Genomic DNA, 56219 nt, shown 5'->3' on the forward strand with positions numbered 1-56219 from the left:
GGGACGCGACCTGGCTCTGCGGGCCACCGAGGCGCTCAACGCGCAGGTGTTCGCCGACCCCGGTCTCGCACCCGACCAGCTCGATTCACTGATCCGGGTCCTCACCGAACTGCGCCATCAGGCAGGCGATTTCGACACCGGAGACCGTCCCGGCAAGTGGCACTGAGACCCCGGACGCACCTCGGCCCCGCATCGTCGAGCGATACGGGGCCGGGGTGCCGAGGAGTTGTCAGTGGTGCCCGAAGGTGGGGTCCCGCTTCTCGGTGAAGGCGGCCATGCCTTCCTTCTGATCCTGGGTTGCGAACGCCGAGTGGAACACTCGCCGCTCGAAGCGCACGCCCTCGGACAGTGTCGATTCGAATGCGCGGTTGACCGATTCCTTCACCATCATCGCGATCGGCAGCGACATGTCCGCGATCTTCGACGCGGTAGCGATCGCCTCGTCGAGCAGGTCGATGGCCGGGACGATTCGTGAGACGAGACCGGCACGCTCGGCCTCCTCGGCATCCATCGTCCGGCCGGTGAGGCACAGGTCCATCGCCTTGGCCTTGCCGATCGCGCGGGTGAGGCGCTGCGAGCCGCCGATACCGGGCAGCACGCCGAGCTTGATCTCGGGCTGGCCGAACTTGGCGGAATCCGCCGCGATCAGGACGTCGCACATCATCGCCAGCTCGCATCCGCCGCCGAGCGCGTACCCGGCGACCGCCGCGACGATCGGCTTGCGGGCGGCGGCGATCCGGTCCCATGCCGAGAACCAGTCGTCGAGGTACATGTCCATGAACGTTTTGGACTGCATCTCCTTGATGTCGGCGCCGGCCGCGAACGCCCGCTCCGACCCGGTGACGAGGATCGAGCCGATGCCCCGGTCCTTCTCGAAGTCGTCGACGGCCGCGACCATCTCCGACATCAGCTGCGCGTTCAGCGCGTTGAGTGCCTCCGGACGGTTGAGCGTGATCATGCCGACGCGGCCGGTGCGCCCGACCTGAATCGTCTGGTAATCCGTCATCGAGTTTCTCCGTTCGACCTGTCCCTGATGTCCCTGATGATTGCCGAGAAGTCCTCGCCGCCGTGCCCGGTCTCGTGGAATCGGCTGTACAGTTCGGCGGCCCGCATGCCGAGTTCGGCATCGACACCGTTGGCGCGCAACGCATTCGCAGCGAGACCGAGATCCTTGTCCATGAGAGCGGCCGCGAACCCGGGCTGGTAGTCGTTGTTCGCCGGGCTCGTCGGCACCGGTCCGGGGACCGGGCAGTTGGTGGTGAGCGCCCAGCACTGCCCCGACGCGTTGGATGCGACGTCGAACAGCGCCTGGTTGCTCAGGCCCAGCTTCTCGCCCAGCACGAACGCCTCGCTGATCGCGATCATCGAGACGCCGAGGATCATGTTGTTGCAGATCTTCGCTGCCTGACCGACGCCCGGACCGCCGCAGTGGACCACCTTGCGGCCCATCACCTCGAGCAGCGGCCGCGCCGCCTCGAAGTCCTCGTCGTCCCCGCCGACCATGAACGCGAGCGTGCCGGCGGCGGCACCCATGACGCCACCGGACACGGGTGCGTCGAGGCCCCGATGGCCGGCCTGCTCGGCCATCTCGTGGGCGGTGCGGGCGTCGGCGACGTCGATCGTGGAGCAGTCGACGAACAGGGTGCCCGGGCGGGCGGCAGCCAGCAGTCCGCCCTCGTAGAGCCCGTGCACGTGCTTGCCGCTGGGCAGCATCGTGATCACGACGTCGGCGTCGGTGGCCGCGGCGGCCGCCGAGTCCACGACGGTGATGCCGTCGCGTGCGGCCTGTTCGAGTGCCGCGGGCACCAGGTCGAAACCGTTGACCCGGTAGCCGGCCTTCGCGAGGTTCGCCGCCATCGGGCCGCCCATGTGGCCCAGCCCGACGAATCCGACCGTGATGTCCGTGTTGCTCATCGCTTGTCCTCCCCACTCGTCAGTGCATCGGCGAGGCCCAGTTCGGCCGCGCCGAGCGTCTCGAAGAATCGATCCACGTGTTCGTCGGTGACCGCCTCGAGGGTCGACGGCGACCATGCGGGGTTACGGTCCTTCTCTACCACCTGCGCACGGATTCCCTCCACCAGATCGTGGGATCCGAGGCACGCCGACGACACCCGGTACTCCTGATCGAGCACCGCCTCCAGGCTGTGCAGCTCTCGCGCCTGCCGCAGTGCCCGCAACGTCACCTTCGCCGCGGTCGGCGACTTCGCGAGGATCTGATCGGCCGCCGCCCCCGCCTCGGGGACGCCGGTCGCCCGCAGGTTCGCCACGATCTCCTCGACGGTGTCGGCCGCGTACGCGGTGTCGATCCAGGCCTGCTGCGCCGCCAGTTCCGATACCGGGGCGGGCGCCACGAACTGCGCAAGTGCATCCTCGACGGTGCCGTCGATCAGCGCACGCTCGAACTCGTCGAGCCGTGCCGACGACACGAAGTGGTCGGCGAAGCCGCAGTGGATCGCGTCGCCCGCCGTCAGACGAGCCGTGGTGAGCGCGATGTGCGTGCCGAGTTCACCGGGCGCCCGCGACAGCAGATACGTGCCGCCGACGTCGGGCACGAAACCGATGCCCACCTCCGGCATTCCGATCATCGAGCGTTCGGTCACGATCCGGACGTTGCCGTGCGCCGAGACCCCGACACCACCACCCATCACGATGCCGTCCATGATCGCGACGTACGGCTTCCCGTACCGGGCGATCGCCGCGTTGAGCACGTACTCGTCCCGCCAGAAGTCCCGCGAGCCGTCACCGCCCTCGCGGGCGTCGTGGTAGATCGAGACGATGTCGCCGCCCGCGCACAGGCCGCGCTCGCCGGCGCCCCTCAGCAGCACCGCACGGACCGCGTCGTCGTCCGACCACTCGAGCAGCGCCGACGCCATCTGTCGCACCATCGCATGGTTCAGCGCGTTGATCGCCTTCGGTCGGTTGAGGGTGATCCTGCCGAGAGCGCCGAGGCGTTCGACCAGGACGTCAGGTTCGTTCGCTTCGCTCACGCCGCGCCCGCCGATCCGACAACCGCGCGGGCCACGACGACCCGCATGATCTCGTTGGTCCCCTCGAGGATCTGGTGCACCCGCAGGTCACGCACGATCTTCTCCAATCCGTATTCCGCCAGATAGCCGTACCCGCCGTGCAGTTGCAGGGCCTCGTTCGCGACCGTGAACCCGGTGTCGGTGGCGAACCGCTTGGCCATCGCGCACAACTCCACCTTGTCCGCGGTGTCCGCATCGAGCGCGTCCGCGGCCCGCCACAGCAGGGTGCGCGCGGCCTCGAGTTCGATCCGCATGTCCGCGAGCCGGAACTGCAGGGCCTGCGATTCGACGAGCGCCGACCCGAACGCCTTCCGTTCCGTCAGGTACGCGACGGCCTTGCCGAGCGCGGCCTGGGCGCCACCCACCGAGCAGGCGGCGATGTTGAGTCGTCCGCCGTTGAGGCCCTTCATCGCGATGCGGAAGCCCTCGCCCTCGCCGCCGAGCAGGTTCGCCGCGGGCACCCGCACCTCGTCGAGGATCACCTGGCGGGTGGGTTGGGCGTTCCAGCCCATCTTCTTCTCGTTGGCGCCGAACGACAGTCCGGGTGCGTCCTTCGGCACGATGAACGCGGAGATGCCGCGGGCCCCGGCCGCACCGGTGCGGGCCATGACGACGTAGACGTCGGAAGTCCCGGCACCGGAGATGAACTGCTTGACGCCGGTGAGCACGAAGTCGTCGCCGTCGCGCACGGCCTTGGTGGACAGGGCCGCCGCATCGGATCCGGCACCGGGCTCGGTGAGGCAGTAGCTGCCCAGCTGGTCCATCGACGCCAGTGCCGGCACCCAGCGGCGCCGCTGCTCGTCGTCGCCGAACTCGTCGATCATCCACGTGACCATGTTGTGGATCGAGATGTACGCCGCGATCGACGGGCAGCCCGTCGCGAGCTGTTCGAAGATCCGGACGCCGTCGAGCCGGGTCAGGCCGGATCCGCCGACGTCCTCGCGGATGTAGATGCCGCCCATGCCGAGCGCCCCGGCCTTGCGCAGCACGTCGACCGGGAAGTGCTTGTTCTGGTCCCACTCGATCGCATGGGGCGCCAGGTATTCCGCGGCGAAGTCGCGCGCGGTGTCGCTGATCGCGCGCTCGTCGTCGGAAAGTCTGAACATGGCCTTCGCTCCTAGTTCGTCGTCATCGTCGATGACGTGGTGGCCGCGGTCGTCAGAGAGATTTCGCAATGATCCCCTTCATGACCTCGTTGGCACCGGCGTAGATCTTCTGCACCCGGGCGTCCTCGTACATGCGGGCGACGAGGTACTCGCGCATGTACCCGTAGCCGCCATGCAGTTGCACGCAGCGGTCGACGACCTCGCACTGTTTGTCGGTGAGCCAGTACTTCGCCATGGCCGCCTCCGCCGCGTCGAGCTCGCCGCGCAGGTGCTCCTGGATGCAGTGATCGAGGAACACCTCGCACGTTCGCGCGATCGTCTGGCACTCGGCGAGCTCGAACGCGGTGTTCTGGAACTCGAAGAGGCTGTGGCCGAACGCCTGCCGGGACTTGACGTACGCGACGGTCTCCTCCACGGCCCGGTTCATCGCCCCCGACGCCTGGGCCGCGATGATCAAGCGTTCCTGGACCAGTTGCGCGACGAGCTGGCCGAATCCCTGGCCCTCCTCGCCCAGCAGGTTCGACACGGGAACCTTGACATCGACGAACGACAGCTCGGAGGTGTCCGCGGCGTGCTGCCCCACCTTGTCGAGCACCCGCCCCAGCGTGAATCCGGGGCAGTCCCGCAGATCGACGATCAGCAGCGACACGCCCCTGGCACCGGCCTTGGGATCGGTCTTGACCGCCAGCACGATCATGTCGGCGGAAGACCCGTTGGTGATGAACGTCTTGGAGCCGTTGACGACGTAGTGGTCGCCGTCCCTCACGGCCGACGTCCGGATGGCCTTGAGGTCGGATCCCGCGCCCGGTTCGGTCATCCCGATGGCGCCGAGGATCTCCCCGGACGCCATGCCGGGAAGCCACGTCCGCTTCTGCTCCTCGGTGCCGTACTCGTTGATGTAGTGCGCGACGATTCCGCTGTGCACGGAAACCCCGAACGCGAGGTCACCCGCATAGCCCTGCGCCTCGAACACCGCGAGATCGTGCGCGAACGTACCTCCGCCGCCACCGTATTCCTCGGGAATCGAGCAACAGAGCAGTCCGAGCTTGCCGGCCGTGTGCCACACGTCACGATCGATGCGGCGCTGCGCCTCCCACTTCTCGTTGTGGGCGACGACCTCGCGTTCGAAGAATCCGGCCGCGAGTTCGGAGAGCGCCCTGACCTCGTCGTCGTGCCAGCTCGGCACGTACTTCTTCACCGCGTCAGTCCATCGTGGGGATGACGAAGTGGTTCGACGCTTCTTCCTTCTTGCCCGACGGCCAGCGCTGCGTCACCGTCTTGGTCTTGGTGTAGAAGCGAATCGAGTCCGGGCCGTGCTGGTTGAGGTCGCCGAATCCGGAACGCTTCCAGCCACCGAACGTGTGGTAGGCGATCGGGACCGGGATCGGGACGTTGACGCCGACCATGCCGACCTCGACGCGGGCGCAGAAGTCGCGGGCGGTGTCGCCGTCGCGGGTGAAGATGGCGACGCCGTTGCCGTACTCGTGCTCGGACGGCAGGCGCAGGGCCTCCTCGTAGTCGTGCGCGCGCACCACCTGCAGGACGGGTCCGAAGATCTCCTCCTGGTAGATCCGCATCTCCGGGGTGACACGGTCGAACAGCGTTGCGCCGGCGAAGAACCCGTCCTCGTGACCGTCGAGGGTGAACCCACGGCCGTCGACCACCAGCTCGGCGCCCTCGTCGACACCGATCTGCACGTAGTCGTTCACCCGGGCGAGAGCGTCGGCTCCGACGAGCGGCCCGAAGTCGGCGGCGTCGTCGTCGGACCGGCCGATCCGCAGCTTGCCGACCCGCTCGGTGAGCTTCGCGACGAGCGCATCGGCGGTCTCCTCACCGACCGGCACCGCGACGGAGATCGCCATGCAGCGCTCGCCCGCGGAACCGTAACCGGCCCCGACGAGGGCGTCGGCGACCTGATCGAGGTCGGCGTCGGGCATCACGATCGCATGGTTCTTCGCACCACCGAAGCACTGCGCGCGCTTGCCGTGCGCGGCGGCGGTCTCGTAGATGTACTGCGCGATCGGGGTGGAGCCGACGAAGCCGAGGGCCTTGACCCGCGGATCGGTGAGCAGCACGTCCACCGCACTCTTGTCGCCGTTGACGACGTTGAACACCCCCGGCGGGAGCCCCGCCTCGAGGAACAGCTCGGCCAGGCGCAGCGGCACCGACGGGTCCCGCTCGGACGGCTTGAGGATGAACGCGTTGCCGCACGCGAGGGCGGGCGCGGCCTTCCACAGCGGGATCATCGCGGGGAAGTTGAACGGCGTGATGCCGGCGACCACGCCGAGGGGCTGACGCATCGAGAACACGTCGATGCCGTTTCCGGCGGACTCGGTGTACTCGCCCTTGAGCAGGTGCGGGATCCCGGTCGCGAACTCGACCACCTCGAGGCCGCGTTGGATGTCACCCTTCGCGTCGGCGAAGGTCTTGCCGTGCTCGGACGACAGCAGCCGGGCGAGCGGATCCATCTCTTCCTGGATCAGCTGCAGGAACCGCATCAGCACCCGCGCGCGCTTCTGCGGATTCCACGCCGCCCACTCCCGCTGCGCGTCGACGGCATTCGCGATCACAGCCTCGGTCTCGGCCTGGTCGGCGAGCGGCACACGCGCCTGCACCTGCCCCGTATTGGGGTCGAAGACGTCGGCGAATCGACCCGACGCCCCGGGAATGCGCTTGCCGCCGATGAAATGAGAGAGCTCTCGAACGCTCATTGTCCGAACCCGTCCTTTGCTGGTCGCTGCAGGGAGAGGAAGGAGACATGCGTCACCTCCAACATTCATCGCCAATCCTATAGTTGGAAGTCCATGTAAGTCCAGGGTTTGATCCCGACAATTGCCCGAACCGCAGCTCAGGGGCAAGAACGTGGGTGAGAATGACGATCCGTACGCCTGTCTCGAGCCGTTGCCCTGCAGGATGGAGATCACCCGATGGACTCCCCGAGCGCACCGCTGTTCGACGCGATCGATCACCCACTGAGCCGGCGCGCCCTCATGGGCGGTGCCGGCGCGCTGCTTCTCGCAGGGATGGCCGGGACGGCCCCGCGGGCGGCCGCGTCCCCGCAACCGGCCCGCGCCCAGCAGCCCGGCAGCGTGCCGCGTCGACCCAACATCGTCGTCGTGATCACCGACCAGGAACGCAGGCCGATGTTCTGGCCCGACGGCTGGGCCGACGCGAACCTGCCCAACCGTGAACGGCTGGCCGACACGGGCTTGTCGTTCGACAACTCGTTCTGCAACGCGGCGATGTGCTCGCCGAGTCGTAGCACGTTCTTCACCGGCCTCTACCCGGCTCAGCACGGCGTCACCGCGACGCTCACCGAGGGCGGGACGGTCTCCCCCACCGAGCCGACCCTGCCGTTGGACGTCCAGAACATGGCCAAGCTGCTGGAATCGGCCGGCTACAACGTCCATTACCGCGGTAAATGGCACATGAGCAAGGGCGCCGACGGTGGCGATCCGTCCAGCGCCGATCTCGCCGCCTACGGCTTCCGCGGCTGGATACCTCCCGAGGGCGGCCAGGACACCAACCCTGACCACTTCGGTGGCGGATGCGCCGATCTCGACAGCAGGTACGCGGCCGAAGCCGTGGACTTCCTGCACGGACTCGACCCCGGCGACGACACCCCGTTCGCGCTCATCGTCTCGTTCGTCAACCCGCACGACGTGCTGGCGTATCCGCAGACGTGGGACGCGATCAACGGGACGTGCGACAACTACGGTTCCGACGCCCCCGGCATCTTCCAGCAGGGCATCGGGCTGCCGGCGACGTACGACGAGAAACTCGCCCTGAACTTCAAACCCACCGCACAGGTGCAGTCCGAACTGCTGCTGGCCGCCGGACTCGGACCACTCGTCGGCCCCGACGCCGCGTCGAACTACGCCAACTTCTACGCCTACATGCACAAGGTGGTGGACGAGCACATCGGTGCCGTTCTCGACGCGCTCGAATCCCAGCCCGGCAGAAGGGATTCGACGGTGGTGATCCGGATGTCGGACCACGGCGAGATGGGACTCTCGCACGGCGGGTTGCGACAGAAGGTGTTCAACGCCTACGAGGAGACACTCCGCGTGCCGATGGTCATCAGCAACCCGGTCATGTTCCCGCAACCGGTCCGGACCGGCGCCCTCGCCACGCTGATCGACGTGATGCCGACACTCGCGACACTGGCCGACGTCCCCGATCGCTCGGCGTGGGACTTCAAGGGCGTCGATCTGATGCCCGTCGTCACCGACGCGGCCGCCCATCCGCAGTCGCCGAGCGCCGAGGTGCAGGACGTCGTCCACTTCACCTACGACGATCAGAACTGCGCCACCCCCGACGGACAGAGCATCGTCACCCAGCCCAACCACATGCGCACCATCCGGGACCGACGCTGGAAGTACTCGGCCTACTTCGATCCAGCCGGCGTCGTGGCGCCACAGTTCGAGATGTACGACCTCGACACCGACCCGCTCGAACTGCACAACCGCGCAGATCCGCTGAACATCAGGTGGTTCGATCCGACCCAGGCGATGACCATGCACGCCAAGCTGTTCGAGGTCATGGAGCGGTGCGGCACCACACCGGCGCGGGGTCTGACGCCGGTGCCGCTCGGAGCATCGTGAACTCGTCCGCCGTCAGGCGCCGATCACATCCCGGGTCATCGCCCAGATGTCCTCGCGGGCCGGTGCGGTGAACGAGAGCGCGGGAATGGTCAGGAATCCGTGGAACAGGCCGTCGAAGCGGCGGTGCAGAACCCGCACCCCGTCCGCGGCGAGCCTCGCTGCGTACGCGTCGCCGGCCGCACACGGCGGGTCCAGTTCCGCGGTCACGACCACCGCGGGCGGGAGTCCCGCCAGGTTGTCCGCCCGCGTCGGCACGAGCCGGACGTCGTCGGTTCCGTTCGGGGCGTACTGCTCCCAGTACCACTTCATCGCCGACGTGGTGTTGTAGTGCCCGACGCCGTACAGGCGATAGGACTCCGTCTCGAAATCGTCGTCGATCACCGGGTACAGGAGCACCTGCGCCGCGACGGCCGGGCCGCCGCGGTCCCGCGCCGCCATGGCCGCCGTCGACGCGAGGTTTCCGCCGGCGCTGTCACCGGCCAACACGATCCGGTTCGCGTCGCCGTCGAACTCGGCCGCATTCTTCGACGCCCATTCCAGGGCCGCATACATGTCGTCGTGGGCTGCCGGCGCCGCATGCTCCGGGGCCAGGCGATAGTCGACCGACACCACCACGGCACCCACGCCCTGCGCCATCGAACGGCAGAACTCGTCGTGGCTGTCGAGGTCGCAGAAGACGAAGCCGCCGCCGTGCGCGAACACGACCACCGGCAGACCCACACCCTCGTGGTGCGGGACGTAGACGCGCAGCGCCAGATCGCCACCCGGTCCGTCGATCGTGCGCTCGTGCACCGCACTCATGTCGGGCAGTCGCTGCAGCGGAGCCCGGCGCGCGCGGATCACGCCGCGCAATTCGGCCGGCGGCACCGCGGTGACGTCGGGGAACCCGGCGTCGAGCGCCGCCAGCATCGAAGCAACTTCGGGATGGATTGTCACAGCGAATCTCCTCGACTCGGTCGCGAGCAGGCAACGGAACCCGAGAAATGGCTCGAGCATCCTCGACGCTAGGTCAGCGAGTCACAGCGAGAAATCGGTGCTCCCGCCCAGTGGTCACCTCTGCCCGCTAGCGGAGTCGCGGGTCGCGGGAGCCGAGCGCCCGGTAGCAGGCGCCGAGGTCACGCAGCGCGGAGACGACGTCGGACGGGTCCTCGGCGTCGGCCTGCAACACCTTGCGGAGTAGCGCGGGGTCGAGATCGTCGGTCGCCGCGCAGTATTCGACGACGGGCAGTTCCGGCAGGTGCGCACCGTCACCGAAGTAGTCGTCGGTCCCGGCCGGCAGCTCCTCGTCCTCGCCGCCGATACTGCGGATCAGGGTGTCGAGGTCCAGGCCGCGCAGGGTGAGCATCGTGAGAGGGTCGTGGTCCACGCGCTCGGCCAGCAGGTAGGCGACGGCCGCGACATGCTTGCACGGCCAGCCCGGGTCGGGGCACGTGCAGTCGAAGTCCAGTTCACCGCTGCTGTCCGGCAACAGCATCGGCGCGAGCTCCTGGGGAACCGCGCCGGACGCGAGCGCGGCGAGCATGCCCGGCGTGGAGCGCACCGTCTCCACGAACGCCGCCACCCCGTCGTCGTCGAGCGTGCGCAGCGTCAGCACCGACGTGAACGGCGCGATCTGGCTGCCCTGCACCTCGCCGGTGACGCGTCCGGGCGCGATGTGCAGCGCCACCACCTGGCCGCCACGGGCATACGTGCGGCCACGACCGAGCCGGCCGGTGTCGCCGATCCGCTCGAGCACGTCCGTCAGGGCTCGCCCCCACCAGCCGCGCGCGAACGCACCACGCTTGGACTGCGCCTCGACACCCCCGACCACCCGCAGCCGCGGACCGAAGCCTCGGAAGTCGGGGCGTCCTTCCCGAGGACTCATCGACACCACCTCATTCGCCGACCGCCTCGTCACCCAGGGTGAGCAGGTCGTGGAGCTGGTCGGTGCTCATCTCGGTGATCCACCGCTCGCCCGTGCCCACCGCGAGGTCGGCCAGTTCCTGCTTGGTGGAGAGCATCGCGTCGATGCGCTCCTCGAGCGTCCCGACGCACACGAGCTTGCGGACCTGCACGTCGCGCCGTTGCCCGATCCGGAAAGCCCGGTCGGTGGCCTGGTTCTCCACCGCCGGATTCCACCAGCGATCCAGGTGGACAACGTGATTGGCGGCGGTGAGATTGAGTCCCGTGCCGCCGGCCTTGAGCGAGAGCAGCATGATCGGCGGCCCGTCGTCGCCCTGGAACCGCTCGACCATCCGGTCGCGGCGGGCCTTGGTGACCCCGCCGTGCAGGAACGGGACCTCCACGCCGAACCGCTCCGACAGGTACGGCACCACCAGGTCGCCGAACTCGCGGAACTGCGTGAACAGCAGGGCGCGTTCGCCGTCGGCGGTCACCGACTCGAGAATGTCCTCGACCAGGCCGAGCTTGCCGGACCGGTGCCGGCCGCGCCGCAACACCCCGGAACCGTCGCCGAGGAAGTGCGCCGGATGGTTGCACACCTGCTTGAGCCGGGTGAGCGCCGAGAGCACCGCGCCCTTGCGCTGCATGCCCTCGGTGTCCTTGATCTGCTTCAACATCTCGTCCACCACCGCCCGGTACAGCGCGGCCTGCTCCACCGTGAGGTTGGCCCGCACCGTCATCTCGAACTTGTCCGGCAGGTCCGAGATCACCGTCGGATCGGTCTTCACCCGTCGCAGGATGAACGGTGAGGTCACCGCCCGGAGCCGGGTCACCGCGGCCTCGTCCTGCTCCCGTTCGATCGGGACGGAGAACCGGGCTCGGAAGGCCTGCGCGCTCCCGAGCATGCCGCGGTTGACGAAATCGAGGATCGAGCGCAGTTCGTCGAGCCGGTTCTCGACCGGGGTACCGGTGAGCGCGATCCGGTGCTGCGCGGGGATGGCGCGCGCGGCCCGCGCCTGCGCGGTGCCCGCATTCTTGATGTGCTGTGCCTCGTCGAGCACCACCCGCCGCCACGCCTGCTCCCCCAGCGCCTCGACGTCGCGGGCCAGCAGCGAGTAGGTGGTGATGACGAGGTCGCTGGCGCGCACCGCCGACGTCAGCTCGTCGCCGCGGTTGCGGGCCGCCCCGTGATGGACGTGGACCCGCAGGCCGGGCACGAACCGGGCTGCCTCGCGCTGCCAGTTCCCGACCACCGACATCGGGCACACCAGCAACGTCGGGTGTTCGGACCGCTCGTGGGCGAGCAGCGCGAGCAGCTGCAGCGTCTTGCCCAGGCCCATGTCGTCGGCGAGGACCGCGCCGAGGCCCGTCTCGCTCATGAACGCCAGCCAGTCCAGGCCGCGCTGCTGATAGGGCCGCAGGATCGCGTGCAACCCGGACGGCTGCGGTACCGGCGTGGGCTCGAGGGTGCCGTCGAGCAGCGTGCCGACCCATCCCGTGGCATGGACCTCGTCCACCGGAACCGGTGGACGCTCCGCCTCGGTGAGCTGACCGAACAGTCCACCGAGGGTGCCGTCGTCACCCGAATTACGTTGCGTCACATAGCGAGCCGCCTGCGCAAGTACGGAGTGATCGGCCTGCACCCACTTGCCGCGCAGGCGCACCAGGTCGCTCTGCGTGCCCGCCAGCCGGACCAGTTCGTCCGGGGTCAGCACGACATCACCGAGCGCGAGTTCCCAGTCGTAGCCGACGATCTCGTCCATGCCGACGGCACGGTCCTCGGCACCCGCCGGAACCGGCGGCGACGACACTCGCACCCGCAACGACGGCGAGACCACCGCCCAGGCGCGTGGGAGCAGCAGCGTGATCCCGGCCGCGGTCAGTGCCCGCGCGCCGTGCAGCACCAGGTCGGTGACGACGGCGGTGGGCAGCAACAAATCGAGGCTGTCCGGATCGGTGGGCACGTCCCGCAGCCGCGGGTACGCCGCGACCGCGGCCGCGAGCTTGCGGACCCCGATCTCGAGCAGACGGGAGTCCGTGCGGTGCAACAGGATCGGATTCGGCGCCTCCCCCTCGGGCCGCAGGCACACCTGCAGACGCCACAGAGCGTCGTCGAGGAGTTCCGGTTCCGAACCCGTCTCGTCGGGGTCCTCGGCCTGCCCCTCCGGTTCGACCAGGCGCAGCACCAGTTCCGGTTCGTCGACGGTGAGGCTCCCCCGCCAGGCCTCGAGCCCGCTGGCCATCTTGTTGGTGCCGCCGTCGTACGGCTCGCCGCGCAGTAGCGCTCGCAGCAGCGGATGGTCCGAATCCCGGTCCCCCAGAAGTTCGCGCACCACCGCATCGGTGAGCTCGGCGACGAAGTCGTCGAGGATCTCCCGGGGGCTGCCCTCGTGTCGCTGCACCGGCGGCATCGCCGCCGCCAGCTCCGCGAGCCACGCGCGCTGCCGCTCGCCACCGAGCAGCCGCCACCGCGGCCACCAGTGCCCCTCGGCCCGGTACAGCTCGGGCACGACGCGGCCGGCGCGCGCCCAGCGTTCGACACCGCGGGCCACGTGCGCGAGGTACCGCAGGTCACCCGAGATCCCCGGAACACCGTCCGGCACCGCGAGCAGGACGTCGGCGGCCTCGGCCGGTGCGAGCGCGAGGACCGGCACCCGCTGCGGCGCCGTCCCGACGGCGGCGGGCACGTGCACGGTGTGGTGGCGGCGGAAGCGGCGGCGCAGCACCCGGCCGAGCGCCTCGGGCAACTCGGGCAGCTCGGAATCCGGGCCCCGCCACAGCAGGAGGCCCGCTCCCGGCGACCAGAGCCCGTGCAGCATGCATTCCATCCAACCAGTCGCCGCCGACAAACCTGGAGTTCGCCCCGTCACCGGGCCCATACTGGGCAGACGCACAACCGGGAGCGGTCATGACGATCATGATTCAAGTCCTCGAACAGGTGTATTCGCCCACCACGCCGTGGCAGCAGCGCAAGGTCGCCTTCATCGACGCCGACCACATCGTCGCGATGCGCCTCGACGGCCAGTCCGGGGTGTGGCTCGACGTCACCAAGCAGGGCGAATCGCATCGGCTGGCCACCACCAGCTCACCGGAGCAGGCCGTCTACTTCCTGCTCGGCATCTTCGGCACCATCGCCGAGTGCCGCCGGAACGGCGGGTCGTGGCTGATCGGCCACGACGGCGTCGGCGCCGGTTCGATCCACGCCGCGAAGTTCCCGCATTCCTGACGCCCGCTGTCGGTGCGGTCCGGCACACTGTCCGCGGCAGGTGAGCGGCAGGAACGTCTGGAGGGGCAGCGGTGAGACGTGTTCGGGTTGTGCTGTGCGCTGCGGCGGTGTCGCCGGTTTTCTGGTCGGCCGCGTGCGCGGTAGGGCCGAGCACCTCGGCGCCGGCTCCCGGCAGCCCCACCCGGGCCGCGGTCGACGACCTCCTCGCCCGCGTCCAGGTGGTCACCTCTCGTCCCGACGTACCCGGCTACGAGCGTGGCTGCAAGGCCGGTCAGGGCTGCGTGTTCGGCCCGTCGTGGTCCGACGACCACTCGGGCCCCGCGGGCCACGACGGATGCGACACCCGCAACAACGTCCTGGCGGCCGACCTCACCGACGTCACGTACCGGGAGGACACCCGTGACTGTGTCGTCGTCGCGGGCGTGCTCGCCGACCCCTACTCGGGCCGGCGCATCGAGTTCACCAAGCAGGACGCGGGCGCCGTGCAGATCGATCACGTGTATCCGCTCGCCGCGGCGTGGGACATGGGCGCCGCCACGTGGTCGTCGGAGCGTCGACGCGATTTCGCAAACGACGTCACCTACAACCTCCTGGCCGTCAGTGGGCCGGAGAATCAGGCGAAACGCGACAGCACACCGTCGGACTGGCTGCCGCCGGACCCGGCGTTCCACTGCTTCTATGTCGGCAAGTACCTCGGTGTCTCGGTGCGCTGGGGCCTGCCGATCACCGCGGCGGACCGAGATGCCATCGAGGGCGTCGCCGCCGGATGCGCGTGACGAGTTGCCCGCGCGAGATCGGGCCGCCGGTTAGCGTGGACGGGTGAGCCGAACGATCACCGGAGATGTCAGCAAGGACACCCGACTGTGCATGTCGCTGTCCGGGCGGCCCAGCAACATCGGCACCCGGTTCCACAACTACCTGTACGACGAACTCGGCCTCGACTTCGTCTACAAGGCGTTCACCACCACCGACCTGCCGGCCGCGATCGCCGGGATCCGCGCCCTCGGGATCCGGGGGTGCGGGGTCTCGATGCCGTTCAAGGAGGCCTGCATCGAGCACGTCGACGTGGTGCACCCGTCGGCGTCGGCGATCGACTCCGTCAACACCATCGTCAACGAGGACGGCGAGCTGCACGCCTACAACACCGACTACCAGGCCGTCGCGGATCTGTTGCATCGCGCCGAGCTGAGCCCGGACCTCACGGTGGCGGTCGCGGGCAGCGGCGGCATGGCCAAGGCCGTCGTTGCGGCACTGCGCGACAGCGGATTCGAGACCGTCACCGTCGTCGCCCGCAACGAGGACACCGGTACCGCGCTCGCCCGAACCTACGGCTTCGAGTGGCAGCCGGATCTCGGCGAGGCGCATCCGCAGCTGCTGGTGAACGCCACCCCGGTCGGCATGACCGGCGGCCCGGAATCGGACGCACTGCCGTTTCCCGAGGCGGCGGTCGTCGCCGCGCGGGCCGTGTTCGACGTCGTCGCGCTGCCGCCCGACACACCGCTGGTCCGCCTCGCCACCGAACACGGCAAGACCGTCGTCACCGGCGCCGACGTGATCGCGCTGCAGGCGGCCGAGCAGTTCGTGCTGTACACCGGCGTCCGTCCCACCGACGAGCAGATACGGCGGGCGTCGGAGTTCTCGAGGTCCTAGATGGCCGATCTGCCGTCCCCGCCGAACGGGCCCGAGGAGTCGCCGAACGCGCGGCTGGCCCGCAACTTCAGCGAGCTCTTGCAGGAACTGCGGGTACAGCAGGCGGGCGTGCAGATCCTGTTCGCGTTCCTGCTGGCGATCGTGTTCACCGAGGCGTACGAGGAACAGTCCACGTACGTGCGGACGCTGCACCTGGTGACGGTGCTGTGCGCGGCGGCCGCGTCCGCGCTGCTGATCGCGCCCGCCGTGTGGCACCGCGTCCTGTTCCGGCACCGGCGGCGCGAGGACATCCTGCGCCAGGCCAACCGGTGTGCCCTGGTGGGCTCGGTGTTCCTCGCCGCGACGATGACCGGGACCGTCCTGATCGTCGCGGAGGTGGCCGTCGGCGGATGGGCCGCGAAGCTGATCGGCGCGGTGACCGCGGTGGCGTTCGTGGGCCTGTGGTTCGTCACGCCACGCCTGCTGCGCCCCGACGACCAGCTGCGCTAGCGATTTCCGCGCTATCGTCTGAACCCATGGCAGCCCCCGACGAGCCCGAGCCCCGCGCCGAGGCGTATCCGGCGCTGTGGCCGGTCCCGACCCGCTGGGCCGACAACGACCACTACGGGCACGTCAACAACGTCACCTACTACGCGTACTTCGACACCGCGGTCAACGGATGGCTGATGGCGAGCACGGGCGTCGACATCCGGGAGCTGCCGGCCATCGGGATCGTCGCCGAGACGTCGTGCCGGTTCGTCCGCGAGCTGTCGTTCCCCGACCAGCTGCACGTGGGCCTGTCCGTGGAGCGGCTCGGCACCAGCAGCATCGTGTACGCGCTCGCGATCTTCCGTGAGGACGCCGACGGAATGCTCGACCTCGCGGCGACGGGCCGGTTCGTCCACGTCTATGTCGACGCCGAGACCCGCCGACCGGTCCCGATCCCACCCGAGATCCGCAGCGCCGCAAATCTACTCACCACGGATTCGAGCTGACGTCGGTCAGTTCAGACCCACGGCATCGGCGGTGGCGACCGCGCGTGCGACGACGCCGTCGATCAGTCCGGCGGTGGGACCGCCTCGTTCGGCGCGGTTGCGCGGATCGTCCGTGGTGCGCCGCAACACCCCCTCGGCGATGATCGCGAGCTTCCACAGCGCGAGCACGTGCCAGAAACCCACCGCGGACACATCGCGCTTGGTCTCGTGGACGTACACCTCGACCAGTTCGTCCCGCGTCGGGAATCCCTCGAGAGTGGACGCCATGAACGGGCCGGCGACGCCGTCACCTCGTTCGGGCCAGTAGGCGAGCAGGCCGCCCAGGTCGGCCAGCGGGTCGCCGAGCGTGCACAGTTCCCAGTCGAGCACCGCCACCACGCGGCCGTCGTCCGGCGCGGTGATGACGTTGCTGAGGTGGAAATCGCCGTGCACCAGCGTCGTCTCGGTCTGCTCGGGAATGTTGCGGCCGAGCCGTGCGGCCAGGCTCTCGACCTCGGGCCGATCGTGTGTCTTGGACTGTTCCCACTGCGCGGACCAACGCTTGAGCTGGCGCTTCGCATACGGTGTGCCGCTGGCGAGATCGAGGAGGCCGGCACTCTCGAGGTCCACGCGGTGAATGCTCGCGAGCGCCTTGGGAAGCGACAACCCGATGGCGCGCCGACGCTCGGGACTCAACTGCTCGGCCACGGCCTCGTCGTCGATCACGAGTCCGTCGACGTAGCTCATCATCACCAGCGGCACGTCGGTGACCGCCGGATCCGTCGTCAAAGCAATCATTTTCGGGACCGGCACACCGGTTCCCTGCAACGCCGCGAGGATGCGGTGCTCACGGACCACGTCGTGCGCCGACACCAGCAGGTCCCCCAACGGGGGCCGGCGCAACACCCACCGGCCACCACCCGAATCTCTGACCATGTACGTGAGATTCGACTGCCCGTTTCCGATCCGCTCGAACGACAGCGGCGCCAGCGCACCGACCCCGAGACCGGCGATCCATGTCGAGACGGCATCCTCGTCGAGGCCCACAACGCTCACTTCGCACCACTCCCCTGCCGCGTCTCGTGTGTTGCTCCCGCTTGCCCTTGAAGAGTTCGAAATCCGCTGCCGAAAACAGTTGGCGAATCAGCCGATTCCACGGCGTCCGGCACACCCCCGCCAACACCCGTGCGCCGATGCTAGTCGCCGGAATGCTCCCGTGCGGCCATTACGACGGTCGGCTTTCGGCAGTGCGTTCGAGCAGCGGCGCGGTGCGCGGCCCGACCAGCTCCCGCATCACCAGCGCCATGTTGGTGCGTTCGACTCCCGGGATCTTGAGGATCTGCCCCGCAAGCCGGTAGAGGTCGTCGGCGTCGGTCGCGACCACCTTCACCGACAGGTCGGTCTGTCCGGTCATGCCGTACACCTCGACCACCTCGGGGATCTCGGCGAGCGCGTCGACCACGGCGTCGAGTCGGTGTTGGTCCACCCGGGTGGAGACGAACGCCGCGAGCGGATACCCCAGCGCCCGAGGATCGACGAGCCGGTCGAACCCGCCGAGCGCACCCGAGCCCTCCCACCGCGCCAGCCGAGCCTGGACGGTGTTGCGGGAGAGCCCGAGCCGCTGCGCGAGTTCCACCCCCGTCGCGCGGGGATTGTGTGACAGCTCGAGCAGCAATCGGGCGTCGGTCGCATCCAGAGTGGTCATATTTCGCAGTGTGCCCGCCCGACCACCCCCGATGTTGTGCATTGTGCTGAATCGTTGCGACTTCGCTTGCGCAGATCGCGGGACGGTGGATGCTGTGAGGTAGAGCACATGAATCCGGTGTCCGCTCACGAGGCAGACCCCGGATCCCGGCAGCGAGGTGACCCACCATGGCCGACAAGATCGCTTACCCGGTGCAGCTGGTCCAGCCCGACGGACGACGCGTGCACCGCCCGGACTACGCCGCGCTGGTCGCCGACGTCGGTCCCGACCGGCTGCGCGATCTGTACGAGGACCTGGTCGTCGTCCGGCGCATCGACACCGAGGCCACCGCGCTGCAGCGGCAGGGTCAGCTCGGGATCTGGGCGCCCCTGCTGGGGCAGGAGGCCGCGCAGGTCGGCTCCGTCCGCGCACTCGAGCCCGACGACTACATCTTCACCAGCTACCGCGAGCATGCGGTCGCGTACTGCCGCGGCGTGGATCCGGCGGTGATGACCCGGATGTGGCGCGGCTGCGCGTACTCCGGCTGGGATCCGGCGACGGTCAACATGACGAACCCCGCGATCGTGGTCGGTTCCCAGGGCCTGCACGCGACGGGTTACGCCCTGGGAGCGCACCTGGACGGCGCGGAGATCGCGACGGTCGTCTACTTCGGCGACGGCGCCACCAGCCAGGGCGACCTGTCCGAGGCACTCGGGTTCGCGACGAGCCTCGCGGCGCCGGTGGTGTTCTTCTGCCAGAACAACCAGTGGGCGATCAGCGAACCCGTGCACCTGCAGAGCCCCACCCCGATCGCGGCCCGCGCCGCGGGCTACGGGATGCCGGCGGTGCAAGTCGACGGCAACGACGTACTCGCCGTCCTCGCGGTGACCCGCCAGGCCGCACGGCACGCCCGCGAGGGTGCCGGGCCGTCGTTCGTCGAGGCCATCACCTATCGCATGGGCCCCCACACCACCTCCGACGACCCCACCCGATACCGGACGGCAGCGGAATCGGAGGCGTGGCGGGCCCGTGATCCGATCGATCGGATGCGCCGTCTCCTCGAACGCGAGGGCCTGTTCGACGACGCCCTCGCGGCCCGGGTCCAGGCCCGCGCCGACGAAATCGCCACCCGGCTGCGGGCCGGCGCCCTCGCGGCACCCGACCCGGGCGTGGACGAGTTGTTCGAGCACGTCTACGCCACCGACCATCCCCTGCTCGACGAGGAACGCGCCGAGTACCGGGCGTATCTCGACACCCTGACCGCCGGTGAGGAGGCCCTGTCATGACCACCACGACACCCACGACCACGATGGCCCTGGGGGCCGCCCTGAACGCGGGGCTGCGCAGGGCGCTCGAGGACGACCCCAAGGTGGTGCTGATGGGCGAGGACATCGGCAAGCTCGGCGGCGTCTTCCGGATCACCGACGCGCTGCAGAAGGACTTCGGGCCGGCCCGGGTCATGGACACCCCGCTCGCCGAATCCGGGATCGTGGGAACGGCTTTCGGGCTCGCCCTGCGCGGGTACCGGCCCGTGTGCGAGATCCAGTTCGATGGCTTCGTCTATCCCGCGTTCGACCAGATCGTCTCGCAGGTCGCGAAGATCCACTACCGCACTCGCGGTCACGTGAAGGCACCGTTGACGATTCGCATCCCGTACGGCGGCGGCATCGGCGCGGTCGAGCACCACTCGGAGTCCCCGGAGGCGTATTTCGCGCATACCGCCGGACTGCGCGTGGTCAGCCCGAGCACCCCGGCGGACGCGTTCACGATGATCCGGCAGGCGATCGCCCTCGACGACCCCGTCGTGTTCCTCGAACCCAAGCGGCGCTACTGGGATCGCGGGGAGGTCGACGTCGACGCTCCCCCGGATCTGCCGCTGCACCGGGCCCGGATCGCCCGGTCCGGCACGGACGCCACGGTCGTCGCCTACGGCTCGATGGTCCCGACGGCGTTGCAGGCCGCGGCGATCGCCGCCGACGAGGGCACGTCCCTCGAGGTGGTCGATCTCCGGTCGCTGTCCCCGATCGACTTCGAGACCGTCGAGGCGTCGGTGCGGCGCACCGGCCGGCTGGTCGTCACGCACGAGGCGCCGGTGTTCGCCGGTCTCGGCGCGGAGATCGCCGCGCGCGTCTGCGAGCGGTGCTTCTACCAGCTCGAGGCACCCGTGCGGCGCGTCGGCGGCTTCGACATTCCGTACCCGCCGGCGAAGCTCGAGAAGCATCACGTCCCCGACGCCGACCGCATCCTCGGCGCTGTCGACGAGGTGCTGGCCGCATGAGCGCCATCGAGGAGTTCCGGCTGCCCGACCTCGGGGAAGGGCTGACCGAGGCGGAGCTGGTGTCGTGGTCGGTGGCCGTCGGCGACACCGTCGAACTCAACCAGGTGATCGGGGAGGTCGAGACCGCGAAGGCGCTCGTCGAGTTGCCGTCACCGTTCGCCGGTGTCGTGCGCGAGCTGCTGGTGCGGCCGGGTGACACCGTGCCGGTGGGCGCGTCCCTGATCCGAGTGGAGTCCGACTCCGCGAATGCGCCGGAGCCGTCCAGGGCCGATTCGGTGCTGGTCGGCTACGGACCGTCCGCCCCCGCTCCGAGCCGGCGCCGTCGTCGTCACGCCGGTCCGGTACATCGGGAGCCGGTCGCACGACCCGACGCGGTGCGCCGGCACCAGGCGCCACCCGCCGCCGAGACGTCCGGCGATTCGGACGCACGGGAGACCCGCACCCCGATCCGCGGGGTGCGGCGGGAGACGGCGGCGGCCATGGTCCGCAGCGCGTTCACCGCGCCGCACGTCACCGAGTTCCTCACCGCCGACGTCACCGAGACGATGCGACTGCTCGAGAAGCTCCGGTCGTCGGACCGGTTCACCGGGCTGCACCTCACCCCGCTGGCCGTCGTCGCGAAGGCAGTGCTGGTGACCCTGCGGTCCCATCCCGCCCTGAACTCGGCGTGGCTCGAGGACACCCAGGAGATCGTCACCAAGCACTACGTCAACCTCGGCATCGCGGCCGCGACCGAACGCGGACTCGTCGTCCCCAACGTCCGGGACGCGGAGAGGCTGGCCCTGCCCGAGCTGTGCCGGGCGATCACCGAGCTCACCGACACCGCCCGCGCCGGGAAGGCCACCCCGCAGCAGCTGTCGGGTGGGACGATCACGATCACCAACGTCGGGGTGTACGGCATCGACGCGGGCACCCCGATCCTCAACCCGGGCGAGGCCGCGATCCTCGCCCTGGGTGCGATCAACCGCCGGCCGTGGGTGCACGACGACCAGCTGGCGATCCGCGACGTCACCACGCTGTGCCTGACCACCGACCACCGCCTCGTCGACGGCGAACAGGCGTCCCGGTTCCTCGCCGATCTCGGCGCGATGCTCACCGACCCCGTGCCGACCCTGCTCGCGCAGCTCTGACCGAGCGGACGGGACCCTTCACGCGCCGCAGCACATGAACGGACCCTTCGGCTCCGCGGAGAGTTCGGTACAAAGGGGTACGTGGACACCCAGCAGACGGACCGGCCGCTCCACCTGCGATCGGCGCGCGCCGCGATCTTCGGGGTGTTCGGGATCAACGGCTTCCTGCTCGCGATGTGGGTGGTCCACATCCCGGCGATCAAGTCCCGGACCGACATCTCGCACTCGACGCTCGGGTCGTTGCTGTTGCTGCTGGCCGTCGGCGCGATCGCCGGAATGCAGTTGTCCGGTCCGCTGTCCGACCGGTTCGGCAGCCGCCGGCTGGTCGCGCTCAGCGGCACCCTGTTGTCGGTCGCGGTGATCGGGCCCGGTCTGGCCGGCAACGCGTGGCAGCTGGGCCTGGCGCTGACGGTGTTCGGGTTCGGCAACGGCGCCCTCGACGTGTCGATGAACTCGCAGGCCGTCATCCTCGAGCAGAAGTACCGGCGGCCGATCATGTCGGCGTTCCACGGCATGTTCTCGATCGGTGGCGTCGTCGGGTCGCTCGTCGGAGCGGTGACGATCGAGGCGGGCTGGTCGCCGACCACCACCCTCGGCGTGGCATCCGTGGTGGGCGTCGCGGTGGTCGCGGTGTGCACGACGCGACTCCTGCCGACGTCGGCGCATCCCCGACCCGAGCATCACGACGCCCGCCCGCCCGGACGGTACTCGCCGCGGGTGCTCGCGCTGGGCGCCGTTGCGTTCGCGCTCATGCTCGCCGAGGGTGTCGCGAACGACTGGACCACCCTCCAGGTCAAGGAGCATCTGGACGTCCCGGAGTCGGTCGCTGCGCTCGCCTTCGGCGCGTTCTCGCTGACGATGACGGTGGGCCGCTTCACCGCGGACCGGGTCAGTGCCGCGTTCGGTCCCGTCGCGATCGTCCGGTACGGCACGCTGATCGCTGCGGCCGGTATGGCGCTGGTGATCGTCTCGCCGTGGCTGCCGACGACGCTGCTGGGGTGGGCGCTGTTCGGGCTGGGCCTGTCCGGGTGTGTGCCGCAGATCTTCACCACCGCGGGCAATCTCGGGACCGGCGCGGCGGGCGCGAACATGTCCCGCGTCGTGGGGATGGGCTACATCGGGTTCCTCGCCGGGCCCGCGACGATCGGCTGGGTCACCCAACTGGTGCCGCTCACCGTCGCGATGGTGGTGCCGCTGGTCTGCGTGCTGGTGGCGGCGTGCTTCGCGGGCGTCGTCCGGCGCCCCACCAGCCGGCCCGTGCGGGTGTGACGGTCCTCCGAGGTCTACCCGGAAACGGCGGAAGGGTCCCTTCACGCGCTGTGAGCGGGTGAGGGACCCTTCGACTGTCGGGCGGAGGGGGATTCGCCCGACAGATGCCGTCCTGTGTGATGACCGAAGCGGCTACAGGGCCTTGAGTTCTTCGGTGACCTCGGAAACCATCTTCTTCGCGTCACCGAACAGCATGGAGGTCTGGTCGGCGGTGAAGAGCGGGTTGTCGATGCCGGCGTAGCCCGAGCTCATCGAGCGCTTGAGCACGATGACCGACTTGGACTGGTCGACGTTGAGGATCGGCATCCCGTAGATCGGGGAGGTCGAGTCCTGGCGGGCGGCCGGGTTGGTGACGTCGTTGGCGCCGATGACGACGGTGACGTCGGTGCGGGAGAATTCGCCGTTGATGTCGTCCATTTCCTTCATCGCCTCGTAGGCGACGTCGGCCTCGGCCAACAACACGTTCATGTGTCCGGGCATGCGACCGGCAACGGGGTGGATCGCGTACTTGACCTCGACACCGCGATCCTCGAGCAGTGCCGCCATCTCCTTGACCGCGTGCTGAGCCTGCGCCACCGCGAGACCGTAGCCCGGGACGACGATGACCTGGTTGGCGTACGCCATCTGGATCGCCGCGTCGGAGGCGGAGGTGGCCTTGACGGTGCCGCCCGCGGCGCCGCCGACCGCTGCGGCGGCGTCGCCGCCACCGAACGAGCCGAAGATGATCGCGGGGATCGACCGGTTCATGGCCTTGGCCATCAGGTTCGTCAGGATCGAGCCCGACGCGCCGACGATCATGCCGGCGACGATCATCGCCTGGTTGTTCAGCGCGAGACCCGCGGCCGCGGCCGACAGACCGGTGAGCGCGTTGAGGAGCGAGATGACGACGGGCATGTCGGCGCCGCCGATCGGCAGCACCACGAACAGACCCATCACACCGGCAGCGACGAGCAGCCCGACGATCAGCCACGGCGACTGCGGGTCGCCGTCCGCGCCGAGACCGATGTAGATCGCGAGGCCGACCGAGACCAGGGCGAGGACGATGTTCGCGAGCTGGAACGCCTTCGCCGAGGCGACGACCTTCTTCTCGAGGTTCTTGTTGAGCAGCTCCTGCAGCTTCGCGAACGCCACCAGCGAGCCCCAGAAGGAGACCGAGCCGATGATCGCGGCGAACAGCGAGCCGATGATGAACGGCGCCGACGGGACCGCGTCGACGGTGGTGAAGCCGTCGGAGTCGAGGAACTCGGCCCACGCGATGAGCGCGACGGTGCCGCCGCCGACACCGTTGAACAGTGCGACCAGCTGCGGCATCGCGGTCATCTTCGTCCGCAGCGCCGGCGGGACGCCGAGCACGATACCGACGGCCAGGCCGCCGGCGATCAGGAGCCAGTTGTCGGTGTCGCGGACATCGATCAGCACCGCGACCACGGCGACGAACATGCCGACCGCGGCGATGTAGTTACCGCGGACCGCGGTCTTCGGGCCGGTCAGACCCGACAGACCGTAGATGAACATCGCGAACGCGACGATGTAGAGGATCGTGACGAGGTAGCTCATCAGGCGTCAGCCCCCTTCTTCTCGACTGCCTTGGGGGCGTCCTTCTTGGGCTTGAACATCGCGAGCATGCGGTCGGTGACCACGAAGCCACCGACGACGTTCAGGGTGCCGAACACCAACGCGACGAACAGAATGATCTTGATGGACCAGGGGGCGTCGCCGGGCAGGTGCCCGAGCACGACCAGGGCGCCGAGCACGACGATGCCGTGGATGGCGTTGGTGCCCGACATCAGCGGCGTGTGCAGCGTGTTCGGGACCTTGGAGATCACGGCGAAGCCGACGAACCCGGCCAGGACCAGGATCGCGATGTTCGCCAACAGTTCGGTGTACATCTAGGAGTTCTCCTTCGACCGGGTCACGCACGCACCGGCGAGGATCTCGTCCGAGAAGTCCGGGGCCAGTGCCCCGTTCTCGTCGAGCATCAACTCGATCAGGGCGGCGACGTTCTTCGAGTACAGCTCGGAGGCGTGCTCGGGCATCGTCGCGGGCAGGTTCAGCGGCGAGCAGATCGTCACCCCGTGCTTGACGGCGATCTGTCCGGGCTCGGTCAGCTCGCAGTTGCCACCGGTCTCACCGGCCAGGTCGACGATCACGCTGCCGGGCTTCATGCCCTCGACCGCGGCGGCGGTCACCAGACGCGGCGCCGGACGCCCGGGAACGAGCGCGGTCGTGATGACCACGTCGAAGCCCTTGATCGCATCCTCGAGCGCCTGCTGCTGTTGCGCACGCTCGGCGTCGGTCAGCTCGCGGGCATACCCGCCCTCACCGGCGGCATCGATGCCGAGATCGAGCCACTGGGCACCGACCGAGCGGACCTGGTCGGCCACCTCGGGGCGCACGTCGTAGCCGGTGGTGCGGCCACCGAGACGCTTCGCCGTCGCGAGTGCCTGCAGACCCGCGACACCCACACCGAGCACCAGCACCGTCGCCGGCTTCACGGTGCCGGCCGCGGTGGTCAGCATCGGGAAGAACCGCGTCGACTCCGACGCGGCCATCACCACGGCCTTGTAGCCGGCGACGTTCGCCTGCGAGGACAGCGCGTCCATCACCTGGGCGCGGGAGATACGCGGGATCGCCTCGACGGCGAACGCGTCCACTCCCGCGGAGGTGAGGGCGCCGATCTGGTTGTCGGCGTTGCGCGGCGCCAGGAAGCCGATCAGCGTCTGCCCCGACCGGAGCTTGGCGACCTCGTCGTCCGACGGCGGCGCGACCTTGGCCACGACGTCCGCCGACCACGCGTCACCGATCGTCGCGCCCGCTTCCTTGTACAACTCGTCCGGAATCAACGCACCCAGACCGGCACCGGGTTCGACGACCACGTCGACACCCTTCGCGGCCAACGTCGCCACAACCTTGGGCACCAACGCCACCCGCCGCTCGCCGTCGCTCGTCTCCCGAACGACACCGACCGACGGGCGCACCTGTGCCGCGCTCTTCGATGTATCCAATGTTTCGACTTCCTGCGTTAGATGGTGTGCACGCCACGACGGGCGGCAACTCTCGAGCGATCGACGGACGATGACCCGATCGATGCAAGTGGTCCACGATGGTAAGCAGAACTACCGTGATCGAGGGAACGCGCGCAAGTCGAATCATTTATCTGAATCGAGTCCGAACAGAGGTATACCACCGCAAGGATGGCTAATTGTGATATAGCTCACTATTTCACATGAACGTAACTTGACGTCGAGATCGGCCCAAGACACGGAGGTGGGAGATGCCCGCGAAGACTGTGGAGATCGAACGCGTGTACGACCACCCGGGTGCCGAAGCGGGCTTCCGGGTCTTCGTCGACCGCCTGTGGCCGCGGGGGCTGCGCAAGGATTCGTTCCATTACGACGACTGGGCCAAAGACCTGGCGCCGTCCACCGAGTTGCGCCGGTGGTACAGCCACGACGTCGCCGAATTCGGCGAGTTTCGGTCCCGTTATCTTGCCGAGCTCGAGTCGCCCGACGGTCGCAGTGCCGTCGAGCGCGTCCTCGAGCTGGCGCACGACCGTCCGCTCGTCCTGCTGACCGCCACCAAGGACATCGAGCACAGCCACGCGGAGGTTCTGCGTCAATTCCTCGAGGACGTCACGTAGCGGGACCGGAGCTGGTGCTTGACCAATTTGCCCGTCGGAGTGCGCGGTAGGTCGTCCGCGAAGTCGACCGAGCGCGGCGCCTTGTAGTGGGCGACGCGGTCGCGGACGTAGTCGAGCAGTTCACGCGCCAGCTCGTTGCTCTTCGTCACACCGTCCGCCAGCTGGACAACCGCCTTGACCTGCTCCCCCATCTCGTCGTCGGGCACCCCGATCACCGCGACGTCGTACACCTTGGGATGCAGGGTCAACACGTTCTCGGACTCCTGCGGATAGATGTTGACGCCGCCGGAGATGATCGTGAAGGCCGCCCGATCGGTGAGATAGAGGAATCGCCCCTCGTCGAGGTAGCCGATGTCACCGCTCGTCGTCCAGGTCGGGTGGTCCCGGTGTTGCGCCGACGCCGTCTTGGCCGGATCGTTGTGGTACTCGAACGGCAGTTCGTCGCGCTCCCAGTAGACGGCGCCGATCTCCCCCGTCGGCAGCTCGCGCCCGTCCTCGTCGCAGATGTGCACGATCCCCAGCACACCGTCCCGGCCGACCGAGCCCGGATGCGCGAGCGCCTGCGCGCTGTCGATGAAGGTGACCCCGGAGCCCTCGGTGGCGGCGTAGTATTCCTGGATCACCGGACCCCACCACTCGATCATCGCTCGCTTCACCTCCGGCGGGCACGGCGCCGCCGCATGCACGGCGACCTGCAGGCTGGAGACGTCGTAGCGGTCCCGAACATCCTTGGGCAGCTTGAGCATTCGAACGAACATGGTGGGCACCCACTGACTGTGCGTGACCTTGTATCGCTGGATCAGATCGAGCGCCTCGGCGGGCTCGAACCGGTCCATCACGATCACGGTGCCGCCGACGGAGTTGATGGTTCCGCAGAAGCGCAGTGGGGCTGCGTGATACAGCGGCGCGGGGCACAGATAGACGGTGTCGGAGTCGAATCCGTACATCGGCGCGAACACCGCGGTGTACGGGTCCGTCGTCTCGTGGACCTCGCCGACCGGCAGCTTGGGCTTGATGCCCTTGGGCCGGCCGGTGGTACCCGACGAGTACAGCATGTCCTGGCCGCGCGGCTGCGACTCGAGCGGTTGGACACTCTGGGCCGCGAGAACCCGCTCGTAGTCGTCGTAGCCGTCGAGCGTGCCGCCGAAGACCAGACGTCGGCGCACCCCGGGGAGGGCGGCCGGGTCGCCCGGGAGTGCGGCGGCCGCGTCGGCGGACACGACGAGAACCGATGCCCCGCAGTCGTCGACCACGTAGGCCGTCTCGGCGGCGGTGAGGTGCCAGTTGACCGCCGTGATGTAGAGACCGGATCGCAGCGCGGCCCAGTACACCTCGAGCATCCGGAGGTCGTTGCCCGCGACCATCGCCAGGTGATCACCCGGCCGCATCCCCGCCTCGCGCAGGAACCGGGCCAGCCGCAGCGACCGCTCGTCGAGCTGGCGATACGTGAGCTGCTCACCGGTGGCGGGCCGGATGATCGCCGGCTTGTCGGGGGTGGTGGCAACGAAGTTTCCCGGGAACACGGCAGCTCCTCGCGTGAACGATCTTCTCGTGCTTCGGTCTGGCCCGATCGTCCACCACCACCCGCCGTTCCGTCACGGGTTTCGCCCGAATCGCCGGATCCCGACCGGGCGTGCGGTTTCGATGCGTCATGGCGTCGCACCGGACGCCGATCGGTCATAGAGTGACAGGGTGACCACCGACACACCCGATGCTGCCGCGCCCGTCGGCGACGAGGCGATCACGTCGGTGGACTTCCACTTCGACCCGATGTGCCCGTTCGCCTTCCACGCCTCGCGCTGGATCCGGCACGTCCGTGCCGAGACCGGGATCGACATCGGCTGGCGCTTCTTCAGTCTCGAGGAGATCAACCGTCGCGATGATCAGAAGCAGCAGCTGCATCCATGGGAGCGGGACTGGGCGTACGGGTGGTCGCTCATGCGGATCGGCGCGTTGCTGCGCCGCGAGAGCATGGATCTGCTGGATCGCTGGTACGCCGCCACCGGTCACCTGCTGCACATCGACGGCGGAAAACCGCACGACCCGGATGTCGCGCGGGATCTGCTCGGCCGACTCGGGCTCGATCCCGGCCTGCTCGACGTCGCGCTGGCCGACCCCACCACCCACGACGACGTCCGGGCCGACCACGACCGGGTGGTCGCCGCGGGAGGTTTCGGCGTCCCGACCCTGTTCGTGCTGGGCACCCCGCTGTTCGGGCCCGTCCTGGTCGATCCGCCCGAGGGCGAGGCCGCCGTGCGACTGTGGAACCTGGTGACCGAGATGCTCGAGTTCCCCCGCGTGTACGAGATTCAGCGCGTGAAAGGGCCGGCGGACGCTGCGGCCATCGGCGAGGCACTGGCCCCGTACCTGCGGGGGCGGGATTGGCAGAGCGTCAATCGTGGTGAGGTCGTGGACCTTTCCGGACTGGAAACGGAGCGAGATACATGAGCGAGTTCCCCCAGGGCATCCTGGTCGACGCCCTGTCCGAGCAGTGGGCGGTGCTCGACGACGTGCTGTCCACGGTCGAGGGCGACGCCTGGATCACGCCCACGGCGCTGCCCGGCTGGACGGTGCGCGACATCGTCTCGCACATCATCGGGACCGAGTCGCTGCTGTCGGGACTGAAGCCGCCGGAGGCCGCCCTCGATGTGCACACACTCCCCCACGTGCGCAACGAGATCGGGGCCCTCAACGAGCGCTGGGTCGAGGGTCTACGCGCGCACACCGGACAGCAGATTCTCGCGATGTTCCGCGAGATCACTTCGAGCCGACTCGAGGTGCTCACCGCCATGACGCAGGCCGACTTCGACGCCCCCGCCGTCACCCCGGCCGGGCCGGCGACGTACGGCCGCTTCATGCGGATCCGGTTGTTCGACTGCTGGATCCACGAGCACGACATCCGTGACGCCCTCGACGTCCCCGCCGGCGACGAGGGCGGCTCGCGCGGCAACCTCGCCTTCCAGGAGGTCGCCGGCGCGCTCGGCTTCATCGTCGGCAAGCTCGGGCATGCGCCCGACGGCGCCCGGGTGACGTTGGAGTTGTCCGGCCCGCTGGCCCGCACGCTCCACGTCGAGGTCGACGGCCGCGCCGCGGTGGTGCCGGCACTGTCCGGGCCGGCGACGTCGACGATCGCGATGGACTCGCGACTGTTCACCCGGCTCGCCACGGGCCGCACCACCGGGGCCGAGCACACGTCGGAGTTCGAACTCGGCGGTGATGTCGCGGTGGGGAGACGGATCGTCGACAACCTCAACTACACCATCTGAGCGCGCGTGCGACTGTTCCTGTCGTCGTACCGCTTCGGTGCGCACGTGGACCGGTTCGTCGAACTGGTCGGCGGTCCCGGCCCGATCGCGGTGATCGCGAACGCCGCGGACGCCTGGCCGACGCCGGCTCGGGAGTCGGCGGTGGTGAGCGACGTCGTACCGCTGCGCCGTCTCGGGTTCACGCCGTCGGAGGTGGATCTACGCGACTACGTCGGCCGTTCGGACGCTCTCGCCGAGACGCTCTCGGGGTTCCGGTCGGTGTGGGTGCGCGGCGGCAACACGTTCGTCCTGCGGGCGCAGTTGGCACGCAGCGGGGCCGACGACGTCCTACGGGATCTGCTTCGCCGTGACGCGATCGCCTATGCGGGCTACAGCGCAGGCGCGTGCGTCATGACGCCGTCCCTCGTCGGTATCGACGGTGCGGACGATCCGGGCGAGGTGGCGCCGACGTGTGGAACGGCGCCGCGCTGGGACGGTCTGGGCCTGATCGACTTCTCGATCGTGCCGCACTACGTGGATGCGGGAATCCCCGCGGATCCGGCGCCGGGTCCGGACGCCCGGAACCCCGGCGACGACGCTGCTCGAATGATCGAGGCCTGTCGCACTGCCGGGGTTCGGTATCGGACGTTGACCGACGATCAGGCGATCGTCGTGGACGCGGAGGCCACCGCGCTGCTGTAGCCGCCGACGGCGGCCAGTTCACGCAGATCCTCGCGCGGGTTCAGCCGGTCCAGCGCGGACCAGGTGATGCGGCAGCGCTTGACGGTCATCTCGTCGGCCTCGGAGAGCAGGGCCGTGAGCAGGGACTCCGGATCGCGCGCCCACGCCGCGTCGATGCGGTCCACCTGCGCGTTGGTGAACAGGCCGGAGCCGGCCACGGCCGAGACCCAGTCGCTCACGTCGCCACGGTGGATGCGCTCGAGGGCGTCGTAGTCGATCCCGCCGTCGAGGAACTCGTACGAGAACATTGCGGCGACGTAGTCCTCGATGCAGTTGGAAGCGCTCACGATGCTGCGCCCCTTTCTCCCCGACGGCCTAGCCCTCACCACCGGAGTAACAGATCCGGAAACAAGGAGATGTTGATGGTCACTTCGCGTAACGCTTTGATTGCGCAGTGCGATGGGATCGACGCTAACGTGACGAAAGACTTGGGCGTTACTGTTTGATCATAACGATTGAATAACGCATTCGAATTGCGCGCTCGAGGCTACAGCCAGGGAAAATGGGCGTTACGTCTGAACGAACGGTCTCGAATTTCTTGTACCCGAGTTCATCGTGCCGACACGCAGGAGCCGGCCCGCGACGAAACGACGCGAGCCGGTTCCCCGCGGCGGCCCTACCGAGCGGAGTGCGGCGCGCCCATCCCCGGATCGATCCGCACCGGACCGTCTGCGGACGGGGCGATCGGGAAGTCGAAGATCGCGGTCGGCAAGTACACCGTCGCGCACGAGTTCGGGATGTCGACGACGCCGGACAGCCGGCCCTCGATCGGGGCGGCACCCAGCAGCAGGTACGCCTGCTCGGGGCTGTAGCCGAACTTGGTGAGGTAGTCGATCGCGTGCAGGCACGCCCGCTGATACGCCAGGTGCGAGTCGAGGTACCGCTGTTCCCCGTCGAGCGTCACCGACGTGCCGGAGAACGCGAGCCACTCCGAATACTGCGGATCGGTATTGCCCGGCATGAAGATCGCGTTCTCCGACACGCCGTACGTCTCCATGCCGCCCTTGATCAGGTCGACGCGCAGATCGATGAACCCACCCATCTCGATCGCGCCGCAGAAGGTGATCTCGCCGTCGCCCTGCGAGAAGTGCAGATCCCCCACCGACAGCTTGCCGCCGTCGACGAACACCGGATAGAAGACGCGGCTGCCCTTGGTGAGGTTCTTGATGTCCTGGTTGCCGCCGTTCTCGCGGGGCGGAGCGGTGCGGGCGGCCTCCGCCGCGACGCGATCGAAGTCGGCGCCGGACAGGGTGCCGAGGATCGCGTCACGCGGTTCCGGCGGCAGCGCGAGCGGCGGCACCCGGTCGGGATCGGTGGCGATCAGCGCGGCCTCGCGGGTGTTCCACCTGCCCAACAGTTCGTGCGACGGCGCGGTCCCCATCAGGCCCGGGTGCACGATGCCGGTGAACTTCACGTGCGGCACGTGCCGGGACGTCGCGGTCTGCCCGGCGAAGTCCCACACCGCCTTGTATGCGTCGGGGAACTGCTCGGTGAGGAAGCCGCCGCCGTTGTCGCGCGGGAAGATGCCGGTGTACCCCCAGCCCTGACCGGCGAGCGGTCCCGAGTCCTCCTGCGGAATCGGTCCGATGTCGAGGATGTCGACGATCAGCAGGTCGCCGGGCCGCGCGCCCTCCACCGCGAACGGGCCGGACAGGGTGTGCACGGTGGTCAGCGGCGCGTTCAGGATGTCGTCGGCCGAGTCGTCGTTGCGGATGGCGCCGTCGAACCATTCCCGGCAGTGGACGCGGAACGAGTCGCCCGGCTTCACCGTGACGGCGGCGGGGATGTCGGGGTGCCACCGGTTGTGGCCGATCTTCTCCTGCTCGGTGAACTTCTTGCGCGAATCCAGCGGGAACAGCAACTCGGGCATACAGATCTCCTTCGCGACGCGGGAAAGACTCAGGGGCGGGGCAACTTTCGGTGCAGCGGATTGGTGGTGACCTTCTGCACGGCGGTGCGGGCACCCGGGCGCGGGCCCGAGACCACCGCCGGCTCGCTCGCGGACCGGGCGGTCGCGTCGAGCAGACGCATCTGCGTCGAGGAGCCGTGACCGAGCCGCGGGCCGGTGATCTGACGACGTGCGTCGGACGCGCATGCGGGGCAGGCGGAACTGTCGGGGACGGTGGCCATCGGGTAGCTGCGGTCGAACGGACCGCATTGCGCGCACCGGAACTGATAGAGGGGAATGACCGCGTCCTTTCGCCGGGGCAAGGATCGAAGTCCCTCAGACGTTAACCGAGGTGACACCCGATCGCGCGGGATACGACTTGTCCGCCGTGTCCGGAAAGGGGAAGCGCCGAAACTCGTGACGCGTCCGCACCCGCGGGGCCACACTTGAGGCGACACCCCCGATCGTGGTTTCGAGGAGCGTGCGTATGGCCGACGGGCAGCCGTTCGTCCCACCGAGCGCGGTGGATGTGGATCTCTCCGCTGTCGGCTGGGCGCAGAGCCGGACCATGTCGGATTTCGAGACCGGCATGTGGCGGATGGAGGAGGTGCGTCCCGAGCTCCGCACCCCCATCGTCGCGGTGGACGTCCTCGACCGGGCACCGGACTGGGATCGGTTGGTGCGGGCCCACGAGTGGGCGTCGCACATCGTGCCGCGGATCCGGATGCGGGCGGTGGAACCGGCGTTCGGCCTGGGGAATCCGGTGTGGTCGGTCGATCCCGAATTCGACCTCGACTACCACCTGCGCCGGGTCCGGCTGCCGGAGCCCGCCGACCTCGACCACGCGCTGCGGATCTGCCGGCACCTGGCCACCGAACCGTTCGACAAGGCCCGGCCGCCGTGGATGGCGGTGCTGATCGAGGGCCTCGACGACGGCCGCGCCGTCTACGTCGTCAAGACGCACCACAGCATCACCGACGGCATGGGCGGCATCCAGATGATGGCGCTGCTGCACAGCCGTCGCGCCGAACCGACCCCCGACAAGCCGGACCGCGCGCCGGCGCCGCCCGAGCACCTGTCGGATCTGTCGGCGCTCGGGCTCGAGGTGCTCACCGAGGTGCGCCGCGCCCCGAGCCGGATCGCCGACCTGATGTCCGGCTCGGCGCGGGCCGCGATCACCGCCGTCACCCGGCCGTTCGATGCGGCCGGCGAGGTCCTCGACTACGCGAACTCGCTGCGCCGCGTCGTCCAGCCGCCGCCGGCGACGGGCTCGCCCCTGCTGCGGAACCGCGGTCTCGGTCGCTGGTTCGGGGTGCTCGAGGTGGACCTGCAGGTCCTGCGGGCCGCCGGGCACGCGGCCGGAGGCTCGGTCAACGACGCCTACATCGCGGCGCTGCTCGGCGGCTTCCGCCGGTACCACGAGGAGCTCGGCGAGACCGTCGGCAAGATCCCGATGGGCATGCCGATCAACATGCGGGCCGCGTCGGATCCGACCGGCGGCAACCGGATCGCCGCGGTCCGGTTCGCGGGGCCCGCCACCGAACCGGACCCGGCGTTGCGGATCCGCAAGGTCCGCGCGATCGTGCTGGCGCTGCGGGAGGAACCGGCGCTCGACATCGTCGAGGCGGCGTCACCGCTGCTGGTGCGGCTGCCGACCCGCCTGCTCGCCGAGTGGTACCTGTCGCAGTCGAAGGGTCTGGACCTGCAGGCGTCCAACGTCGCGGGGGTGCCCGTGCCGGTGTACCTGGCGGGCGCGCGGATCGAGCGGATGTTCCCCTTCGGTCCGGCACCGGGCTGTGCCGTGATGGCGACGATGGTCTCGCACGTCGGGACCTGCTGCATCGGCGTCAACCTCGACACCGCCGCGGTGACCGAACCGGCACTGTTCATGCAGTGCCTGCAGGAGGGGTTGGACGAGGTGGTGGCGCTGGCCGGCGCCGCGAAGGGAGCTCGGCGATGACCGAACACGCACAGTCCGCACCCTCGACGATCTATCTCACCGAGCCGATGACGGACACCGAGGAGCGTGCTCTGCGGACCTGGCTCACCCACCGCGAGGCCGAAACCGGCTGGCCGACGGTCACGTTCGCGACCACCGACCAGTCACTGTCGGCGCTGGCGCGCCGGGACGACGATCCGGTGCTGACACCGATACGGGTGGTGTGGCTGCCCGACGTCACCAACGGGCATCGTGCGCAACGGATTCGGGACGTGCTGTCCACGCGAGACCCGCTTCATCTCGGCTCGAACGCGCAGCGCCGGGTGCTCCGCAACGATCCGGGGCGCTGCCGGGTCATCGAGGGCGACGGCGCGTCGCTGAGCGAGCTGCGGGACCGGCTGGCCGAGCGCGGCGGCGGCTCGCTGCCCGAGTTCATCCGTCGGCAGGCCGCCCTCGCGCTCGAACGTGCCGAACGCGGTCTGCTCGGCACGCAGTACAAGGTGTCCCGGTTCGTGGTCGAGGAGATCACCGACACCGGCCGGTTCACCGCCGGGATCAAAAACCTGGCCGCGCGACTCAATCTGACGGTGGTCGACGTCGATCGCCGGGCCCGCGCCGACCTCGACGAGATGGTGGCAGCGCAGAGCCGCCGGGCGATCGCGGTGTGGGATCAGCTGGGCCGATACTTCTCCCGCGCGTACCGGCTGGACGTGGACACCACCCGCTTCGAGGAGCTGCGCGAGCTCAACCGGGAGCACTCGCTGGTGTTCCTGCCCAGTCACCGGTCGTATCTCGACCCGCTGGTGCTGCGACCGGCGCTGCTCGCGAACGACCTGCCGCTCAACCACGTGATGGGCGGACTCAACGTCAGCTTCTGGCCGGTCGGCCCGATCAGCAAGCGGTCCGGCACGGTGTTCATCCGACGCAAATTCGGCAGCGACGAGATCTACAAGTGGACGCTGCGCGAGTACATGCGGTTCCTGCTGAACAAGCGCTTCAACCTCGAGTGGTACATCGAGGGCGGCCGGTCCCGCACCGGCAAGCTGCGCCCGCCGAGGTACGGGCTGCTGACCTATCTCGCGCAGGCGTTCCAGGACAGCGACGCGTCCGACGTCTACCTGGTCCCGGTGTCGCTGGTGTACGACCAGCTGTACGAGGTCAACGCCATGGCCGCGGAGGCGCACGGCGCGGAGAAGCGGAAGGAGAGCTTCCGCTGGATGGTCGGCTACGTCCGGGCACAGGGGCAGCGCCGCGGCGTCGCGCACGTGACCGTGGGACGGCCGCTGTCGCTGCGGGATTCGCTGGCGCAGGAGGACGATCTGCGGCTCGCGATCCAGAAGACCGGCATCGAGGTGAGCCACCGCATCAACGAGGTCACCCCGATCACGGCGTCGTCGCTGGTGATGCTCGCGTTCCTCGGTATCGAGGACCGGGCGCTGACGGTGCCCGAGCTCGGGTTCATCCTCGGCCCGCTGGTGGACTACATCATCGCCCGCAAGCTCCCCACCGCCGGCGACGTCGACCTCACCAACCCGCAGGTGATCCGCAAGGCGCTGTTCACCCACCTCGACTCGGGGGTGCTCAAGCGGTTCGACGAGGGCAACGAGCGGGTGTACTACCTGGGCAAGGATCAGGGGTTGGTGGCGGCGTTCTACCGCAACAACACCATCCACTTCCTGCTGGTGCGTGCGATCGCGGAGATGGTGCTGTCCGCGGCCGTCGACGAGAAGTTCGCCGACCCGCTCACCGACGGCTGGGCGGAGGCCAAGCGGATCCGGGATCTGCTGAAGTTCGAGTTCTTCTTCAGCGACAAGGAGACGTTCCAGGAGGAGCTGCGCTCGGAGCTGAGTCTGATCGACCCGGCATGGGAGAGCGATCTGAGCAACCCGGAGCACGTGGAGGGGATCCTCGCCGAGGTCCGGCCCTATCTGGCGCACCGGGTGCTGCAGCCGTTCCTCGAGGCCTACGAGGTGGTGGCCGATCATCTGCTGGATGCGCCGGTGTCCGAGGACTTCGACGAGAAGGCGTTCGTCTCCGAGTGCCTGGCGCTGGCCCAGCAGCGGCGGCTGCGCCAGCAGATCGCGAGCAGCGAGTCCATCTCGTCGGAGTTGTTCGCGACCGCGCTGCAGCTGGCGCGCAATCGGAAGCTGATCGAGGTCGCCGATCCCGACGTGACCGACCGCCGGCTGGCGTTCGCCGAGGAGGTGCGGACGCTGGTGCGCCGGGTCCGGGAGATCCGCGCGCTCGCGCACGCGAAGCTCGATCAGGTGAAGGGCGTGGACGCCGCGGCCCAGGTCGTGGATGCCCCGGGGACGGAGTCGGACCGATGAACCGGCTCGGGGATCTGTACGCCGCGATCGCGGCCGCCCCCGAGGGCCCGACGACGCTGGCGGCGTTCGACCTGGACGGCACCCTCATCACCGGCTATTCGGCCACGGTGGTGTATCGGGATCGGCTGCGCCGCTTCGATATCAGCATCGCGGAGCTGCTGCGGACCACCGGGGCGGCCTTCGACACGCAGTTCCGCGGCGCCGACGTGGGCCGGTTGATGGAGATCGCGGTGACCGGGCTCGCGGGCCGGCGCGAGGACGAGCTGCGGGAGTGGAGTCAGCGGTTGTTCCGGCAGGAGATCGCCGCGATGATCTACCCGGATGTGCGACGGCTGCTGGACGCGCACCGGCGGGCGGGGCACCGGATCGTGATGGCGACGTCGGCTACGACGTATCAGGCGCAGTTCGTGGCGGAGGATCTCGGGATCGACGACGTGTTGTGCAGCCGGCCGGAGGTGGTCGACGGCATGCTGACCGGCGCGCTCACCGGTCCGGCCTTGTGGGGTCCGGCGAAGGCGAAGGCGTTGCGGGACTTCGCGAACGAGGTGGGGGCGCCGCTGTCGGAGGCGTTCGCGTATTCGAACGGTGTCGAGGACGTCCCGATGCTCGATTCGGTGGGGCGGCCGGTGGCGCTGAATCCGGACGGGAAGCTGGCCGGAATCGCGCGGACCGAGGGCTGGTTGTCGGTGAATCTGTCCAAGCCGGAGCGGGGCGCGACGCCGATCGCGACGGCGCGCACCGGTGTCGCGTTGAGTGCCTTGACGGCGACCACCGCGGCGGCGGTGACGGCGGGGGTGCTGACGAGGAATCGGCGGACCGCGGCGAATCTGGTGGGTTCGTTCGGCCCGGATCTGGCGTTGACGATCTGTGGGATCGACGTGCAGATCACCGGCGAGGACAACGCGTGGAAGGACCGTCCGGCGGTGTTCATGTTCAATCACCAGAGCTCGCTCGACATGCTGTTGATCGGCAAGGTGATCCGGCGGGACGTGACGGGGGTGGCGAAGAAGGAGGCCGCGCACGATCCCCGTTTCGCGGCGGTGGGGACGCTGCTCGATGTCGCGTATGTGGACCGGACGGACAGCGCGCAGGCGCGGGCGGCACTGGCGCCGGCGGTCGACAAACTGAAGAACGGGACGTCGATTGCGATCGCCCCGGAGGGCACCCGCTCCCCCACTCCGCGGCTGGGACGGTTCAAGAAGGGCGGCTTCCACTTGGCGATGCAGGCACAGGTGCCGATCGTGCCGATCGTCATCCACAATGCCGGGGACCTGATGTGGCGCAACTCGTTCGTCGCCCACCCGGGCACCGTCTACGTCGACGTGCTGGAACCCATCGATACCAAGGGCTGGAAGGTCAAGGACCTCGACAAGCACATCGGTGAGGTTCGGGACCGGTTCGACGAGGTCCTCCGGGCGGGGCCGGTGAAGGCGTAGGCCCGGTCAGCTCCCGATCACGGGCGGGGCGGCCAGTGGCAGCTTGCCGATCAGTTCGCTGCCGTTGTCGACGTTGACCAGGTAGCCGGGCGTCTTGTGTTCGGATTCGTCTTCGCCACGGCCCCGCGCTCCGGCGCCGGGCATCATGCCGGCGCCGGCCATGCCGGAACGGGCCGCTGCTGCGCCCGAACCCGATGTGCCGGCGGTGGTCGCACCTGGTCCGCCTGCGGCACCGGATCCTGTTCCGGAACCGTTGGCGCTACCGAGGATTCCACCGGCGCCGTAGCCGCCGAGGGAGCCCGCGCCCGTTCCGCCGCCTGCCCCGGATCCGAGTCCTCCGGCACCGGCCGGGGAGTAGCCGCCGCCGATTCCCGATCCTGTTGCTCCGAGGCCGGACTGGCCGGGGCGGGCGCCGTCGATGCCCGACGCCGCTGCGGGGGCGGTCCAGGCGGAGGCCGGTGTGGTGACGGCGTCGGTCTGGTTGGGGTTCATGGCGTACGGGTCGCCTGCGGTGGGCTGGGCACCGGCTGCCGTGGGGTCGAAGGCGCCGGTTCCGGGTACCGACCCGGCGCCCGGGGTTCCGCCGGGCATCGGGGCGCCCGGTGGCTGCGTCGGCATGTTCGGCGAGCCCGAGTTCGGTCCTGTGTAGGGCGCGTAGGGGTTCGATCCGCCGCTGCCGGGTGCGCCGCTGCCGGGCCGGATGCTGTCGGGCCCGGGCCCGGGTCCGGTGACCCGGGGAGGTTCGGGGAGTGTCGGCACCTTGGTGTCGGCCTGCTGCATCACGGGTGTGTAGACGGTGCGCATGATCTCGATCGCCTGCTGGTGTGCCTCGTCCTTCTCGTGGAGGACTTGTTTGAGGATTCCGACGCTGGGCAGCACCCTGTTCAACGCGGATTCGAGGATGCCGCGTTCGGCGACCGGGGGCAGCGTGGCCTTCACCTGCTCGACACCGGTGGCCGCTTCGGTGATCTTGGTGCCGATCAGGGTTCCGGCCTCGGCCAGTTTCCCCGATTCGGTGACGTATCGGCTCGTCGCGGCGACGGCGGAGTCTTTGGCGATTCCCTCCCACTTACCTTCGGTCTCGTGGGTGATGAAGTCGCGGAAGTCGTTGAGTGCCTGCTCGAGTGACTGGCCGATCTTCGTCCACCCTTCGGCGCTGGCGCGGAGCGAGCCGCCGTTCATTGCGTCGACGGCGGCCTTGATGTCCTCGTGCGACATCGCTTCGAATACTTCGGGTGACCCGAGCGAGGGGGCATCGAACTGGCCACTGAACCGGCCGTACAGACCGGCCTGCTGTAGATAGATCTCGTCGCGCGCGGCGTTCCCGGCGGCCTGCTCGTCCCGCACGCGGTCGCGCTCGTTCAGGTCGTAGCCCGTCACGAGGTCGACCAGAGCATTGCCCGGATCGCGGACGATTCCGTAGGCTTCCTTGCCCAGGTTTCCGATGAAGTCGGTGAATCCCATGTACTTCCCCCCTCGACTATCCCGGCGTCAGAAGCCGGCATCCACATTCGTCAGTGATTGCTGATTGGCGTCCTCAGCCGCCTGGTACTGGGCGCCGATCTTGGCGAACAGGTCGCGCATCTGCTCGACCTCGGCAATGTGATCGGCAAGCGCCCGGTCCAGGGAGTAGTCGCCGCCTGAGGCCTTGCGCCCGAACTTCGCGGCGAGCGCGACGCCGGACGGGAGTTTGTCGCCGAAGCCGTTAATCGTCGTCAGATCGGCTGCGCGGTCCTTGACAGCCTGCAACTGCACGATCAAGTCGTCGCACCGACCGGCGCACTTCTCGGCCACGCCACGCTCGAGTGTCAATTCACCGGACCCCACGGATTCCGACAATGCAATCCACCCAGACTCAAACACGATGTTCCCCTTGTCGTCCCCGTCTACTCCGGAATTGCGCCTTCGAGAGCAGTCGCTGTGTGCACCGCCAGCTCACACGGATTGCCACCATCTGCAGGGCTGTACAGACTGACCCGAACGATCGACGCGCCATCGGCCGCACGGAACGCCACATCACACCGTTCGCCCCGGACGTCCGTTGATTCCCGGTACACCATGACGTCGCGCCCATTGATCTGCTGGTCGATCAAGTCGGAATTGCGGTCGTTGCCGCGGATCTCATCCCAGGTCCTCGTCGTAGCAAAGACTGTCAGTGAATGATCAGTTCCAGCCCAGCGACATCGGTTCCACCCCGGCTGCTTGACCCCTTCAATATCTCGCTCTGACGTCGATGGATCAACACCGACAGCATGTAGCGCATCGGGCGGCACGTCATCGCACGGACTGAATACCGGCTCCCCCTCGGCGACGCCGGCAGGATCAGCCTCCCCCGACACGGCCTTCGAGCCGCACCCCGCAAGCACCAGTCCGGCACCGATCAACCCAATCGCAGCAATCAACCGCACCCGGTACCCCTCCCTCAACCCAGACCTGCTCCACCCTAAACAGACGCACACCACTTGGGTTCGGTTCCATCGCGCCGGCAAATCGGTCCGTGTGCTGTCAAAAACCGCCGCCCACACTGGTGACGGCCTGCTGATTCGCATCCTCCGTCGCCTGGAACTGGGCGCCGATCTTCGTGAACAGATCGCGCATCTGCTCGACCTCGGCTATGTGATCGGCAAGCGCCCGGTCCAGGGAGTAGTCGCCGCCCGAGGCCTTGCGCTCGAACTTCGCCGCGAGCGCCACGCCGGACGGCAGCGTTCCTAGGCCGTCAACCTTGTCGAGTCGCTTAGCCCTGGCCTGCACAGACTTCAGCTCTTGAACAAGCTCTTCACATCGCCGCGCACATCGCAGGCCGACGTCCCGGTCGAGAAGCAGCTCTCCTGATTCAGCGGCGCGAGTGAGGCCCGACCAGCTCGCATCCGGTGTTCCGATTGTCGTCATGACTCCCCCATCCGGCTATCGAATTGGCGCTAATCAGGTATGTATCCGACCAATTCCCGAGTCGCACGAGTAGCTATGCCGCAGGGATCCTCGACAACGGCATCGACTCCGAGGTACGACACTGAGATCAGCACGGCGCCACCACTGGTTCCCACCGCAACGTCGCAACTCCTGCGATCCGTATCCGAGATCTCACGGTACGAAAAGCCACTGCGGCCTTCGAGATCAACAGGCGCGAACTCAGTGTTCTTCTGATTCGCGCGAACGTCATCCAGTGAGTGGTTCGTAGCGAACACACTGAGCGACGGACCAGCACCCATCCACCCGCAGATGTTCCACCCTGGCTGCTTGACACCCATGATGTCCCGCTCTTTCGTCGTCGGATCGACTCCCAACGAGCGAACAACATCGTCCGGAATGTCATCGCACGGGCTGAATACCGGTTCCCCCTCCGCGACGCCTGCAGGATCAGCCTCCCCCGACACGGCCTTCGAGCCGCACCCCGCAAGCACCAGTCCGGCACCGATCAACCCAATCGCAGCAATCAACCGCACTCGGTACCCCTCCCTCAACCCAGACCTGCTCCACCCTAAACAGACGCATACCGCTTCGGTTCGGTTCCATCGCGCCGGCAAATCGGTCCGTGTGCTGTCAAAAACCGCCACCCACACTGGTGACGGCCTGCCGATTCGCATCCTCCGTCGCCTGGAACTGGGCGCCGATCTTCGTAAACAGATCGCGCATCTGCTCGACCTCGGCAATGTGATCGGCAAGCGCCCGGTCCAGGGAGTAGTCGCCGCCCGAGGCCTTCCGCCCGAACTTCGTTGAAAGCGCAATGCCTGACGGAAGCTTGTCCCCAAACCCGTCGACGTGCTCCAGCCGGGAGGCCCGTACCCGAATGTCGCTTAGCGCCACTATCAGGTCCTCGCATCGCTTTGCACAGGCGTTCGCAGCGTCCCTGTTGAGGAAAAGCTCACCAGCATCTGCCGCCGATTCCAGAGCCGCCCACGTCATACCTTCCATCGCTCCCTCAATCGATTGCAACGTCACGCGGGAATACTTGGAGACAGAGTCTCCGCAGCGCGGGTAGCCACTTCGCACGGCTCGCTGGCGTCGCGCGGCCGGGTCGTCCCGAAGAAGCCAACTGACACAAGAACAACTCCCGCACCGGACTCAAGAGCTACATCGCAACGCTCCCGATTCCTATCCGCCTTCTCGCGGTAGGAAATGCCCTGGCGCCCTCCCAGATCAACCGCGCCGAAGTCTTCGTTCCGGTCGTTTGCCCGGAATTCATCGAGAGTTCGGTTCGTTGCGAAGACCGAGACGTGATAGTCGGGTCCTCGCCATCCACAGATGTTCCAACCCGGCTGTTTGACGTCCATGATGTCTCGTTCTTCGGTCGCCACGTCGACGCCGAGCGAACGAACGACATCATCCGGAATGTCATCGCACGGGCTGAATACCGGTTCGCCCTCCGCTACGCCTGCGGGATCGGCTTCCCCCGACACGGCCTCCGAGCCGCATCCCGCAAGGACCAGTCCCGCACCGATCAACCCCACGACAGTCACCAAACGCACCCGGCATCCCTCCCTCGATCCAGACCCGCTCCACCATAAACAGACGCATGGAGCTCACGTTCGGTTCCACCCGATCGAGACCAGTGCCCGACGTCGCGCTTTGGCGCGCAGCCGTCACACGAGCGAGGACAGCGGATCATCGGGCACGTGGATCCAGCCCTCGCGTTCGGCGGAGTCCCGATCGATCGGCGCAGGCAATCGCGTCCGCCCGGTGGCGGCAGCCCGCGCGATCACCGCTGCCACCACGGCGTCGAACGCATCGTCCGACGTCACGCAGTGTGCGCGGAACTCGCCGAGGTCGAGTACAGGAACCGATTCCTCGAACCGGCCCACCAGTTCCTCGAGGTTCGCGCGATTGGCGGCACCCTTGTATCCCCGAAACGGCAGACCCCACCGCTGCAGTGCGGCAGCAGGGTAGACCTCGACCACCGCGCCGTCGACACGGTTCACGTCGATCCCCGTCACCGCGAGCTGGGCCAGCAGCCCAGCGCACCGCAACGCCACGTGCGCGATGAGGTCCGCGGACACACTCAGCGGCACCATGCCCGTCACCTCGTGGACGACGCGGTCGGTGCGCCGCCGCACGAGCGGCAACCGGCCGGCCCGGCTGTTGAGTTCGAGCTCGCGCGACGGCTCCCGTCGATGGTGCGCGACCACGAACTCGACGAACGCGTCCGGCCACCCGAACGGAGCGTCGATGCCGCACTTGTCGGCGTCCGCCACGGCCTCGATCAGTTGATCGTCGGTCGCACCGAGTCGCAGATCGACCACCCGCGCGGCCCCACGCTCCCAAACCAGTACCGCAACTGCGGTTTTCAACGCTTCGGCGGCCAGGTCGATGCCGACGGTTCTCATGCCGTCACGGTAGCGGCCACGTCATCGCATCACTGGCAGCACCTGATCGGTCGACCGCCCCGATGCCGCCTCGATGAACGCCCGCGGATCCGGCACCGCGGCCAGCACGTCGCGGGTGCGCTCGAGCGCCTCCGTCTCGGGCGCCTGACCGCCGACCGCGTCGACGACGTCGAGCAGATGCACGGTCGCCTCGAGGATCGCCATGTCCATGAAGGCGCCCAGCGACACCGCTCCGAGGATCGGGTGCGGGATGACGGTCTCGCGGGTGAGTCCGGTCAGGCGTTGGAAGGCGTCGGGCAGTTCGACGTCGAACCGCTCGATCAGAGTCGCCCGCCGGGCGCCGGCCGCCAGCTCGCGGACCATCTCGGCGAGCTGGGCGTGCATCGGCTCCGAGATTGCAGAGTCGGCGTTGTAGACCCGAAGCATCTGCGCTGCACTGGTCACGTCCGCGGCGCCGTCGGATGCGGGCTCGGCGAGCATCGCGATCATGACGTCGGGCGTGACGTGGACGTAGAGATCGCGGACGGTCCAGCCCCGCAGCCGGGTCTCGGCCAGCCACTGCTCGTCGGACAGCTCCCCGGCCCGCTTGGCCCACGACCGCCACAGTCGAATCAGCAGGTCCCGGTCCCGATCGAAGTCCGATGCCACAGTTCTCCCCCTCTGCCCGATTTCGTCGACAGGTCCGACGCTAACGGCGTCGGATCGCCTCCGGTCGAAAACCGGGCATCCGGGGGATGATGGATTCATGACGACGGTCGACCCCGCTGTGCTGGACGAACTCATCGACGCGCTGCCCGACGGTTCGGTGCTCACCGACCCGGACGTGATCGCGGGCTATCGCCAGGACTGGGCCGCCGACCCCAACGCCGGCACCCCGATCGCCGTGGTGCGCGCGACCTGCACCGAGGACGTGCAGGCGGCGATGCGGTGGGCGTCGGCGCATCGGGTGCCGGTGGTGCCGCGCGGGGCGGGGTCCGGGCTGTCGGGCGGGTCGAGCGCCGTCGACCGCGGCATCGTCCTGAGCACCGAACGGATGCGGGAGATCACCGTCGACCCGGTCACCCGCGTCGCCGTCACCGAGCCCGGACTGCTCAACGCCGAGGTCAAGCAGGCCGCCGCCGAGCACGGGCTCTGGTATCCGCCGGACCCGTCGTCGTTCGAGATCTGCTCCATCGGCGGCAATGCCGCCACCAACGCGGGCGGGCTGTGCTGCGTCAAGTACGGCGTGACCACCGACTACGTGCTCGGCATGCAGGTGGTGCTCGCGGACGGCACCGCGGTGCGCCTGGGTGGGCCGCTTCTCAAGGACGTCGCCGGGCTGTCGCTGACGAAGCTGTTCGTCGGCAGCGAGGGCACCCTCGGCATCATCACCGAACTCACTCTGCGGCTGATCCCGGCGCAGCCTCCCGCGTCGACGGTCGTCGCCTCGTTCGACTCGGTCGAATCGGCCGCCGATGCCGTCCTCGCGATAACCCGCGAGATCCGGCCGGCGATGCTCGAATTCATGGACCATGAGAGCATCAACGCCGTCGAAGACTCCGTCCGGATGGGCCTGGACCGTAACGCCCGCGCACTGCTGCTGGCGCAGTCCGACGCCCCCGGCGCCGCCGGCGCCCAGGAGATCGCGACCATCGTCGCGGCGTGCGAGAAGAACGGCGCCACCGAGGTGTTCGCGACCGACGACCCGGCCGAGGGCGACGCCTTCACCGCCGCACGACGATCCGTCTTCCCGGCCGTCCAGGCGATGGGCAGCCTGCTACTGGAGGACGTCGGCGTGCCGATGCAGGAGCTGCCGCGGCTGATCACCGGAGTCGAAGCGATCGCCGAGGATTGCGACGTCCTGATCTGCACCGTCGCCCACGCCGGCGACGGCAACACCCACCCGCTGATCGTCTTCGACCCCACCGACCCCGACATGACCGACCGCGCCCACACCGCCTTCGCCCGCGTCATGGAGTTGGCAATCGCTCTGGGCGGCACCATCTCCGGCGAGCACGGCGTCGGTCGGCTCAAGCGCGACTGGCTGGCGGGGCAGCTCGGGGAGGACGTCATGGAGCTGAACCGGCGGATCAAGACGGCGCTCGATCCGCTGGGAATCCTCAATCCGGGGGCGGTACTCGCCTGACTCGACTCACTCGAAGTCGTGCGATTCGAATCGGACTCGTGCAGCGTCGGTGCCCACTTCGGCGCGCATCGCGGGATTGTTCACGTAGAAGCTCACGAAATCGAGCAGAAGAGCGTCGTCGACGGCGAACTTGCGGCAATCGAGTTCGATCATAGGAACCGGCGGCAGCTTGTCGATCCGCCAGATCGGTGTGGGGTATCGGCGGGTCCAGTGTGCATTCGCGAATCCGATCACCAGGATCGTCCGATGCCCGTTGTGGGCGGGCTTGACCCCGGCCACCGATTCCCACGGCAGGTAGGACTCGAAGCTCCAGCCCCGGTGCCGAATTCCCTCGGGCGTGAGCAGCACGGCGCCCGGTCGAACGAATCGCACCACCACCAGCACGAGGAAGGATGCGAACAAGATTCCGAGCCCACCGAAGATCACGGTGGCCCCGGGCACCCCGGAGGCCGGCGCGTTGCGATAGATCTCGAGGGCCGGACCTGCGGTGAGAACCGTGCAGCAGACCGCCATCCCCACCAGTACGGCCCACAGCCGTCTGGACTGTCGGATCTCTGAGCCGACCCTCTGCCCCGATTCGACATGCACGCGGCGCACCCCGCCCCCGGAACCAGGCCTTCTGGCCAGCACCCCGAAAACCGCGACGAGAAGGACGAGGCACCCGTATGCCGAGCCGTATCGAAGGACCATCGGTCTACCGTCGAGGCCGCCGACGACACCCACCAAGATTGCGCCGCAACCGATTGCGACGAGGACCACGGTCGCCACCGTCTCCCGCGACGAATACGACCCGCTCCGCCACTCCATCGGTTGCCGCGCTCGATCGGAAGACCGCATCCCACCCCTTTCGCCGCCGAGCAGCATTGCATGGCAGACATGCCCGGTCGGCGCACCGCCCGCCGAAGAGGGTGGACGCCGTTCGGTACATTGGGCGACCGAACCGGCCCGATCAGGGGAGGACGCCGGTTTCGAGGGGGGAATCGAATGAAGGTGGACTCTGCGCAGCTGCGCGCTTTCGCATCGACTGCGGACGCCGCCGGCGTGGCGATCGACGCGCTCGACGTGATCGGTCCGGGCGTCCGACTGCCGGGTTCCGCCGCTGCTGCGGCGTGCGATCAGGCCGCGGAGTTCGTCGAAGGCGCGTACCTGCGAGTCGCGGACCGGATGCAGCAGATGGCGGCGGTTGCCCGGGGCAACGCCGACGAGTACGACGTTACCGAATCCGATTTCACCACCCGACTGGGTGCGATGGGTGGGGTCCACTGATGCCGAGCCTGTCCGAGGTTCGATCCTGGAACATCACACTGCTGTCCGACGCCGCGGCCCGAGCAGGAGCCGCCCACGCCCGGTTCGTCGACGAGCTGGCCGCGATGTCGCGGGCCGTCGACGATCTCAGCCACGACTGGTCGGGTGTCGCCTACGACGCCGCCCGCGACCGCGCCGACGCCGAGCGGGCGGCAGGCCAGTCCGTTTCCAACGATGTCCGCGACCTGGCCAAGATCCTCGACGACGGCGCGCAGCGGTTGTACTGGGTACGGGACACCGCGTTGTCGAAGGTCGACGCGGCACTCGCGGACGGGCTCACCGTGCTCGACGACTGGACCGTCGTCGGAGACGCGGCTGCCTCCACGGAACTGCTCGACGCTCACCGCGGTGCGGTCACGGATGCCGCCGTGGCACTCGCGCGTGAGGACACCGAGGTGGCGCGCCTGATCGAGGAGGCGGCGCAACGCATCCGCGCGCGCGGTGATCGGATCGGATCCGGCGGCGACCCGTCCGAGTCGATCATGGACGGCGCGGGCAGGCTCGGGCGCGAGGACGGCGAAGTGCTCGCGACAGCCGCCGCAGCCGGCGACACCGCAGCGCTCGACCGGATCGCCGGCCAGCTTCCGGTGCAGGGGCTGACGGCCACCGAACTCGACACACTCGCCGCCGGCGGCCAGGTCGGCACGCTGCCGCAGTCGGTGCGCGACTACTACACCGAGTTGTATCGCACGGCCGGGAAGGACGGGATCCTGGCGCTCGGGGATCACCTGCGAACGCAGGAAGCCGGTGGCGATCCGAACGCCGGAGGTGCACTGAACTCGTTGGCCAACGGGCTGATGGTGGTCTCGAACGAGAACATCGGCAGCGGCTACGACCCGGACGGTTCGCTGCGCTCCCCCGGCTCCTACGACCAGTTGCCGTCGGATCTTCGTGAGGTGATCTCGACGCGCACGCACGGTGCCGACGCCAACGCGATCCGGTATCCGGGCGAGTCGGGGCCGCTGGCCGACGAGTACCGATTCCACGAGGACACGCGGCGTCTCGGGGCGCTGTTGAAGGAGCCGGAGCCCGGCTACGCCCCGGGCACCGAGTTGGCGCGCGAGCTGACGCGGCAGGCCGCGAATCTTGCTGAGGGGACTTCACTCTCCGGCGCTGCCCCGGAGCTGGTCGAGCAGTCGATGCGGGACTATCTGGAGGTCTCCGGACGCAATCATGAGGCGATCACGCAGTTGCTCACCGGGGAGGGCTCGGATCGAGTCCCGCTCGACACCGACTACCGTCCCGCGGACACCGTGACGCCGCTGTTGCAGTTCGACTGGTCCGATGATCGCGGCGCACCGGACCTGTTCGGCTGGATCGGCGAGAACGCGGTCCCTGGTCCAGAGGTCGGTGTCGAACAGTCCGAGCAGGCGGGGCGGGCCGCGACCGGCCTGATCTCGCTGATCACCGACGGTAAGTCGAGCGCATTCGAGTCGATGATGAACCTGCCCGGCCATGATGGGCGCTCGCTCGGCGAGGTCAACCCGGCCCTGACCCAACAGATCGCGCAGGCGGTCACCCCGTATCTCGGAGACATCGCGCTTGCCCCCGAACTGCAGACCCACGGCTTCGACCGGGAAGCCGCCGTCGGGGAGATCGGGGACGTCCGGTCGATTCGATTGGCCACGTTGATGAACACCGACCCGACGGCGTCCGCTCTCTTCAACGGCGCCATCATCGATCACACCAACGACTACGCCGGGAGGTTCGGCGAACTGCACGGCGAATCCACCGTCATCCGGCACCAGCTCGGGGAGGCGAGCGGACGTCTCCTCGGCTACATGGACCAGGGGCTGCGCGCCGAATCGTACGACCGCGGGCTCGACGACGCAGCGGCCGCCGAACAGACCGCCGGCAGAACCAAACTCGCCATCGACGTCGCCACGAAAACCGTGGTGGGACTCGGCGGGCCGGCGACCATCCCACTCGACATCGCATCGTCGGTGGTGCAGGCGGGGATCGAAGCGGAGAGGTCGGACCTGCCCGCGGAATCGTTCGATGTGAACAACAATCTACTTGCCGGGCAGCGGGCGTATCGGATCCTCGAGGCCGTCGCGGCGAAGGACCCGAGCGTTCTCGACGTACTCCTGAGCAACGGGGACCCATTGATACCGAGCGGCTGGGTAGACGATGGCCAGCTCCGTAGCTACAGCGAAATCGTGGGCGCCGATGACCGCCTCACTACGGCAGTCGAACTACGGACGATCGCGGAAGAAGCTCTGGACCGTGATGGCGTGAGGCTGGAGCGGTTCAACGGCCCGCTCGACGAGTGGCGGGGCAATCTGCAGGAGTACACCTCCGACGCAGCCCATTACGAAGGCAGGATCTTGACTGACCCTCAGGTACACCGATGAGAACCTTGCGCAAGTCTGCGGCAGCCATCGCACTCGCTCTCACGCTGACGTGTGTCGGCTGCAGTTCCACACCCGAACTGCCCGCCGCTCCAACGAGATCGTGGTCGGTCTCGTTCCAGTGGAGCAATACCGAGAACGCCGATCTGGACTCGCCACCGATCGCCGCTATCCGGGCAGCAGCAGAGAACAATCTGATCGCGCTAGGCATCGGACGCCGCTACACCTACCCTGGCTATCTCGAAGCCGCAGGTCCCAACGCGACTGCCATAGCCTTCACCGCACTCGACAACACGGTTGGGCCGATAGGAACTCTTCGCCTCAACTTGCTAGTGGAGCAAGCCACCGACCACCGAGTCGACGCAATCGTCTGCACCGACGACACCGACGTCTCCCAGCCCACCGACGGCCGCTTTCCCCTCGCTCGCAGCTACGCCTCCGGCGCACTGTGGGCCACTCGAGTCGGCGTCGAGAGGATCGACACATCCACCCCTGGTTGGACTGACCGCATCGACGACTACCCCGAAACCCCCTCGATGCCCCCGATGACCGGCCCCGAAGGTCGCGCACCCCGCCCCACCGACAACGTCTTCGGCAACTGGCGCATCACCCAATACAAACTCGAGTACGCGCGACCCAGCTGGGACCTGTGTCTGCCCTGGGCCCAACAACGTTGGGGCGGACCGAACCCGCCGGCACCGACACGCACCGAAGCCGAGCCGCCTGTGATCGAATCGTTCTACCCCGGTTGGTGAGCTTCAGCGATCGTGCTGGCACCCGGTGCGGCCACACCGTGTTTACAGTGGCACCCCGAACGACGCTCGTTGCGCCAAAGCAAGATCCACCACACGCTCCGCGAGATCCACCCGCTCGGGCAGCGGACCGGTGAGCAGCACCCACGAGCGTCCGGTCGCCGTCAACGCGTCCTCGAACCACTGCGTCATCTCGGCCCGCACGTGTTCTCCGTCGCGGATGCCGTCCTGCACGAAAGGGACGTCGGTGTGATCGGTGAGCAGGTAGAGCGCGGGCCGACCGGTCACGCCCTCCCAGGCCCGCCCGCTGTCCGTTCCGAGGTAGCGCCGCTCCCAGACGGTGGTGGCGAAGGCGTCGGTGTCGCAGATCAGCACCGGCGAGCCGATTTGGGCAGCGTTCTCCTCCATCCGTGTCTGTTCCGTCGCGATGTCCGCGAAGTCGTCACGGGTCCATTCCAGCTCCTCGACCGCGGCGTCGGGACGCACCGCCCGCAGTCGGTCCAGCTTGTCCAAGGTCGCCTGCCGCCCGTACTCGGGAACCCACCCGGTCCGCGCCCACACGCCGCCGCGGCTCCGATAACGGTTCGCCAGTGCGCGACTGACCGTCGTGGTGCCGGTCGACTCGGCGCCGAGCACCACAATGCGGGTCGTCAGTCCGGCGCGGGCAGGTTCCTCGAGCTGGTCCCACTGGCCGGCGAGGTCGGTGCGGCACCCGGTCCCGGAGACAGGGTGCGCCACCCGTTCGGGGTCGATGCAGACGTGGGTGGCCGAAAACCACTTCGCGAGCTCGTCGCCGTACTTCTCGCTCGACACCACCGCGTCGATCGGTGTCGCGTCGACCTGCCGGACGGCCGCGCGCATGCAGGCGACCTGCGCCGCCCACACCGCGGCCGATTCGAGGTCCATCGGTGCGTCGCAGACGATTCCAGTGACCCGCACCGTCGCCGCGCCTGCGTGCGTCTGCCGCATCCAGGACACCAGGTCGGCGAGCGGGATCGACTCCGCCGCCGACGCCATCACCACGACCGTCACCCGATCCGCGCGGCGGACCGCACCAGGTGGTGATGGCCGCGGTGCGGTGGATAGAACTTGCCGATCAACAGGGCATGCCGGTACGTCGGGGTCATCGCGCCACCGCCAGTGCGGGTTCGGTTGCGCGACTGCGCCGCCAGGCGAGTAGGCCGCGAATGCACAGCATCAGGAACCCGGCGTAGAGCAGGGCTGTGAGCGTGAGCCCCTTGTGCAGGTACAGCGGGATGTAGATGAGGTCGGCGGTGATCCACAGCAGCCACGACTCCCACCGCTTGGTTGCCTGACCCCACGTCGCGAGCAGCGACAGGACCGTGGTGACGGCGTCCCAGAACGAAACCGTCGACGATGTTGCGGTATCGAGGAGCACTGTCAGCGCGCCGGTTCCGGCGACACCCGCGGCGGCGAGCCACATCCATTCGGTCCCGGTCGTGCCGGTGACCGGAAGGGTGTCCCCCGCCCGCCCCTGCACCCAGTTCCGCCATCCCCACACCGCGAGCGCGATGTAGACCACCTGCAGCCCGGAGTCCGCGAAAAGCCCTGCGGTGGCGAACAACAGGATCCACACCAGATTGTTGACGATGCCGATCGGCCAGTTCCATATCGACTGACGACCCACCAGCCACACGCACCAGGCTCCGGTTACGAAACCCAGCACCTCCGCCCAACTCGTCGGCGCACCGAATGCGGTGAACGCCGTCGAGTTCAGAAAATCGATCATCGCCCCTCCTTGATCGGCACCGCTCGGGATATTTGCGCTAATCCGACCGCTGGGTAGTAGATGCGCACGAGGCCCGCTCGTTCGATGCGCTCACACCGGAACCCGAGCAGCGATCAATCGCGACCCACCGAATGCCCACAAATCATCCAAACCCTGCTCTTCTGGCTCCTCGACTGTCACCTGAAGATGTCGAAACGCCTGCGCGCAATCGCGCATTGAAGCTCCTCCGCGGCCAGGTCGACGCTTCGCGTTTCCCCGAGGACGTCGCCCAGTTCATCGCCGCCAACAGCAACCGCCTGGACCTCGAAACCGAGAAGCGGTTCTCCACCGCAATCCGTACACGTGTCAACGGCACAACCCTGCTCGACGGGTTCACCGACCTGCTCCTCGGTCGGATCCCGGGCGTTAGACGTCCCAAGCCCGACCCCCACGTGTTCCGCAACCTCATCAGCGGGCTCCGGACCACGCTTACGCACGCCGGTGTCGAAGGCGCTCGAACCGGATCTGATCATTCTCGACGAGTTCCAGCGGTTCACTGACCGGCACGCTACGAAGACGGAGGCAGGCGAGCTCGCGGAGCAGCTCTGTCTGCCACGCAGACGCTCGAGTTCTGCTACTCGCCGCCACCCCGTACAAGCCGTTGACACTCGCTGGGGAGACCGAGCCGACTCAGCCCCACCAGGACCAGTTCCTGAGCACCGTGAACCCGAGTAACTTGATCTGTTCCGGTCCTCGATCGTCGAGCGCACCGACGCCCGCGCCGCCGTGGAGAAGCTGCTGCTGGATGTAATGTACCGCGCCCAACGCCGACCACCGAGGCCCGCAACATGGTCGACGAGCGTGAGGTTCTCGTGGACGGGATCATCGCCACCGATCTGCTGTGCTGAACTACGTCGCGCTCGAGGAACTCCCGGCTCTCGCTGACGCACGGCTCAAAATCGACTAACGGAAGTCGGTGCCGCTCTCCGTGAACTTCATGGACACCTTTCCGCTGAATCGCAAACTCGCCGACGTACTGGACGGCGAGGACGGCGCGGCCACCCGTAGCGCGAGCGGCCGACTGACCCGGCTCGACCCTGATGCGTTGCGGCGCTTCGAATCTCTGTCGCCGGGTAACCCCCGGTTCCGTCGGCTCGCCGAGGCCGCGGCGGGCTGGGAGCGTTTGCTGTGGCTTCCGCCGAGTCTGCCGCATCTGGCACCCGGCGGAGTGTTCGCCGACCCAGCAGTCGATTCGATGACGAAGAAGCTCGTCTTCTCGACGTGGTCGTCGACTCTGCCCGCGGTGCCAGCAACGTCGCTGACGGCTTTCGCGAGTTCGAACCCATTCTGCAGATCGCTCGCGTGCGACTGGGCCGAACGGCTCTGCTTCGACGTCCAGGGCCTCGACTGCTTACGTCGTAGACTTCGGGAGCTTCCAACGACCATGGCAACCGAATCGGTGGTCGCCCGACGCTGCACGTCTGACCAAACACGAAGAAACGGCTTCGCCGATGATTGCGCACCTACATCACCACCGGCAACACCACCATCCGCACGAGCGTCACTTCAGCCGTTTGACCAACATCCTTAGGCACTACGCGCCCAGCGGGAGGCGACAGTGTGTCGGGCGAGTCTGTTGAAAAAGATCCCTGAGCTTCGGACTCAGCCGTCCAAGAGGAACACCGCCCGGCAACGAATCGCTTGTCATCGATTTAAGTGATTGACGGCCCTCCGAGCGAGACATCCACAGGTTGGCCGCTACGATCACGGAACGCTCTGCAGTACGCGAGAAGACACGAGTTCAGAACGGGATGGGAAACACGCGTGGGAGAAGTTGAGCGGCCATCGTTCAGGAGCACACTCACCCTCCTGTTCAAGGCGAGGTTTCCGATTCTGTTCGTCGAATCTTTCGAGGAACAGCGCGTGTTGGACGAAGTGGCGGGCGTTGCCACGGATACAAGTCGAATGCGAACGACCCGGCCGGTTTGGATCTGGACCGCCACGAGAGGTTTCGTCAGTTCCGACGGCACTGTGCAGTCACGTACGACTGAGCCTCGGGAAGCACTCGATTGGGCACTCCGAAGAGAAGAGCATGGCGTCTTTATCATGTGCGATCTCCACCCCTACCTCGGGGACGCCAATCGACCCGCCGACCCTGCAATCGTGAGGCTTCTTCGTGACATCGCCGCTGCATTCCAAACCGGAAGCACCGCGCGGGCACTGCTACTCGTGTCACCAGTTCGTCGAATTCCGGCTGAACTGGAGAAGTCGATCACCCTTGTCGACTTCCCCTTGCCTGGCGAAAGCGAGATTCGAACGCTTCTCGACGGCATGATCGCTGCAAACTCGGAAGGTGGTCGCATCCGGGTCGAAGTCGACGAGGTCGGTCGTGAGCGGCTAGCAAAGGCTGCGATGGGACTGACCCTGCATGAGGCGGAGAATGCGTTCGCGCGCGCAATGGTCGATGACGGCGTGCTCTCCAACGACGATGTACACGTCATTCTGGAGGAGAAGCGCCAGACAATCCGCAAGTCCGGCCTGCTGGAGTTCGTTCAGGTCGACGTCGATCTCGCCGATGTTGGTGGACTCCAGAACCTCAAGCGCTGGTTGGCGAAGCGCAACAACTCTTGGATGGCTGAGGCCGCCGAGTATGGGCTGCCTGCGCCAAAGGGTGTCCTCATGACAGGTGTTCCGGGATGCGGGAAGTCTCTGACCGCCAAGGCGATCGCGGCAGCGTGGGAGCTGCCGCTTCTGCGACTCGACATCGGTCGGGTCTTCGCGGGCCTTGTCGGATCGAGCGAGCAGAATATGCGCAATGCCATTCGGTCCGCGGAGGCAACCGCGCCATGTGTCCTGTGGCTCGACGAGATCGAGAAGGGATTCTCGGGACTGGCAAGTGGCGGAGATTCGGGGACGTCAAGCCGTGTGTTCGGTTCCTTCCTAACTTGGATGCAGGAGAAGTCTGCACCGGTGTTCGTTATCGCAACAGCGAACAACGTCGAGCACCTGCCTCCCGAGTTCCTCCGGAAGGGACGGTTTGACGAAATCTTCTTCGTCGATCTTCCGACTCGTGACGAGAGGCAAGATGTCTGGTCCCTCCATCTGTCGAAGCGGCTGACGAACGAGCGCGTTGCCGGGATGCTCACGAATACCACCGAGCTGACTGAACGGCTCGCGGACGAGAGCGAAGGCTACTCAGGCGCCGAGATCGAACAGGCGGTCGTCGCTGGCCTCTTCGATGCCTATGCGGAACGGCGTGCTCTTACCGAAGGGGATCTGTTTCGCGCACTGCGCAACATGGTGCCCTTGAGCACCACTCAGTCTGAACAGATTGCTCGTATTCGTTCGTGGGCGGCGGTGCGCGCCGTTGCCGCGACCGCGACGCAAGACCGGAGCGGTTACTCGGTCCCGGAGGCCATCCAATCCGAGTCCGGCAGACCCGATTCACGACCGACACCAGACGGTTCGCTGGCGCGTGGTGGACGCCTGGTGGACTTCTGACGATTATCGGAATAGGAGGCGAGATGAGCATCTCACTGGTTTTGATCCCTGCCGCGTTTGGCGCATACAGCGCCTGGAAGGCGAGCCGGACCCAGACCGACACTGACAACCCAACGGTATGCCAGGTTCAGACCCGAATGCGGGACGAATGTCTCCTCGCTGCGTCACTTGCCGACACACGGGCGGTGGTTACTCAGCAAGATGGGCAGGTGGTCGCCGATTGGCAGGGAGCTCGAGCAGTGTTCTCGCGTGACGTCCATGGAATCTGGCAGGTAAACCTGACCGGTGACGTTGTGGACGAAGCGACTGCGATAGAAATCGTGAAATCCGTCGACGAAGCCTACGGGCGCCGCGTTCAAGACGCGGTCGTGACGCGGTTGAGAGAGAGAGCGCCAGGCGCAGGAATGCGCATCGAATCGGAGCGAGTCGAGGATGACCAGAGTGTGACGCTGGTCCTGACAACAGGGGCGGGCACCCAATGACAGATGGAACACGAATCACCATTCGCGTTCATGCTGACGGACAAGTGAGTGCCGAAACCCACGACATCACCGGCCCCAAATGCATGGACTACATTGCCGTCCTCGAAGATCTCCTCGACGCGGAGACGGTCAACAGTGCGTTCACCGAGGACTACACCCGCCAGAAACATCACCTGAACAACGAGGATTCCCGTGAGCTCCGCCAATATTGATGCACGCATGCCAGACGAGAAGCTGGCCAATAGAAGTTGGCGATTCCGGCACAGCGCGTGGCTGCTCGCCCCAATCCTCGGATTCGGATGGTTCTCATTCGTTGGATTCATCTATATCGCCGTCCGCATGAAGCAGAAGCGGTGGTGGTTGCTCGCGCTCGCATACACCGTCGCTTCGACCATCTCGATGATCCTCATGGAGGTCTCACCTGATGTGGGGGCCATGGTGACGTTGGTCGTCTGGATCGTCTCGATCGTTCATGGGGTTGTGGTCAACCGCGACTATCTTCGTTGGCGTTCACTCAAAGGCCCGCAGAATGCTTGGTACACACAGTCAACTGTGCCGCCTGCTCCGACCACCCCGTCACCAGCACAACAGGCAAGAAACGGGGTTTTGGGCGTGCACACCGATCAG

Annotated in this window: 57 protein-coding genes and 1 pseudogene (2 of these 58 cut by a window edge); 27 read left to right on the forward strand and 31 right to left on the reverse strand. The window is 67.9% G+C overall.

The features are described from left to right. On the forward strand, positions 1-166 hold the end of the coding sequence (locus tag AC1RIF_RS24975; RefSeq protein ID WP_492604068.1) for a MarR family winged helix-turn-helix transcriptional regulator. It extends 371 nt beyond the left edge of the window; only the last 166 of its 537 coding nucleotides appear in the window; the start codon falls outside the window, past its left edge; it ends in the stop codon at positions 164-166. Between the two features lie 63 nt (positions 167-229). On the opposite strand, the gene AC1RIF_RS24980 is transcribed toward AC1RIF_RS24975, so the two are convergent. Genes AC1RIF_RS24980 through AC1RIF_RS25005 form a run of 6 tightly spaced genes read right to left on the reverse strand, consistent with a single transcriptional unit; the run spans position 230 to position 6843 of the window. After that, a complete protein-coding gene (locus AC1RIF_RS24980) occupies positions 230-1006 on the reverse strand; it encodes an enoyl-CoA hydratase (RefSeq protein ID WP_492604069.1) in 777 nt (258 codons plus the stop codon). Next, complete coding sequence (mmsB, locus tag AC1RIF_RS24985) at positions 1003-1914, reverse strand: 3-hydroxyisobutyrate dehydrogenase (protein WP_492604070.1); 912 nt, start codon at positions 1912-1914, stop codon at positions 1003-1005. Before mmsB ends, AC1RIF_RS24980 begins: the two co-directional genes overlap by 4 nt. Continuing rightward, positions 1911-2987, reverse strand: coding sequence for an enoyl-CoA hydratase/isomerase family protein (locus tag AC1RIF_RS24990; RefSeq protein ID WP_492604071.1), 1077 nt, complete (start codon positions 2985-2987; stop codon positions 1911-1913). Before AC1RIF_RS24990 ends, mmsB begins: the two co-directional genes overlap by 4 nt. Then, positions 2984-4132, reverse strand: a complete 1149-nt coding sequence (locus AC1RIF_RS24995) for an acyl-CoA dehydrogenase family protein (protein WP_492604072.1) — start codon at positions 4130-4132, stop codon at positions 2984-2986. Before AC1RIF_RS24995 ends, AC1RIF_RS24990 begins: the two co-directional genes overlap by 4 nt. A 52-nt stretch (positions 4133-4184) precedes the next feature. Then, positions 4185-5330 carry an acyl-CoA dehydrogenase family protein gene (locus AC1RIF_RS25000; RefSeq protein ID WP_492604073.1) on the reverse strand — a complete coding sequence of 382 codons (1146 nt, stop codon included), beginning with the start codon at positions 5328-5330 and terminating at the stop codon, positions 4185-4187. A gap of 4 nt (positions 5331-5334) precedes the next feature. Next, a complete protein-coding gene (locus AC1RIF_RS25005; protein ID WP_492604074.1) occupies positions 5335-6843 on the reverse strand; it encodes a CoA-acylating methylmalonate-semialdehyde dehydrogenase in 1509 nt (502 codons plus the stop codon). A gap of 216 nt (positions 6844-7059) precedes the next feature. On the opposite strand from AC1RIF_RS25005, the gene AC1RIF_RS25010 reads away from it, so the two are divergent. Then, a complete protein-coding gene (locus AC1RIF_RS25010; protein WP_492604075.1) occupies positions 7060-8736 on the forward strand; it encodes a sulfatase family protein in 1677 nt (558 codons plus the stop codon). Positions 8737-8748: 12 nt separating this feature from the next. On the opposite strand, the gene AC1RIF_RS25015 is transcribed toward AC1RIF_RS25010, so the two are convergent. The 3 genes from AC1RIF_RS25015 to AC1RIF_RS25025 all read right to left on the reverse strand — a co-directional run bounded on the left by AC1RIF_RS25015 (position 8749) and on the right by AC1RIF_RS25025 (position 13436). Then, positions 8749-9672 carry an alpha/beta hydrolase gene (locus tag AC1RIF_RS25015; protein ID WP_492604076.1) on the reverse strand — a complete coding sequence of 308 codons (924 nt, stop codon included), beginning with the start codon at positions 9670-9672 and terminating at the stop codon, positions 8749-8751. 127 nt (positions 9673-9799) lie between these two features. Next, the gene (locus AC1RIF_RS25020; RefSeq protein ID WP_492604077.1) at positions 9800-10600 is read right to left on the reverse strand and encodes an SWIM zinc finger family protein; all 801 of its coding nucleotides are present in this window, start codon (positions 10598-10600) and stop codon (positions 9800-9802) included. A 10-nt stretch (positions 10601-10610) separates the two neighbouring features. Continuing rightward, positions 10611-13436, reverse strand: a complete 2826-nt coding sequence (locus AC1RIF_RS25025; RefSeq protein ID WP_492604078.1) for a DEAD/DEAH box helicase — start codon at positions 13434-13436, stop codon at positions 10611-10613. An 89-nt stretch (positions 13437-13525) separates the two neighbouring features. Between AC1RIF_RS25025 and AC1RIF_RS25030 the strand changes: the two genes are divergently transcribed. The 5 genes from AC1RIF_RS25030 (at position 13526) to AC1RIF_RS25050 (ending at position 16467) form a co-directional block, all read left to right on the forward strand. Continuing rightward, positions 13526-13843 (forward strand): hypothetical protein, encoded by a 318-nt coding sequence (locus tag AC1RIF_RS25030; RefSeq protein WP_492604079.1) that lies wholly within the window; start codon positions 13526-13528, stop codon positions 13841-13843. 71 nt (positions 13844-13914) lie between these two features. Continuing rightward, positions 13915-14619 carry an HNH endonuclease family protein gene (locus AC1RIF_RS25035; RefSeq protein ID WP_492604080.1) on the forward strand — a complete coding sequence of 235 codons (705 nt, stop codon included), beginning with the start codon at positions 13915-13917 and terminating at the stop codon, positions 14617-14619. A gap of 43 nt (positions 14620-14662) precedes the next feature. Beyond that, entirely contained in the window at positions 14663-15493 is an 831-nt protein-coding gene (locus AC1RIF_RS25040; protein ID WP_492604081.1) for a shikimate 5-dehydrogenase, read from the forward strand. After that, a complete protein-coding gene (locus AC1RIF_RS25045; protein WP_492604082.1) occupies positions 15494-15982 on the forward strand; it encodes a DUF6328 family protein in 489 nt (162 codons plus the stop codon). 26 nt (positions 15983-16008) lie between these two features. Then, the gene (locus AC1RIF_RS25050) at positions 16009-16467 is read left to right on the forward strand and encodes an acyl-CoA thioesterase (RefSeq protein ID WP_492604083.1); all 459 of its coding nucleotides are present in this window, start codon (positions 16009-16011) and stop codon (positions 16465-16467) included. A 6-nt stretch (positions 16468-16473) separates the two neighbouring features. Here AC1RIF_RS25050 and AC1RIF_RS25055 read toward each other — a convergent pair whose 3' ends face one another. Together AC1RIF_RS25055 and AC1RIF_RS25060 are read right to left on the reverse strand one after the other, a co-directional pair. Next, entirely contained in the window at positions 16474-17502 is a 1029-nt protein-coding gene (locus tag AC1RIF_RS25055; protein ID WP_492604084.1) for a phosphotransferase family protein, read from the reverse strand. A 169-nt stretch (positions 17503-17671) separates the two neighbouring features. After that, a complete protein-coding gene (locus AC1RIF_RS25060) occupies positions 17672-18151 on the reverse strand; it encodes an Lrp/AsnC family transcriptional regulator (protein ID WP_492604085.1) in 480 nt (159 codons plus the stop codon). A 167-nt stretch (positions 18152-18318) separates the two neighbouring features. Between AC1RIF_RS25060 and pdhA the strand changes: the two genes are divergently transcribed. From pdhA to AC1RIF_RS25080, 4 genes are all read left to right on the forward strand, one after another. Then, on the forward strand, positions 18319-19416 hold the full coding sequence (pdhA, locus tag AC1RIF_RS25065) for a pyruvate dehydrogenase (acetyl-transferring) E1 component subunit alpha (protein ID WP_492604086.1): 1098 nt from the start codon (positions 18319-18321) through the stop codon (positions 19414-19416). Beyond that, positions 19413-20408, forward strand: a complete 996-nt coding sequence (locus AC1RIF_RS25070) for an alpha-ketoacid dehydrogenase subunit beta (RefSeq protein ID WP_492604087.1) — start codon at positions 19413-19415, stop codon at positions 20406-20408. Before pdhA ends, AC1RIF_RS25070 begins: the two co-directional genes overlap by 4 nt. Further along, positions 20405-21538: a dihydrolipoamide acetyltransferase family protein gene (locus AC1RIF_RS25075; RefSeq protein WP_492604088.1), complete on the forward strand. Its 1134-nt coding sequence runs from the start codon at positions 20405-20407 to the stop codon at positions 21536-21538. The genes AC1RIF_RS25070 and AC1RIF_RS25075 overlap by 4 nt, the downstream gene beginning before the upstream one ends. A gap of 174 nt (positions 21539-21712) precedes the next feature. Next, positions 21713-22807: an MFS transporter gene (locus AC1RIF_RS25080; RefSeq protein WP_492604161.1), complete on the forward strand. Its 1095-nt coding sequence runs from the start codon at positions 21713-21715 to the stop codon at positions 22805-22807. Positions 22808-22939: 132 nt separating this feature from the next. Here the strand turns inward: AC1RIF_RS25080 and AC1RIF_RS25085 are convergent, their stop codons facing one another. Genes AC1RIF_RS25085 through AC1RIF_RS25095 form a run of 3 tightly spaced genes read right to left on the reverse strand, consistent with a single transcriptional unit; the run spans position 22940 to position 25812 of the window. After that, on the reverse strand, positions 22940-24364 hold the full coding sequence (locus tag AC1RIF_RS25085) for an NAD(P)(+) transhydrogenase (Re/Si-specific) subunit beta (RefSeq protein ID WP_492604089.1): 1425 nt from the start codon (positions 24362-24364) through the stop codon (positions 22940-22942). Then, positions 24364-24696, reverse strand: a complete 333-nt coding sequence (locus AC1RIF_RS25090; protein ID WP_492604090.1) for an NAD(P) transhydrogenase subunit alpha part 2 — start codon at positions 24694-24696, stop codon at positions 24364-24366. Before AC1RIF_RS25090 ends, AC1RIF_RS25085 begins: the two co-directional genes overlap by 1 nt. Continuing rightward, positions 24697-25812 carry a Re/Si-specific NAD(P)(+) transhydrogenase subunit alpha gene (locus tag AC1RIF_RS25095; RefSeq protein WP_492604091.1) on the reverse strand — a complete coding sequence of 372 codons (1116 nt, stop codon included), beginning with the start codon at positions 25810-25812 and terminating at the stop codon, positions 24697-24699. Between the two features lie 269 nt (positions 25813-26081). Between AC1RIF_RS25095 and AC1RIF_RS25100 the strand changes: the two genes are divergently transcribed. After that, a complete protein-coding gene (locus AC1RIF_RS25100) occupies positions 26082-26447 on the forward strand; it encodes a DUF488 domain-containing protein (protein ID WP_492604092.1) in 366 nt (121 codons plus the stop codon). Here the strand turns inward: AC1RIF_RS25100 and AC1RIF_RS25105 are convergent. Then, the gene (locus AC1RIF_RS25105; protein ID WP_492604093.1) at positions 26423-27970 is read right to left on the reverse strand and encodes an AMP-binding protein; all 1548 of its coding nucleotides are present in this window, start codon (positions 27968-27970) and stop codon (positions 26423-26425) included. The genes AC1RIF_RS25100 and AC1RIF_RS25105 overlap by 25 nt on opposite strands. A 217-nt stretch (positions 27971-28187) precedes the next feature. On the opposite strand from AC1RIF_RS25105, the gene AC1RIF_RS25110 reads away from it, so the two are divergent. From AC1RIF_RS25110 to AC1RIF_RS25120, 3 genes are read left to right on the forward strand one after another with little or no spacing between them, the layout of a single operon-like run. Further along, positions 28188-28895: a mycothiol-dependent nitroreductase Rv2466c family protein gene (locus tag AC1RIF_RS25110; protein ID WP_492604162.1), complete on the forward strand. Its 708-nt coding sequence runs from the start codon at positions 28188-28190 to the stop codon at positions 28893-28895. Continuing rightward, a complete protein-coding gene (locus tag AC1RIF_RS25115) occupies positions 28892-29713 on the forward strand; it encodes a maleylpyruvate isomerase family mycothiol-dependent enzyme (protein ID WP_492604094.1) in 822 nt (273 codons plus the stop codon). Before AC1RIF_RS25110 ends, AC1RIF_RS25115 begins: the two co-directional genes overlap by 4 nt. Before the next feature lie 6 nt (positions 29714-29719). Beyond that, a complete protein-coding gene (locus tag AC1RIF_RS25120) occupies positions 29720-30394 on the forward strand; it encodes a Type 1 glutamine amidotransferase-like domain-containing protein (protein WP_492604095.1) in 675 nt (224 codons plus the stop codon). On the opposite strand, the gene AC1RIF_RS25125 is transcribed toward AC1RIF_RS25120, so the two are convergent. From AC1RIF_RS25125 to AC1RIF_RS25135, 3 genes are all read right to left on the reverse strand, one after another. Beyond that, positions 30352-30720: a hypothetical protein gene (locus AC1RIF_RS25125; protein ID WP_492604096.1), complete on the reverse strand. Its 369-nt coding sequence runs from the start codon at positions 30718-30720 to the stop codon at positions 30352-30354. The two genes, AC1RIF_RS25120 and AC1RIF_RS25125, sit on opposite strands and share 43 nt — an antisense overlap. 329 nt (positions 30721-31049) lie before the next feature. Next, on the reverse strand, positions 31050-32303 hold the full coding sequence (gene fmdA, locus AC1RIF_RS25130; RefSeq protein ID WP_492604097.1) for a formamidase: 1254 nt from the start codon (positions 32301-32303) through the stop codon (positions 31050-31052). A gap of 29 nt (positions 32304-32332) precedes the next feature. Continuing rightward, positions 32333-32620 (reverse strand): FmdB family zinc ribbon protein, encoded by a 288-nt coding sequence (locus AC1RIF_RS25135; RefSeq protein ID WP_492604163.1) that lies wholly within the window; start codon positions 32618-32620, stop codon positions 32333-32335. 188 nt (positions 32621-32808) lie between these two features. On the opposite strand from AC1RIF_RS25135, the gene AC1RIF_RS25140 reads away from it, so the two are divergent. Genes AC1RIF_RS25140 through AC1RIF_RS25150 form a run of 3 tightly spaced genes read left to right on the forward strand, consistent with a single transcriptional unit; the run spans position 32809 to position 38026 of the window. Next, positions 32809-34281: a wax ester/triacylglycerol synthase domain-containing protein gene (locus AC1RIF_RS25140; RefSeq protein WP_492604098.1), complete on the forward strand. Its 1473-nt coding sequence runs from the start codon at positions 32809-32811 to the stop codon at positions 34279-34281. Next, positions 34278-36590, forward strand: coding sequence for a glycerol-3-phosphate 1-O-acyltransferase (locus AC1RIF_RS25145; RefSeq protein ID WP_492604099.1), 2313 nt, complete (start codon positions 34278-34280; stop codon positions 36588-36590). Before AC1RIF_RS25140 ends, AC1RIF_RS25145 begins: the two co-directional genes overlap by 4 nt. Beyond that, positions 36587-38026, forward strand: coding sequence for an HAD-IB family hydrolase (locus tag AC1RIF_RS25150; protein ID WP_492604100.1), 1440 nt, complete (start codon positions 36587-36589; stop codon positions 38024-38026). Before AC1RIF_RS25145 ends, AC1RIF_RS25150 begins: the two co-directional genes overlap by 4 nt. A 6-nt stretch (positions 38027-38032) precedes the next feature. On the opposite strand, the gene AC1RIF_RS25155 is transcribed toward AC1RIF_RS25150, so the two are convergent. The 9 genes from AC1RIF_RS25155 to AC1RIF_RS25195 form a co-directional block, all read right to left on the reverse strand. Continuing rightward, positions 38033-39490 (reverse strand): PPE domain-containing protein, encoded by a 1458-nt coding sequence (locus tag AC1RIF_RS25155; protein ID WP_492604101.1) that lies wholly within the window; start codon positions 39488-39490, stop codon positions 38033-38035. A 27-nt stretch (positions 39491-39517) separates the two neighbouring features. Next, complete coding sequence (locus AC1RIF_RS25160) at positions 39518-39889, reverse strand: hypothetical protein (RefSeq protein ID WP_492604102.1); 372 nt, start codon at positions 39887-39889, stop codon at positions 39518-39520. A 23-nt stretch (positions 39890-39912) separates the two neighbouring features. Beyond that, the gene (locus tag AC1RIF_RS25165) at positions 39913-40434 is read right to left on the reverse strand and encodes a DUF3558 domain-containing protein (protein WP_492604103.1); all 522 of its coding nucleotides are present in this window, start codon (positions 40432-40434) and stop codon (positions 39913-39915) included. A 97-nt stretch (positions 40435-40531) separates the two neighbouring features. Next, complete coding sequence (locus AC1RIF_RS25170) at positions 40532-40915, reverse strand: hypothetical protein (RefSeq protein WP_492604104.1); 384 nt, start codon at positions 40913-40915, stop codon at positions 40532-40534. A gap of 29 nt (positions 40916-40944) precedes the next feature. Next, positions 40945-41469: a DUF3558 domain-containing protein gene (locus tag AC1RIF_RS25175; RefSeq protein WP_492604105.1), complete on the reverse strand. Its 525-nt coding sequence runs from the start codon at positions 41467-41469 to the stop codon at positions 40945-40947. A gap of 97 nt (positions 41470-41566) precedes the next feature. Further along, the gene (locus AC1RIF_RS25180) at positions 41567-41965 is read right to left on the reverse strand and encodes a hypothetical protein (RefSeq protein ID WP_492604106.1); all 399 of its coding nucleotides are present in this window, start codon (positions 41963-41965) and stop codon (positions 41567-41569) included. Further along, entirely contained in the window at positions 41962-42492 is a 531-nt protein-coding gene (locus AC1RIF_RS25185) for a DUF3558 domain-containing protein (protein WP_492604107.1), read from the reverse strand. The genes AC1RIF_RS25180 and AC1RIF_RS25185 overlap by 4 nt, the downstream gene beginning before the upstream one ends. A gap of 114 nt (positions 42493-42606) precedes the next feature. Then, entirely contained in the window at positions 42607-43347 is a 741-nt protein-coding gene (locus tag AC1RIF_RS25190; protein ID WP_492604108.1) for a DUF429 domain-containing protein, read from the reverse strand. Between the two features lie 21 nt (positions 43348-43368). Continuing rightward, the gene (locus AC1RIF_RS25195) at positions 43369-43995 is read right to left on the reverse strand and encodes a maleylpyruvate isomerase N-terminal domain-containing protein (protein ID WP_492604109.1); all 627 of its coding nucleotides are present in this window, start codon (positions 43993-43995) and stop codon (positions 43369-43371) included. Between the two features lie 97 nt (positions 43996-44092). Here AC1RIF_RS25195 and AC1RIF_RS25200 point away from each other — a divergent pair, with 97 nt between their 5' ends. Further along, positions 44093-45472 (forward strand): FAD-binding oxidoreductase, encoded by a 1380-nt coding sequence (locus AC1RIF_RS25200; RefSeq protein ID WP_492604110.1) that lies wholly within the window; start codon positions 44093-44095, stop codon positions 45470-45472. 6 nt (positions 45473-45478) lie between these two features. Here AC1RIF_RS25200 and AC1RIF_RS25205 read toward each other — a convergent pair whose 3' ends face one another. Continuing rightward, positions 45479-46162 (reverse strand): hypothetical protein, encoded by a 684-nt coding sequence (locus tag AC1RIF_RS25205; RefSeq protein ID WP_492604111.1) that lies wholly within the window; start codon positions 46160-46162, stop codon positions 45479-45481. Positions 46163-46456: 294 nt separating this feature from the next. Here AC1RIF_RS25205 and AC1RIF_RS25210 point away from each other — a divergent pair, with 294 nt between their 5' ends. From AC1RIF_RS25210 to AC1RIF_RS25220, 3 genes are read left to right on the forward strand one after another with little or no spacing between them, the layout of a single operon-like run. Beyond that, complete coding sequence (locus AC1RIF_RS25210) at positions 46457-46738, forward strand: hypothetical protein (RefSeq protein WP_492604112.1); 282 nt, start codon at positions 46457-46459, stop codon at positions 46736-46738. Next, a complete protein-coding gene (locus AC1RIF_RS25215; protein WP_492604113.1) occupies positions 46738-49131 on the forward strand; it encodes a TPR repeat domain-containing protein in 2394 nt (797 codons plus the stop codon). The genes AC1RIF_RS25210 and AC1RIF_RS25215 overlap by 1 nt, the downstream gene beginning before the upstream one ends. Continuing rightward, entirely contained in the window at positions 49128-49883 is a 756-nt protein-coding gene (locus tag AC1RIF_RS25220; RefSeq protein WP_492604114.1) for a hypothetical protein, read from the forward strand. The genes AC1RIF_RS25215 and AC1RIF_RS25220 overlap by 4 nt, the downstream gene beginning before the upstream one ends. A 42-nt stretch (positions 49884-49925) precedes the next feature. Here AC1RIF_RS25220 and AC1RIF_RS25225 read toward each other — a convergent pair. The 3 genes and pseudogenes from AC1RIF_RS25225 to AC1RIF_RS25235 form a co-directional block, all read right to left on the reverse strand. Then, positions 49926-51007 (reverse strand): annotated as a pseudogene (locus tag AC1RIF_RS25225) (AAA family ATPase). Continuing rightward, complete coding sequence (gene pnuC, locus AC1RIF_RS25230) at positions 51004-51630, reverse strand: nicotinamide riboside transporter PnuC (RefSeq protein ID WP_492604115.1); 627 nt, start codon at positions 51628-51630, stop codon at positions 51004-51006. Before pnuC ends, AC1RIF_RS25225 begins: the two are co-directional and overlap by 4 nt. Before the next feature lie 176 nt (positions 51631-51806). After that, entirely contained in the window at positions 51807-52166 is a 360-nt protein-coding gene (locus AC1RIF_RS25235) for a hypothetical protein (RefSeq protein WP_492604116.1), read from the reverse strand. Positions 52167-52597: 431 nt separating this feature from the next. Between AC1RIF_RS25235 and AC1RIF_RS25240 the strand changes: the two genes are divergently transcribed. The 5 genes from AC1RIF_RS25240 to AC1RIF_RS25260 all read left to right on the forward strand — a co-directional run. Further along, positions 52598-53200: a hypothetical protein gene (locus AC1RIF_RS25240; RefSeq protein WP_492604117.1), complete on the forward strand. Its 603-nt coding sequence runs from the start codon at positions 52598-52600 to the stop codon at positions 53198-53200. 233 nt (positions 53201-53433) lie between these two features. Then, positions 53434-55110 carry a Ycf46 family AAA ATPase gene (locus AC1RIF_RS25245; RefSeq protein WP_492604118.1) on the forward strand — a complete coding sequence of 559 codons (1677 nt, stop codon included), beginning with the start codon at positions 53434-53436 and terminating at the stop codon, positions 55108-55110. Between the two features lie 23 nt (positions 55111-55133). Further along, positions 55134-55592 (forward strand): hypothetical protein, encoded by a 459-nt coding sequence (locus AC1RIF_RS25250; protein ID WP_492604119.1) that lies wholly within the window; start codon positions 55134-55136, stop codon positions 55590-55592. Further along, entirely contained in the window at positions 55589-55804 is a 216-nt protein-coding gene (locus AC1RIF_RS25255) for a DUF2997 domain-containing protein (RefSeq protein WP_492604120.1), read from the forward strand. The genes AC1RIF_RS25250 and AC1RIF_RS25255 overlap by 4 nt, the downstream gene beginning before the upstream one ends. Continuing rightward, positions 55785-56219 carry the 5' portion of a helix-hairpin-helix domain-containing protein gene (locus tag AC1RIF_RS25260; RefSeq protein WP_492604121.1) on the forward strand. Its footprint extends 387 nt past the window's final position, so the window shows 435 of its 822 coding nt (coding positions 1-435); the start codon lies at positions 55785-55787; its stop codon lies beyond the right edge, outside the window. Before AC1RIF_RS25255 ends, AC1RIF_RS25260 begins: the two co-directional genes overlap by 20 nt.

The sequence above is a fragment of the Prescottella sp. GW823-FHT02E09 genome (genome assembly GCF_058797375.1).

Bases quoted from the DNA above. Each gene is read 5' to 3' on its own strand.
- AC1RIF_RS25200 (WP_492604110.1), top strand. From the start codon at position 44,093: ATGACGACGGTCGACCCCGCTGTGCTGGACGAACTCATCGACGCGCTG.
- AC1RIF_RS25215 (WP_492604113.1), top strand. From the start codon at position 46,738: ATGCCGAGCCTGTCCGAGGTTCGATCCTGGAACATCACACTGCTGTCC.
- AC1RIF_RS25210 (WP_492604112.1), top strand. From the start codon at position 46,457: ATGAAGGTGGACTCTGCGCAGCTGCGCGCTTTCGCATCGACTGCGGAC.
- AC1RIF_RS25060 (WP_492604085.1), bottom strand. From the start codon at position 18,151: ATGACCACTCTGGATGCGACCGACGCCCGATTGCTGCTCGAGCTGTCA.
- AC1RIF_RS25090 (WP_492604090.1), bottom strand. From the start codon at position 24,696: ATGTACACCGAACTGTTGGCGAACATCGCGATCCTGGTCCTGGCCGGG.
- AC1RIF_RS25005 (WP_492604074.1), bottom strand. From the start codon at position 6,843: ATGAGCGTTCGAGAGCTCTCTCATTTCATCGGCGGCAAGCGCATTCCC.
- AC1RIF_RS25255 (WP_492604120.1), top strand. From the start codon at position 55,589: ATGACAGATGGAACACGAATCACCATTCGCGTTCATGCTGACGGACAA.
- AC1RIF_RS25205 (WP_492604111.1), bottom strand. From the start codon at position 46,162: ATGGTCCTTCGATACGGCTCGGCATACGGGTGCCTCGTCCTTCTCGTC.
- AC1RIF_RS25045 (WP_492604082.1), top strand. From the start codon at position 15,494: ATGGCCGATCTGCCGTCCCCGCCGAACGGGCCCGAGGAGTCGCCGAAC.
- AC1RIF_RS25075 (WP_492604088.1), top strand. From the start codon at position 20,405: ATGAGCGCCATCGAGGAGTTCCGGCTGCCCGACCTCGGGGAAGGGCTG.
- AC1RIF_RS25070 (WP_492604087.1), top strand. From the start codon at position 19,413: ATGACCACCACGACACCCACGACCACGATGGCCCTGGGGGCCGCCCTG.
- AC1RIF_RS25085 (WP_492604089.1), bottom strand. From the start codon at position 24,364: ATGAGCTACCTCGTCACGATCCTCTACATCGTCGCGTTCGCGATGTTC.
- AC1RIF_RS25150 (WP_492604100.1), top strand. From the start codon at position 36,587: ATGAACCGGCTCGGGGATCTGTACGCCGCGATCGCGGCCGCCCCCGAG.
- pnuC (WP_492604115.1), bottom strand. From the start codon at position 51,630: ATGATCGATTTTCTGAACTCGACGGCGTTCACCGCATTCGGTGCGCCG.
- AC1RIF_RS25100 (WP_492604092.1), top strand. From the start codon at position 26,082: ATGCCCGCGAAGACTGTGGAGATCGAACGCGTGTACGACCACCCGGGT.
- AC1RIF_RS25220 (WP_492604114.1), top strand. From the start codon at position 49,128: ATGAGAACCTTGCGCAAGTCTGCGGCAGCCATCGCACTCGCTCTCACG.
- AC1RIF_RS25170 (WP_492604104.1), bottom strand. From the start codon at position 40,915: ATGACGACAATCGGAACACCGGATGCGAGCTGGTCGGGCCTCACTCGC.
- AC1RIF_RS24995 (WP_492604072.1), bottom strand. From the start codon at position 4,132: ATGTTCAGACTTTCCGACGACGAGCGCGCGATCAGCGACACCGCGCGC.
- fmdA (WP_492604097.1), bottom strand. From the start codon at position 32,303: ATGCCCGAGTTGCTGTTCCCGCTGGATTCGCGCAAGAAGTTCACCGAG.
- AC1RIF_RS25145 (WP_492604099.1), top strand. From the start codon at position 34,278: ATGACCGAACACGCACAGTCCGCACCCTCGACGATCTATCTCACCGAG.
- AC1RIF_RS25025 (WP_492604078.1), bottom strand. From the start codon at position 13,436: ATGCTGCACGGGCTCTGGTCGCCGGGAGCGGGCCTCCTGCTGTGGCGG.
- AC1RIF_RS24980 (WP_492604069.1), bottom strand. From the start codon at position 1,006: ATGACGGATTACCAGACGATTCAGGTCGGGCGCACCGGCCGCGTCGGC.
- AC1RIF_RS25050 (WP_492604083.1), top strand. From the start codon at position 16,009: ATGGCAGCCCCCGACGAGCCCGAGCCCCGCGCCGAGGCGTATCCGGCG.
- AC1RIF_RS25250 (WP_492604119.1), top strand. From the start codon at position 55,134: ATGAGCATCTCACTGGTTTTGATCCCTGCCGCGTTTGGCGCATACAGC.
- AC1RIF_RS25115 (WP_492604094.1), top strand. From the start codon at position 28,892: ATGAGCGAGTTCCCCCAGGGCATCCTGGTCGACGCCCTGTCCGAGCAG.
- mmsB (WP_492604070.1), bottom strand. From the start codon at position 1,914: ATGAGCAACACGGACATCACGGTCGGATTCGTCGGGCTGGGCCACATG.
- AC1RIF_RS25030 (WP_492604079.1), top strand. From the start codon at position 13,526: ATGACGATCATGATTCAAGTCCTCGAACAGGTGTATTCGCCCACCACG.
- AC1RIF_RS25080 (WP_492604161.1), top strand. From the start codon at position 21,713: ATGTGGGTGGTCCACATCCCGGCGATCAAGTCCCGGACCGACATCTCG.
- AC1RIF_RS25020 (WP_492604077.1), bottom strand. From the start codon at position 10,600: ATGAGTCCTCGGGAAGGACGCCCCGACTTCCGAGGCTTCGGTCCGCGG.
- pdhA (WP_492604086.1), top strand. From the start codon at position 18,319: ATGGCCGACAAGATCGCTTACCCGGTGCAGCTGGTCCAGCCCGACGGA.
- AC1RIF_RS25010 (WP_492604075.1), top strand. From the start codon at position 7,060: ATGGACTCCCCGAGCGCACCGCTGTTCGACGCGATCGATCACCCACTG.
- AC1RIF_RS25155 (WP_492604101.1), bottom strand. From the start codon at position 39,490: ATGGGATTCACCGACTTCATCGGAAACCTGGGCAAGGAAGCCTACGGA.
- AC1RIF_RS25140 (WP_492604098.1), top strand. From the start codon at position 32,809: ATGGCCGACGGGCAGCCGTTCGTCCCACCGAGCGCGGTGGATGTGGAT.
- AC1RIF_RS25190 (WP_492604108.1), bottom strand. From the start codon at position 43,347: ATGAGAACCGTCGGCATCGACCTGGCCGCCGAAGCGTTGAAAACCGCA.